This window comes from Alloyangia pacifica, from assembly GCF_900116195.1.
GTDB lineage: Bacteria > Pseudomonadota > Alphaproteobacteria > Rhodobacterales > Rhodobacteraceae > Salipiger > Salipiger pacificus.
The window spans coordinates 835302-889466 of the sequence record NZ_FOZW01000001.1; the positions used below are offsets into that span (position 1 = coordinate 835302).

At 68.2% G+C, this 54165-nt stretch carries 60 protein-coding genes (2 of these 60 running past the window's edge); 19 read left to right on the forward strand and 41 right to left on the reverse strand.

Translation table 11 applies throughout. The annotated features are described in order from the left end of the window. The 16 genes from BM397_RS04005 to BM397_RS29600 all read right to left on the reverse strand — a co-directional run. Positions 1 to 301 carry the 5' portion of a C40 family peptidase gene (locus BM397_RS04005; protein ID WP_092422114.1) on the reverse strand. Its footprint begins 140 nt before the window's first position, so only the first 301 of its 441 coding nucleotides appear in the window; its start codon is at positions 299 to 301; its stop codon lies beyond the left edge, outside the window. Then, on the reverse strand, positions 298 to 1179 hold the full coding sequence (locus BM397_RS04010; protein ID WP_092422117.1) for a phage/gene transfer agent baseplate hub protein: 882 nt from the start codon (positions 1177 to 1179) through the stop codon (positions 298 to 300). The genes BM397_RS04005 and BM397_RS04010 overlap by 4 nt, the downstream gene beginning before the upstream one ends. Further along, on the reverse strand, positions 1179 to 1811 hold the full coding sequence (locus BM397_RS04015) for a DUF2460 domain-containing protein (protein ID WP_092422119.1): 633 nt from the start codon (positions 1809 to 1811) through the stop codon (positions 1179 to 1181). Before BM397_RS04015 ends, BM397_RS04010 begins: the two co-directional genes overlap by 1 nt. A 9-nt stretch (positions 1812 to 1820) precedes the next feature. Beyond that, positions 1821 to 2483 (reverse strand): RcGTA-type gene transfer agent tail tape measure protein, encoded by a 663-nt coding sequence (locus BM397_RS04020; RefSeq protein WP_092422122.1) that lies wholly within the window; start codon positions 2481 to 2483, stop codon positions 1821 to 1823. Then, positions 2480 to 2680: a rcc01693 family protein gene (locus tag BM397_RS04025; protein WP_092422125.1), complete on the reverse strand. Its 201-nt coding sequence runs from the start codon at positions 2678 to 2680 to the stop codon at positions 2480 to 2482. The genes BM397_RS04020 and BM397_RS04025 overlap by 4 nt, the downstream gene beginning before the upstream one ends. Continuing rightward, complete coding sequence (locus BM397_RS04030) at positions 2677 to 3000, reverse strand: gene transfer agent family protein (protein WP_092422128.1); 324 nt, start codon at positions 2998 to 3000, stop codon at positions 2677 to 2679. Before BM397_RS04030 ends, BM397_RS04025 begins: the two co-directional genes overlap by 4 nt. Beyond that, complete coding sequence (locus BM397_RS04035; protein WP_092422132.1) at positions 3001 to 3423, reverse strand: phage major tail protein, TP901-1 family; 423 nt, start codon at positions 3421 to 3423, stop codon at positions 3001 to 3003. A gap of 25 nt (positions 3424 to 3448) precedes the next feature. After that, positions 3449 to 3856 (reverse strand): DUF3168 domain-containing protein, encoded by a 408-nt coding sequence (locus BM397_RS04040; RefSeq protein ID WP_092422135.1) that lies wholly within the window; start codon positions 3854 to 3856, stop codon positions 3449 to 3451. Next, entirely contained in the window at positions 3853 to 4191 is a 339-nt protein-coding gene (locus BM397_RS04045) for a head-tail adaptor protein (protein WP_092422138.1), read from the reverse strand. Before BM397_RS04045 ends, BM397_RS04040 begins: the two co-directional genes overlap by 4 nt. Then, positions 4188 to 4781 carry a head-tail connector protein gene (locus BM397_RS04050; RefSeq protein WP_092422141.1) on the reverse strand — a complete coding sequence of 198 codons (594 nt, stop codon included), beginning with the start codon at positions 4779 to 4781 and terminating at the stop codon, positions 4188 to 4190. Before BM397_RS04050 ends, BM397_RS04045 begins: the two co-directional genes overlap by 4 nt. Before the next feature lie 69 nt (positions 4782 to 4850). After that, positions 4851 to 6035 (reverse strand): phage major capsid protein, encoded by a 1185-nt coding sequence (locus BM397_RS04055; RefSeq protein WP_092422437.1) that lies wholly within the window; start codon positions 6033 to 6035, stop codon positions 4851 to 4853. Between the two features lie 28 nt (positions 6036 to 6063). Next, positions 6064 to 6618, reverse strand: a complete 555-nt coding sequence (locus tag BM397_RS04060) for an HK97 family phage prohead protease (RefSeq protein WP_092422144.1) — start codon at positions 6616 to 6618, stop codon at positions 6064 to 6066. 27 nt (positions 6619 to 6645) lie between these two features. Next, positions 6646 to 6873, reverse strand: a complete 228-nt coding sequence (locus BM397_RS04065) for a GTA head formation protein, RCAP_rcc01685 family (protein WP_092422148.1) — start codon at positions 6871 to 6873, stop codon at positions 6646 to 6648. Beyond that, positions 6866 to 8056, reverse strand: a complete 1191-nt coding sequence (locus BM397_RS04070; protein WP_092422151.1) for a phage portal protein — start codon at positions 8054 to 8056, stop codon at positions 6866 to 6868. Before BM397_RS04070 ends, BM397_RS04065 begins: the two co-directional genes overlap by 8 nt. A gap of 304 nt (positions 8057 to 8360) precedes the next feature. After that, the gene (locus BM397_RS04075; protein ID WP_245696007.1) at positions 8361 to 9665 is read right to left on the reverse strand and encodes a DNA-packaging protein; all 1305 of its coding nucleotides are present in this window, start codon (positions 9663 to 9665) and stop codon (positions 8361 to 8363) included. After that, positions 9643 to 9984, reverse strand: a complete 342-nt coding sequence (locus tag BM397_RS29600; RefSeq protein WP_245696008.1) for a hypothetical protein — start codon at positions 9982 to 9984, stop codon at positions 9643 to 9645. Before BM397_RS29600 ends, BM397_RS04075 begins: the two co-directional genes overlap by 23 nt. 345 nt (positions 9985 to 10329) lie before the next feature. Here BM397_RS29600 and BM397_RS04085 point away from each other — a divergent pair, with 345 nt between their 5' ends. From BM397_RS04085 to BM397_RS04100, 4 genes are all read left to right on the forward strand, one after another. Then, positions 10330 to 11517, forward strand: a complete 1188-nt coding sequence (locus BM397_RS04085) for a pyridoxal phosphate-dependent aminotransferase (protein WP_092422160.1) — start codon at positions 10330 to 10332, stop codon at positions 11515 to 11517. A gap of 4 nt (positions 11518 to 11521) precedes the next feature. Next, complete coding sequence (locus tag BM397_RS04090; RefSeq protein WP_092422163.1) at positions 11522 to 11872, forward strand: TfoX/Sxy family DNA transformation protein; 351 nt, start codon at positions 11522 to 11524, stop codon at positions 11870 to 11872. A gap of 120 nt (positions 11873 to 11992) precedes the next feature. Next, complete coding sequence (locus BM397_RS04095) at positions 11993 to 12172, forward strand: YqaE/Pmp3 family membrane protein (RefSeq protein ID WP_092422166.1); 180 nt, start codon at positions 11993 to 11995, stop codon at positions 12170 to 12172. Between the two features lie 5 nt (positions 12173 to 12177). Then, complete coding sequence (locus BM397_RS04100; protein WP_092422440.1) at positions 12178 to 12588, forward strand: DUF4112 domain-containing protein; 411 nt, start codon at positions 12178 to 12180, stop codon at positions 12586 to 12588. Positions 12589 to 12660: 72 nt separating this feature from the next. On the opposite strand, the gene ndk is transcribed toward BM397_RS04100, so the two are convergent. Continuing rightward, on the reverse strand, positions 12661 to 13083 hold the full coding sequence (gene ndk / locus BM397_RS04105) for a nucleoside-diphosphate kinase (RefSeq protein ID WP_066106256.1): 423 nt from the start codon (positions 13081 to 13083) through the stop codon (positions 12661 to 12663). Between the two features lie 320 nt (positions 13084 to 13403). Here ndk and BM397_RS04110 point away from each other — a divergent pair, with 320 nt between their 5' ends. After that, complete coding sequence (locus tag BM397_RS04110) at positions 13404 to 15272, forward strand: ABC-F family ATP-binding cassette domain-containing protein (protein WP_092422169.1); 1869 nt, start codon at positions 13404 to 13406, stop codon at positions 15270 to 15272. Positions 15273 to 15292: 20 nt separating this feature from the next. Here BM397_RS04110 and BM397_RS04115 read toward each other — a convergent pair whose 3' ends face one another. Continuing rightward, the gene (locus BM397_RS04115; RefSeq protein WP_176806536.1) at positions 15293 to 15802 is read right to left on the reverse strand and encodes a calcium-binding protein; all 510 of its coding nucleotides are present in this window, start codon (positions 15800 to 15802) and stop codon (positions 15293 to 15295) included. 182 nt (positions 15803 to 15984) lie between these two features. Between BM397_RS04115 and BM397_RS04120 the strand changes: the two genes are divergently transcribed. Both BM397_RS04120 and BM397_RS04125 read left to right on the forward strand, forming a co-directional pair. Next, a complete protein-coding gene (locus tag BM397_RS04120) occupies positions 15985 to 16611 on the forward strand; it encodes a MarC family protein (RefSeq protein ID WP_092422175.1) in 627 nt (208 codons plus the stop codon). A 58-nt stretch (positions 16612 to 16669) separates the two neighbouring features. After that, positions 16670 to 17254, forward strand: coding sequence for a retropepsin-like aspartic protease family protein (locus BM397_RS04125; protein WP_092422178.1), 585 nt, complete (start codon positions 16670 to 16672; stop codon positions 17252 to 17254). 3 nt (positions 17255 to 17257) lie between these two features. On the opposite strand, the gene BM397_RS04130 is transcribed toward BM397_RS04125, so the two are convergent. The 4 genes from BM397_RS04130 to BM397_RS04145 form a co-directional block, all read right to left on the reverse strand. Further along, positions 17258 to 17917, reverse strand: a complete 660-nt coding sequence (locus tag BM397_RS04130; RefSeq protein WP_092422181.1) for a Crp/Fnr family transcriptional regulator — start codon at positions 17915 to 17917, stop codon at positions 17258 to 17260. 550 nt (positions 17918 to 18467) lie between these two features. Then, positions 18468 to 18926 (reverse strand): DNA polymerase III subunit chi, encoded by a 459-nt coding sequence (locus tag BM397_RS04135; RefSeq protein ID WP_092422184.1) that lies wholly within the window; start codon positions 18924 to 18926, stop codon positions 18468 to 18470. A 5-nt stretch (positions 18927 to 18931) separates the two neighbouring features. Beyond that, entirely contained in the window at positions 18932 to 19363 is a 432-nt protein-coding gene (locus tag BM397_RS04140; protein ID WP_092422187.1) for a VOC family protein, read from the reverse strand. Between the two features lie 3 nt (positions 19364 to 19366). Next, on the reverse strand, positions 19367 to 20839 hold the full coding sequence (locus BM397_RS04145; protein ID WP_092422190.1) for a leucyl aminopeptidase: 1473 nt from the start codon (positions 20837 to 20839) through the stop codon (positions 19367 to 19369). A 163-nt stretch (positions 20840 to 21002) separates the two neighbouring features. Here BM397_RS04145 and lptF point away from each other — a divergent pair, with 163 nt between their 5' ends. The 6 genes from lptF (at position 21003) to rsmA (ending at position 28533) form a co-directional block, all read left to right on the forward strand. Continuing rightward, the gene (gene lptF, locus BM397_RS04150) at positions 21003 to 22127 is read left to right on the forward strand and encodes an LPS export ABC transporter permease LptF (RefSeq protein ID WP_092422193.1); all 1125 of its coding nucleotides are present in this window, start codon (positions 21003 to 21005) and stop codon (positions 22125 to 22127) included. Then, positions 22124 to 23218, forward strand: a complete 1095-nt coding sequence (lptG, locus tag BM397_RS04155) for an LPS export ABC transporter permease LptG (protein WP_092422196.1) — start codon at positions 22124 to 22126, stop codon at positions 23216 to 23218. The genes lptF and lptG overlap by 4 nt, the downstream gene beginning before the upstream one ends. Then, positions 23215 to 25380 (forward strand): LPS-assembly protein LptD, encoded by a 2166-nt coding sequence (locus BM397_RS04160; RefSeq protein WP_092422199.1) that lies wholly within the window; start codon positions 23215 to 23217, stop codon positions 25378 to 25380. The genes lptG and BM397_RS04160 overlap by 4 nt, the downstream gene beginning before the upstream one ends. Next, positions 25371 to 26597 carry a peptidylprolyl isomerase gene (locus BM397_RS04165; RefSeq protein ID WP_092422202.1) on the forward strand — a complete coding sequence of 409 codons (1227 nt, stop codon included), beginning with the start codon at positions 25371 to 25373 and terminating at the stop codon, positions 26595 to 26597. The genes BM397_RS04160 and BM397_RS04165 overlap by 10 nt, the downstream gene beginning before the upstream one ends. After that, positions 26594 to 27571, forward strand: coding sequence for a 4-hydroxythreonine-4-phosphate dehydrogenase PdxA (gene pdxA / locus BM397_RS04170; protein WP_092422205.1), 978 nt, complete (start codon positions 26594 to 26596; stop codon positions 27569 to 27571). The genes BM397_RS04165 and pdxA overlap by 4 nt, the downstream gene beginning before the upstream one ends. A 122-nt stretch (positions 27572 to 27693) precedes the next feature. Beyond that, the gene (gene rsmA, locus BM397_RS04175; RefSeq protein WP_092422209.1) at positions 27694 to 28533 is read left to right on the forward strand and encodes a 16S rRNA (adenine(1518)-N(6)/adenine(1519)-N(6))-dimethyltransferase RsmA; all 840 of its coding nucleotides are present in this window, start codon (positions 27694 to 27696) and stop codon (positions 28531 to 28533) included. A 214-nt stretch (positions 28534 to 28747) separates the two neighbouring features. Here the strand turns inward: rsmA and mltG are convergent, their stop codons facing one another. From mltG to BM397_RS04200, 5 genes are all read right to left on the reverse strand, one after another. Continuing rightward, positions 28748 to 29908 (reverse strand): endolytic transglycosylase MltG, encoded by a 1161-nt coding sequence (gene mltG / locus BM397_RS04180; RefSeq protein WP_092422212.1) that lies wholly within the window; start codon positions 29906 to 29908, stop codon positions 28748 to 28750. 1 nt (position 29909) lies between these two features. Beyond that, positions 29910 to 31169 (reverse strand): beta-ketoacyl-ACP synthase II, encoded by a 1260-nt coding sequence (gene fabF, locus BM397_RS04185; protein ID WP_092422214.1) that lies wholly within the window; start codon positions 31167 to 31169, stop codon positions 29910 to 29912. Positions 31170 to 31282: 113 nt separating this feature from the next. Continuing rightward, on the reverse strand, positions 31283 to 32077 hold the full coding sequence (locus BM397_RS04190; RefSeq protein WP_092422217.1) for a glycosyl transferase: 795 nt from the start codon (positions 32075 to 32077) through the stop codon (positions 31283 to 31285). Between the two features lie 85 nt (positions 32078 to 32162). Next, positions 32163 to 33446 (reverse strand): DUF3422 family protein, encoded by a 1284-nt coding sequence (locus BM397_RS04195; RefSeq protein WP_092422220.1) that lies wholly within the window; start codon positions 33444 to 33446, stop codon positions 32163 to 32165. A gap of 138 nt (positions 33447 to 33584) precedes the next feature. Further along, the gene (locus BM397_RS04200; protein ID WP_092422223.1) at positions 33585 to 34529 is read right to left on the reverse strand and encodes a LysR family transcriptional regulator; all 945 of its coding nucleotides are present in this window, start codon (positions 34527 to 34529) and stop codon (positions 33585 to 33587) included. A 109-nt stretch (positions 34530 to 34638) separates the two neighbouring features. On the opposite strand from BM397_RS04200, the gene BM397_RS04205 reads away from it, so the two are divergent. Next, the gene (locus BM397_RS04205) at positions 34639 to 35100 is read left to right on the forward strand and encodes a cupin domain-containing protein (protein ID WP_245696009.1); all 462 of its coding nucleotides are present in this window, start codon (positions 34639 to 34641) and stop codon (positions 35098 to 35100) included. A gap of 95 nt (positions 35101 to 35195) precedes the next feature. After that, complete coding sequence (locus BM397_RS04210; protein ID WP_092422226.1) at positions 35196 to 35510, forward strand: hypothetical protein; 315 nt, start codon at positions 35196 to 35198, stop codon at positions 35508 to 35510. Positions 35511 to 35529: 19 nt separating this feature from the next. Here the strand turns inward: BM397_RS04210 and BM397_RS04215 are convergent, their stop codons facing one another. Further along, complete coding sequence (locus BM397_RS04215; protein WP_092422229.1) at positions 35530 to 36222, reverse strand: YoaK family protein; 693 nt, start codon at positions 36220 to 36222, stop codon at positions 35530 to 35532. A gap of 153 nt (positions 36223 to 36375) precedes the next feature. Continuing rightward, positions 36376 to 37326: a lipoyl synthase gene (lipA, locus tag BM397_RS04220; protein WP_092422232.1), complete on the reverse strand. Its 951-nt coding sequence runs from the start codon at positions 37324 to 37326 to the stop codon at positions 36376 to 36378. Positions 37327 to 37604: 278 nt separating this feature from the next. Between lipA and BM397_RS04225 the strand changes: the two genes are divergently transcribed. After that, complete coding sequence (locus BM397_RS04225) at positions 37605 to 38153, forward strand: peroxiredoxin (protein ID WP_092422235.1); 549 nt, start codon at positions 37605 to 37607, stop codon at positions 38151 to 38153. 105 nt (positions 38154 to 38258) lie between these two features. Here BM397_RS04225 and BM397_RS04230 read toward each other — a convergent pair whose 3' ends face one another. Genes BM397_RS04230 through BM397_RS04265 form a run of 8 tightly spaced genes read right to left on the reverse strand, consistent with a single transcriptional unit; the run spans position 38259 to position 44275 of the window. Beyond that, positions 38259 to 39335 (reverse strand): DUF1513 domain-containing protein, encoded by a 1077-nt coding sequence (locus BM397_RS04230; RefSeq protein ID WP_092422238.1) that lies wholly within the window; start codon positions 39333 to 39335, stop codon positions 38259 to 38261. Positions 39336 to 39346: 11 nt separating this feature from the next. After that, positions 39347 to 40342 carry an imelysin family protein gene (locus tag BM397_RS04235; RefSeq protein WP_092422241.1) on the reverse strand — a complete coding sequence of 332 codons (996 nt, stop codon included), beginning with the start codon at positions 40340 to 40342 and terminating at the stop codon, positions 39347 to 39349. Then, positions 40343 to 41890, reverse strand: a complete 1548-nt coding sequence (locus BM397_RS04240) for a di-heme oxidoreductase family protein (protein WP_092422245.1) — start codon at positions 41888 to 41890, stop codon at positions 40343 to 40345. After that, positions 41877 to 42362, reverse strand: coding sequence for a bacterioferritin (bfr, locus tag BM397_RS04245; protein ID WP_092567359.1), 486 nt, complete (start codon positions 42360 to 42362; stop codon positions 41877 to 41879). Before bfr ends, BM397_RS04240 begins: the two co-directional genes overlap by 14 nt. Further along, positions 42310 to 42606: a (2Fe-2S)-binding protein gene (locus BM397_RS04250; protein WP_092422251.1), complete on the reverse strand. Its 297-nt coding sequence runs from the start codon at positions 42604 to 42606 to the stop codon at positions 42310 to 42312. The genes bfr and BM397_RS04250 overlap by 53 nt, the downstream gene beginning before the upstream one ends. A gap of 14 nt (positions 42607 to 42620) precedes the next feature. After that, positions 42621 to 43883 carry an imelysin family protein gene (locus BM397_RS04255; protein ID WP_092422254.1) on the reverse strand — a complete coding sequence of 421 codons (1263 nt, stop codon included), beginning with the start codon at positions 43881 to 43883 and terminating at the stop codon, positions 42621 to 42623. 54 nt (positions 43884 to 43937) lie between these two features. Next, entirely contained in the window at positions 43938 to 44096 is a 159-nt protein-coding gene (gene hemP / locus BM397_RS04260) for a hemin uptake protein HemP (protein ID WP_425425923.1), read from the reverse strand. Then, complete coding sequence (locus BM397_RS04265; RefSeq protein WP_092422260.1) at positions 44096 to 44275, reverse strand: hypothetical protein; 180 nt, start codon at positions 44273 to 44275, stop codon at positions 44096 to 44098. The genes hemP and BM397_RS04265 overlap by 1 nt, the downstream gene beginning before the upstream one ends. A 227-nt stretch (positions 44276 to 44502) precedes the next feature. On the opposite strand from BM397_RS04265, the gene BM397_RS04270 reads away from it, so the two are divergent. After that, positions 44503 to 45639: a metallophosphoesterase family protein gene (locus tag BM397_RS04270; RefSeq protein ID WP_092422264.1), complete on the forward strand. Its 1137-nt coding sequence runs from the start codon at positions 44503 to 44505 to the stop codon at positions 45637 to 45639. Continuing rightward, on the forward strand, positions 45636 to 48248 hold the full coding sequence (locus tag BM397_RS04275) for an AAA family ATPase (protein ID WP_092422267.1): 2613 nt from the start codon (positions 45636 to 45638) through the stop codon (positions 48246 to 48248). The genes BM397_RS04270 and BM397_RS04275 overlap by 4 nt, the downstream gene beginning before the upstream one ends. 35 nt (positions 48249 to 48283) lie before the next feature. On the opposite strand, the gene BM397_RS04280 is transcribed toward BM397_RS04275, so the two are convergent. Then, positions 48284 to 48895 (reverse strand): 2-hydroxychromene-2-carboxylate isomerase, encoded by a 612-nt coding sequence (locus BM397_RS04280; protein WP_245696010.1) that lies wholly within the window; start codon positions 48893 to 48895, stop codon positions 48284 to 48286. A gap of 265 nt (positions 48896 to 49160) precedes the next feature. Continuing rightward, entirely contained in the window at positions 49161 to 49781 is a 621-nt protein-coding gene (locus BM397_RS04285; protein WP_092422270.1) for a MarR family winged helix-turn-helix transcriptional regulator, read from the reverse strand. Positions 49782 to 49951: 170 nt separating this feature from the next. Between BM397_RS04285 and BM397_RS04290 the strand changes: the two genes are divergently transcribed. Further along, positions 49952 to 51487 carry an MDR family MFS transporter gene (locus BM397_RS04290; RefSeq protein ID WP_092422273.1) on the forward strand — a complete coding sequence of 512 codons (1536 nt, stop codon included), beginning with the start codon at positions 49952 to 49954 and terminating at the stop codon, positions 51485 to 51487. A 24-nt stretch (positions 51488 to 51511) separates the two neighbouring features. Here the strand turns inward: BM397_RS04290 and BM397_RS04295 are convergent, their stop codons facing one another. Next, positions 51512 to 52480: an isopenicillin N synthase family dioxygenase gene (locus BM397_RS04295; RefSeq protein ID WP_092422276.1), complete on the reverse strand. Its 969-nt coding sequence runs from the start codon at positions 52478 to 52480 to the stop codon at positions 51512 to 51514. A 468-nt stretch (positions 52481 to 52948) separates the two neighbouring features. Then, on the reverse strand, positions 52949 to 54165 hold the 3' portion of the coding sequence (locus BM397_RS04300) for a glycerate kinase type-2 family protein (protein WP_092422280.1). Its footprint extends 52 nt past the window's final position; only the last 1217 of its 1269 coding nucleotides appear in the window; the start codon falls outside the window, past its right edge; its stop codon occupies positions 52949 to 52951.

Here is a 54165-nt window from a genome sequence, read left to right on the forward strand (position 1 = left end):
GATGCTTGGCGACCGCCCCCTCGCGCATGCGGAACAGCAGCACGTCGCCGGGGGCCTCGTCGCCGGCACACTTTGTCCGCAGGTGGCGCAGCGCCGCACGCAGCAACGCCTCGTCGCCCTGCGGCTCGGACCAGTCGCGGCTGTAGGCGGGCACCTGCTCTGGCTCGGGCCCGATCACCTCGCGCCAGATCCCCCGCAGCAGACCGAGGCAGTCGCAGCCCGCCCCCTTGACCGAGGCCTGATGCAGGTAGGGTGTGCCGATCCAGTCCCTCGCGCTGACAACGATGCGTGCCCCACTCATCGCCGCGACCCCCCACCGGTCGCCGCCGAACGGCTGGTGTGCAACAGCATCCAGTCGTCCTCCGGAATATCCGGAAACCCCTGGAAGTTGACGAGGTTGTCGAACTTCAGGCGGCAGGTTTCCATGCGCCTATCGCAGCCTGCGGTGACCCGGCACAGATCGCCCGGCGAAAGCCTTGCGCGCAATGGCTCCCAGAGTTCGATGATCCGCACGCCTTCCTGCAGCCGGTCGCGCTTGACCGCCGCGCCGAGCCCCGCACCGGCACCGTCCAGCATCTCCAGTCGGCCGCGTACAAACCAACCCGCTTCGAAGCCCGGCAGGCTGCCCAGTTCGAACCGCCGCTGGTCCTCGACCGTCAGCACCGCCCCCTCGTAGGTATAGCCGGGCGCGCCGAGACCGAACCGGCAGTCGGCATCCCCCAGCACCGCCGAACACGGCTTCTGGTACACTCGGCCAAGCGGCACGTTCAGCGCCTCGGTGAGCCCGCGCAGTTCCGCGTGAAAGGCGCCGTCGCCGCGGCGGATTTCCCCGATCGTGCCGCGAAAGGTCACCCGGCGTTGCGAGACATCGGCCCAGTTGACCAGCCAGGCCAGCAGTTCAGCCCCGTCGAAGCGCCCGGCCTCGATGTCGGCCTCGGACAGCGATGCCCCCGAAAGCGCGCCCATCGCCTCACTGTTGTCCACCGACAGGCCGGTCGACTGTTGCAGCGCCAGCGCCGTCAGCCCCGAGCCGGCGCGGAAGATCAGCCCATCGAACGCAAGATCGCGGTCATGGTCGGTGAACCCGTAGCGCTGGCCGTCGGACCGCGTCAGCGCCCAGCAGCGCGCCACGGTGGTCGGCCCCTCCGCAAGGTGCGCGTGAAGCTCCGCCGCCCCCATCAGACCCGAACCTCAACCACCGGTACGTCGGGCACCTGCCCGGCCTGGAAGCTCGCCACCGAGACCGCGATGCGATCGGTATCGAAGCGCACCGGCACGTCGAACTCGAAGCCCGCGCTGACCTCGACCCCGGCAAGCGGTGGCTCGACGAAGGTGATCCGGCCGGAGGCGGTATCGATCTCGAAATGGGCGCCCTCCTGCATCTCCACGTCCTGTACCGCCGCCAGCACCGTGCCGGCCACCGGCTTGGTGATGGGCCGCGCGTAACTGGCGGCGCCCGAACGATAGGTCTTGATCAGCTGGAACACCCGTGTCGCGCCATCGCCCCGGGCAATCACCTGGTCCGTCGCCGAGACGGTCTCCGAAGGCAGGCAGGACTTGTAATCAGACCAGTCCTTCCAGCGAAACCCGTAGAGCTGCCCGCGCCGCGCCTCGAAAAAGGCCAGCAACTGCGCAATGTCATCCAGCGAGCGCAGCCCCAGCCCGGCGTCGAAACGCCGGCGCGAGTTTGCCCACGGCGTGTTGCGCTCCTCGAAGCCCGAGCTCAGCTCGACCACGTCAGTGCGCCGTTCTGGCCCGCCCATGGCCCCGAAACTCAGGTCGGCGGGAAAACGTGATTCATGAAAGCTCATGGCCCCTCCTCAGCGGTTGCGCGCGCCCTGCGAGAGCACCCGGCTCATCTGCGCGGCGATCTGCGAGCGGCTGCGCCGGAAGCCCTGCACGTCGGGCGTCTGGATGTTCATCACCACGGAGACCGCGCCGCGTCCGCCCTCGGCGCGGACACCGAGCCGGCCGTCAGCCCCGCGCTGCAGCGGCAGGATCGCCTCCGGCCCCGCCTCGCCCATGAGCCCTGTGCCGCCCCGCATCGGAAAATGCACCGGCCCGCTGACCACGCCGCCGCTGGCAAAGGGCATGACCCGCCCCTGGGTGAAGGCCCCGCCCTGCGCAAACGGCGAGAAGGCCCCGAAAAGCTGTGTCATCCCCGCCGAAAGCGCGCCGCCAAGGTGGTCGGTCACCGGGCGCACCGCGGCGCGATAGGCGCTGTCGACCACGCTGCGCGCGACCCGCTCCAACGCCTCCGATGCGCGCATCCCGTCAAACACCACCCCGTCGAAGGCCCGCGCCAGCCCGCGGCTGAGCGTCCCCTCGAGCTTCGAGGCGCCCTTGCCGGTGGCCGAGAAAGTCTCATGGATGCGTTTCAGTTCGGCATCGAACCCCGCGGCCATGGCCGCCGCGCCGCCCAGTCCGGATTCCAGCCCGGCCAGAGCCGTGTCGAGATCGTCGAAACCGTCGAGATCGGTCATGTGCTGTCTCCCTCAGCCGCGTCCGGAAAGGCCGCGATCAGCTCCTCCAACCGCGCCCGTCCCATCGCGCGCGCTCCGCGTTCCTCTCCCAGCATCAGCCGCAGTTCCGCCGGCGTCAGAGCCCAGAACTCAGCCGGGCGGAGGCCAAGGCCCCGCAGCCCCGCGCGCAGCAGTGCCGGCCAGTCCAACGCACTCACTCGGCGTCCTCCGGCAACGTGAAGGCCCGCGCCAACAGCTCCGCTGCCGCCCGCGCCGCCGCCATGGGTCCGCCGCCGATCTCGGCGCTTACGAGATCGCCCGCCGTGCCCTGCCAGCCACCTCCGCGCAGACCCGCGACGATCAGTGCCAGCACGTCCCGGCTCGAACAGGCCCCGGCCTCGAAGCGGCGCACCAGGTCGACCAGCGTGCCTTCCACCAGCGCCGCCTCCAGCTCGGCCAGCGCGCCGAGCGTCAGGCGCATGACCCGCCGCTCGCCGTCGAGGACCAGTTCCACCTCGCCGCGCCAGGGGTTCGCCACTTAAGCCCCCACCATCGCCACGAAGCTCAGCGCCCCGGCCGAGGCGAGCGCGATCTCGTAGGTCGCCTCGCCGTCGTGGCTGCCGGCATATTCGATCGAGGTAAGCTGAAACGGTCCTTCGACGGTGCCGAAATCGGGGATGATCACCTGGAAATCCGGGGTCTCGCCGTCAAAGAAGATCTGCCGCGCCCGCTCATCCGTGCCCGCGTCTCGAAACACGCCCGAGCCCGAGAGGTTGGCCGATTTCACCCCCGCCCCGGCGAGCAGCTCTCGCCAGCCGCCGGTGCTCCCGAGCGAGGTGACGTCGACGCTCTCGGCGTTGAAACTGACCCGCGTCGCGCGCAGCCCCGCCATGGTTTCGAACTGACCGTCGCCGGTCAGGTCGAGCTTGATCAGAAGGTCTTTGCCGTTCTGCGCAGCCATAGTCGCAACTCCTTGCTGTGGCGCGTCACGCGTCTTCGACGCGCGCGCGGAATGTCATCTCGATGCGGCGCAGACCGCCGCTTTCACGCCGAGCCCGCGCGCGGCGAAAGCGCAGGCTCACCAGCCGGCCCCGCGCCAGCGACAGATCGGCCTCGTGCAGGAGATCAGAAACCGCTCCGGCCACCGCCTTCGCTGCCGAGAACCCCGCGGCCCCGCTGATCACCGCCACCGTCAGATCGTGCCAAGCCCCAGCCGCCGAGCGGTCCGAGGCATCGCGCACGCGCTCGGCCCCGAGCGTCACGTAGAGCCCCGGCAGCGTGCCCGAGGGAGGCGCGTCATAGATCGCCTCGCCGACCAGGCCCGAGAGCGCCCCATCGGCCCGCAGCGCATCGTAGAGCGCCGCCTGAAGCGCGGCGGACATCGCGTAGCTCATGAAGCCACCTCCTCCTGCGCCTCGCAGGCGAGATAGCGCCCCGCGTGGTCGCGCTCGCTGACCGAAAGGATGTCAAAGACCCGCTCGCCAAGCCGGAACCGCTGCCCGGGCAGCGGGCGGCCCGATCCCCCCTCCGGCGCGCCGCGCACGGTGATGCGGTAGCGTCCGCGCGCCACCGGCCCCGCCTCGCCCTGCACCTCGCGCCCCGATCTCGGGGAAAGCTCGGCCCAGAGCGTGCCCAGCACCTGCCAGCCCGCGGTGAAGCCGCCGGTGCCGTCGGGCACCTCGGTCGGCGCCTCGAGCACCAGGTTGTGCGACAGACGCAGCGGCCTCATGCCGAGAACCCCATGCGCAGCGGTCGGTAGCGCGCGATGAGCGCGGTCACGCCGAAGGGCATGCAGCCCTGGCTCAGCGCGGTCTCGTCCCGGTACTCGTAGTAATGCGCCGCCAGCAGCAGCACTGCCTGCCCGAGGTCTGCCGGCAGGTCGTCGAAATTCTCGGCGTAGCCGGCGGTGAAGCGCACCTCCGCGGAGCCCCCCGTGGGAATGTCGGGCAGCGCCGCGCTCTGCGGCCGCAGAATGGGCGCGGCGGCGTCGATCTCCAGCCGGTAGCGCTCGGCCCCGACATCCTGCGCCACCCCGTAGCGGTCCACCAGCGTCAGCTGCGAGACCGCGCTCACCGGCGCCAGCGGAAAGACCGCCCCCTGCGCGTCGCGCCATCCGTGCAGCGTCCAGAGGAAGCCTCGTGACAGCAGCGCCTTGCCCGTACGGGCCTCGATTGCCGCCAGTGCCGCGCGCAGGAACGAATGAAGAACATCGTCTTGCAGCCCGTCCTCGGCAAAGCCACTGCCCATGCGCAGCTGCCGTCTCAGCGCGGCGATGGGCAGCGCCGCGTCAGGCACCTGGGTTTCTTCGATCACCATCATCAGCTTTCTCCGCACATCCCCGCGCGTGCCCGGCGGCGGGCCCACCGCCCGCCGCCCTCACCGTTCCGATCAGCTGGTGGCGCAGCGCAGCAGCTTGATCGCCGCAAAATCGCTTACGTCGCCGCCCACGCGCTTGGTCGCGTAGAACAGCACGTTCGGCTTGGCGCTGAACGGATCGCGCAGCACCCGCAGGTCGGGACGCTCGACGATGGTGTAGCCCGCACCGAAGTCGCCGAAGGCGATAGGATAGGCATCCGCCGCAATGTCCGGCATGTCCTCGGCGATGAGCACCGGGTAGCCCAGCAGCCGCGCCGGCTGCCCCGCCGCAAGCCCGTCCGACCACAGGTGCCGGCCATCGGCGTCCTTGAGCTTGCGCAGCGACCCGGCGGTCTTGGAGTTCATCACAAAACAGCCCTTCGCCCGGTACTCGGCGCCCAGCGCATAGACCAGATCGATGATCGCATCGCCATCGCCGATGCCCGCCGCGGCGCCCGAAGGCACGTAGCCGAGGTTGCCCCACTCCCAGATCTCGTTGTCGATCATGTCGTGCGACAGGATGCCCATCGGCTTGTCGACGCCGTCCCCGGTGATGAAGGCCGAAGCCTCGGCGCGCGCAAACCGGTCGGCGATGCGCCCGGCCAGCCAGGCCTCGAGATCGAACGCGGTATCATCCAGCAGACGCTGCGAGGCCTTGGGCATGGCCGAAAGCTCGTGCAGCTTGATCTGGATGCGGTCGATGGTCGGCGTCTCGCTCTCGCCGGTCTCGGCCACCTCGTCGGCCCAGCCCGCGCCGGTGTCGCCCTGGTCGACAAGCACGTCAAAGGACGAGGCCTCGACGGTGACGACGGCGGCAATGGCCCGGATCGAGGCGGCGCTCTCCAGCACCGCTTTCACCGTTTCCGAGGTCACCGGATCGACGAGATACCCACCGTCGGCGGCCACCGCGGTGGACAGTGCCTTGCCCTCGAGCACAAGCCCGCGCAGGCCGTCGTCGTCGCCGGTGCGCAGGTAGGCATTGAACGCCTTGCGGTGCGGCAGCTCCGGCTCTCCCATGGTGCCCAGCGCCGGGCGCGCCGCAGCAAGCGAAGTCTTTGTGTCCAGCATGGTCAGTCGCTCTTCGTATGTGTCCAGTTTCGCGTGAATGTCGGCACGCATGGCCCTTATGTCCGCGGTCAGCCCCGCCATCGCGGCGCCCACCCGGGCGACCGGGGACAGATTTTCCCCGGTCCGAGAATGGCTCTCGGTTGTGCTCATCAGCTCGGTCCCGTGTTGAAGGCGCGCGTCAGCCGCCCGCCAGGTCGAGGCGCGCGGCATCGATGGCCAGCGCCAGCTCGCGCAGCATGTCCGGCTCGGGGCTGTCCCCCTTGGCCGCCACCCGCGCACTGGGCAGCATCGGGAAGGTGACAAGCGACACCTCCCAGAGCTCCAGTTCCTTGAGGAGCCTGCGCCCCTCGCAATCCTTCACCGCCGTGACGGTGCGATAGCCGATGGACAGCCCGTCGATGGCCCCAGCGGCGATCAGCGCTGCGGCTTCGCGCCCCTTCTCGACGGTCTCCAGCAAGCGTCCCGTCACGTGCAGCCCCCGCTCGTCCTCGCGGACCTCGTTCCAGATACCGATGGGCTGTGCCGGATCGTGCTGCCAGAGCATCCGCACCGCGCGCCCCTCGGCGGCGAGCCGTTTGAGCGACGCGGCATAGGCCCCCCGCACCACGATATCCCCGCCCTGGTCGGCGCTGCCGAACAGCGAGGCATAGCCTTCGATCCTTGTCCCATCCGAGACGCTGACAGCCGCGGTGATCTCACCGCCGAGACGGCAGAACTTGTGCTCCAGTTCCATGAAACGCTCCCTTGCGTGTGCGACCCCTCAGGGCGTCATGCTGATCAACCCCTGCAGCGCCTGTGCCATCAGCCCCGCGGCAACCCCGTAGACCGCCAGCCAAAGCCGCTTCTCCAGCCGCTCCAGCAGCGCCTCCAGTCGCGCCAACCGATCCTCCAGCGCCGCGATCTGCACCGCGCTGAGCCGCTCGTGTGCCTCCAGTCGAAGCGCGGGGGCGCAGGCGAAGGGCTCGTAAGGCAGCCCGCGCTCATTCACCTTCGCCCTCCTCGGCCAGCGGCGGCAGCCCCAGCATGCGCCGCTTCTCGGGCACCGTGAGAAAGGCCGCCTCGGACACCCGCCGCCAATGCGTCTCGCGCTCGACCGACAGGGCCGGCACCTGGTCGAGATCGGGCTTCAGCTCGATCTGCTCGCCAGTGAACCCGGAGAGCCACCTGCCCAGCGCCGTGCTCACCCGCTGTGCGAGCGGCAGCACGGTCAGCCGGTAGAAGGCGCGGTTGGCCTCCTGGTAGTTGGCATAAGTGGCATCCCCTGGGATCCCCAGCAGCATCGGCGGCACCCCGAAGGCGACGGCAATCTCGCGCGCGGCAGCTTCCTTGGTCTGCCGGAACTCCATATCCGAGGGTGAGAAGCCCATCGGCTTCCAGTCGAGCCCGCCCTCCAGCAGCATCGGCCGTCCGGCATTGCGCGCGCCCTGGTGCTGGCTCTCCATCTCCGAGACCAGCCGTTCGTACTGGTCCTGCGCCATGGAGCCCTGCCCGTCACCGCCACTCCAGACAATAGCCCCCGAGGGTCGCGCTGCATTGTCCAGCAGCCCCTTGGACCAGCGCGAAGCACTGTTGTGCACATCCAGCGCCTGCGCGGCGGGTTGCAGCGGTGACAGCCCGTAGTGGTCGTCCTGCGGATGGAAGCACTTCACGTGGCAGATCGGCGCCGGATCGCTGCGCACATCGAAGCGATGCGCCCGGCCGTCCACCTGGTATTCATAGGCGACAGGCCAGCCATCGGGACCAGGCACCAGCCGCATCCGCTCCGAGCGGAGCACGTGCAGTTCCGCGGGCAGTCCTCCACCGCTTCCCACCGCCTCGAGATACCCATCCCCCGACAGCAGCAACTGCCCATAGAGCGCCTCCAGCAGTTCGGCCCGTCCCTGCGCCGGGTTCGGGGCTCCAATGCGCTGCAGGATGGGATGGGCGCTGTAGCGCATTTCGGCGTCCTGCAGGACCAGAGGCAGCGCCGCGGCGGCCTCGGCGATCAGCTTCACCGCCCGGAAGCCGACCGGGTTCCCAGTGAACCCCTGCCGTGTGAGCGAGCCGGTATCGCGCGGCGACCAGGCCACGCGACCGGACGCCTGGACAGCGATCAGCCTGCCCGCGGCAGATGCCTTGGTCTCGCGGCGTTCTTCCGCCCCGCTTCCCCGCCGCAGAAAGTCGAACACCATGTCCCGCTCCTTGCTGGTCTCCGGTCCGAGGCCCGCACGGCCCCGGTTCGCGTTGAGAAAGAAATTAGACGCGTCCTGTTAACCATTCGCTCCCAAGCCGCGCGCCGGTCCCGCAACACGCGTCCGGAGCTCCCGCCTCAACCTGCGCACCACAACAGGCGGACACATAGCGGCGAGATCGCGCCATGCGTATTTTCAAAGAGAAGAAGCAGGGGGAGCCTGCAGAGCCTTCTTCTCTTTGCAAATACGCCCAGGGGGTGAGGCCGCAGGCCGAGGGGGGCGGCGCCCCCCTCCTTCGCCGCCCTCACAGCACCCGCAGCCGAGGCCGGCGCCAGCTCTCCGACGGTCCGGTGACAAGCTCGGTCAGTGCCCAGACCAGCGCATCCACACGGTCGGGCGAGCCCTGCCCCTGGAACCCGGCCCCGGTCATCAGCCCCATCTGCTCCTCCAGCAGGTCGAACCTCCGGGCGTGGCCGATGCGCCCCTGTTCGTAAAGCGCCGCCACCGGCTCGGCGCGCAACGTCTTGCCGCGCGTCGCGGTGACCTTGCGCAGCGGCACCGAAGGCGCCACCTGCCGCAGCACCGCCTCGACCATGGCGCCCCCCTGGTTCACCTCGGCGACGATCCGGTCCGCCTGCCAGCGCTCATAAGCCTCGACCGTCGCACGTGCCCAGCCCGTGGGGCCCATCCCCTGCACCGAGGCATCCTGCAGCACGAAGGCCTCCCAGCCCTGCGGCGGGCCGTCACACAACACCCCGCAGACCACGATGCCGCAGGCGTCCGATCCGGCGCCATCCCCCGCAGGCGGGTCCACAGCCACGACGATACGATCGAACCGCCCCGGCACCTTGCGCAGCCGCGCGCGCTCAAGGACCTCCTGCGTCCAGAGCGTGCCGTCCACGTCCGAGACCATCTCGCCATCGAGCTCCTGTCGCGCAAGCCGGGTCGCCCCGTAGCGCGCCCGGACCTCGTCGAGGAAGCTGGCTGCGAGGTTGGCCCTGTTTGCCTCGGTCGGGGCCCGCGTCACCACGGTACTCTGTAACTCCAGCAGCTCCTTCAGCACGCCGATGTTGCGCGGGGTGGTGGTCACGCAGGCGCGCGGCTGGTCTCCCAGCCGCAACGCGAACTGCAGCATGTCCCAGGTTTCCCGTGCCTTGCGCCACTTGCCCAGCTCGTCCGCCCAGGCCGCGTCGAATTGCGGCCCGCGGAGCGCCTCTGGGTCATGGGCGGAGAAGACCATCGCCTCGGCCCCGTTCGGCCAGCTGAGGCAGCGCCGCGTGGCGCTCCAGACCGGCCTCCGGTCGGGTGGCGAGCAGGCCAGGATGCCGCTGTCGCCAAAAACCATCACCTCGCGCGCCTGATCGAGCGTCTCCCCCACCAGCGCCACGCGCTTGCAACGGCCCTGCGAGAGCGGCAGCGCGCCCTCCACCATGGCACGCACCCATTCCGCGCCGGCCCGGGTCTTGCCCGCCCCGCGCCCGCCCATGATCACCCAGGAGCGCCAGTCCCCTTCGGGCGGCAGCTGATGCTCCAGCGCCCAGAACTCGAACAGAAAGGGGAGCGCCAGGCGCTCCCCCTCCGACAGCTCATTCAGGAAGCTCTCCTGCACCGCAGCACCGGCGGAGGCGAGCCATGCGGCAGCCGACCTCAACCCGTGCGCGTTCGAGATCGAGCGCCCAGTCCCCGGCAATTCCCTTCTGCTTGCGTCTGACATGTCTGATCTGTGCCTCCGTTTCATGGGCGACCTTCAGCCAGTAGCGCAGGTCCGCCGCTGCCTTGGAGGTCTCGGGTTTGTCCAGGGTTCCGTCTTCGTCGAAGCGGTCGCGCAGGCGCCGCATGTCGTTGCCGAGATGCCGCAGCATGTCAGCCAGCTGCTCCCGCTCGTCTTCGAGACGGCTCAGCTCTTCTTCGAGATGGATGAGGATCATCGCTCGATACCTTTCTTGCCTGTATGGTATTGCCTGTAGAGAGTGCCTCGCAGGCGGCCGCGGCGATCTGAATGCCGACGTCGGGGCGCATGCGTGCGGAACGAAAAAGCGGCCGCCGGGGTCACCCCCGGGGCCGCCTGCCCATTTCGTCCAGCATCCGGAAAATCTACCCGGGACCGTCCGCAAAGTCAAGATTACGCCCCCGAACGCCAAATTGTAAACTTCTGTTTATAATGAACAATAATCCATTGCCGCACCGCACAACGACGCACCTGCACCCACACACTTGCCGCCCCTCCGGAGCTCTGGCACAAGGTTTTCAATACAGTTCTCGCGGAGCCCGCCATGCCGATCCTGTCCACCCGCATCACGTCCCTCAACGCCGGTGGCGGCGACGGCTGGGAGATTTTCTACAAGGCCCGCGCCCTGCGCACCGCCGGCGTGCCGGTGACCGAGCTGACCATCGGCGAGCCCGACGAGCGCACCGATCCGGCGATCCTCACCGAGATGCACCGCGCCGCCACGGCGGGCCACACCGGCTATGCCATCGTGCCCGGCATTCCGGCGCTGCGCGACGCCATCGCCGCGCGCGTGACCGAGCGCACCGGCGTTCCCACCACGCGCGACAACGTGCTGGTCACCCCCGGCGGGCAATCTGCGCTCTTTGCCGCCCATATGGCCGCCTGCAACCCCGGCGATGCCGCACTGATGATCGAGCCGCACTATGTCACCTACCCCGGCACCATCCGCGCCGCCGGAGCGATCCCGCACAGCATCGAGACCCGCCCCGAGCACAGCTTCTTCCCCGACCCCGCCGAGGTCCGCCGCAAGGCGCGCCAGACCGGCGCCTCGGCGCTGCTGGTCAACTCGCCCAACAACCCGACCGGCGCGATCTACCCCCGCGCCACGCTGGAGGGCCTCGCCGAGGTCGCCTGCGACGGGGATTTCTGGCTGATCTCCGACGAGGTCTACGACACGCAGATCTGGGAGGGCGAACACCTCAGCCCACGCGCGCTGCCCGGTATGGCCGAGCGCACCATGGTAATTGGCTCGCTGTCGAAAAGCCACGCGATGACCGGCAGCCGCATCGGGTGGCTGATCGCACCCGAAGCCGCCATCGCAGCGCTGATCGATCTGGCCACCAACACCACCTACGGCGTGCCGGGCTACATCCAGGACGCGGCGCTCTACGCGCTCACCTCGGACGACGCGCTGGAGCCGCGCGTCGCCGAGCCCTTCCGCCGCCGCCGCGCGCAGGCGCAGGAGATCCTCGCCCGGCAGAACATCGTCGGCCTCGTGCCCTCGGGCGGGGCGATGTACCTCTTCCTCGACATCCGCGCGACCGGCCTTTCGGGCATCGAGTTCGCGGACGCGCTGCTCGACACCCATCGTATCGCGGTGATGCCGGGCGAGAGCTTCGGCCCCTCCGCCGCAGGCTTCCTGCGCGTTGCGTTGACCATCCCGGACGATCGCTTCGCCGAGGCCCTCACCACGCTTACCGGCTTTGCCGCCACGCTCGCCAAGGCCGCCTGAGCATATGTCCGGCACGCCGATCTCCAGCATCCGCAATCTCGGACCCGCGGTGGAATCGGCCTGCAAGCGCGCGGGGATCGAGGACGCTGAAACCCTGCGCGCGCTCGGCGCGGACGAGACCTACCGCCGCCTTCTGGCCCATGGCACCAAGCCGCATTTCATCGGCTTCTACGTGCTGCACATGGCGCTGCAGGGCCGCCCGTGGAACGACGCACGGGGCAAGGAGAAAGAAGAACTCCGGGCCCGGTTCGACGCGCTGGTCGCCGAGGGGAAAAGCGATGCGCCGCTGGCGGGGATCGAGGCCATCCTCGACGAGATCGGCGTGATCGACCCGCTGCGACGCCCGCGCGAATAGAGCGATATTTCTTATCCATAGCAGCGCATTGCACGCCACGCTTTAAACCGCGAGGGAACTCCGGACCCGGTCTCCGTGTTGGTTCGCCAACGCATCATTCATCCTGACAAGGAGACCGACATGGACCTGATCCGCATCATCCTCGCCATCCTCCTGCCGCCGCTCGGCGTGTTCCTGCAGGTGGGTCTGGGCAAGCACTTCTGGATCAACATCCTGCTGACCATCCTCGGCTACATTCCGGGCATCGTGCACGCGGTCTGGGTGATCGCCCGCACCGGTCCGAGCCGCCAGCACGCGTGATCGCCATGAGCGCGCATGACCACACCCTACACCCGGACTTCCAGCGTCTCGAAAGGATCGACCGCTGGGCACGCCGCATGGACCGCGCCTACCGCATCCCCCTGACGCCGATCCGCTTCGGCTGGGACGCGGTGTTCGGGCTCGTCCCGGGCATTGGCGATACTCTGGCTCTCGCCCCGGCGCTGTGGATCGTGAAGGAAGCACACGACATGGGCGCGCCCAAGGTGTTGCTGGGCCAGATGGGCGCAAACCTCGCGACGGACTGGGTCGTGGGCCTCATCCCGCTGGTCGGCGACATCTTCGATATCGGCTACCGCGCCAATACCCGCAATGCCGCACTGCTGCGCCGCTGGCTGGAAAGCCGCCACGCTGCACCGGGAAGCGGCCCCGCAAGGACGGTCGATATCGCGGCCTGAGCGATCCCGCATTTGCAACGAAAAGGGCGCCCCGCAGGGCGCCCTTAAATCTGTCGGGGGTGAGCGTCAGGCTCAGCCGACGAGCTCGAGGCCCGAGAAGAAGTAGGCGATCTCTTCTGCGGCGGTTTCCGGCGCGTCCGAACCGTGCACCGAGTTCTCGCCGACCGACTCGGCGAACTCTGCGCGGATGGTGCCCTCTGCGGCGTCTGCCGGGTTGGTTGCGCCCATCACTTCGCGGTTCTTGGCAATCGCGCCTTCACCTTCGAGCACCTGCACGACGACCGGCTCGGACGCCATGAACTCGCACAGTTCGCCGTAGAACGGACGCTCGGCGTGCACCTTGTAGAACTCGCCGGCCTGCGCCGGGGTCAGCTGGATGCGCTTCTGCGCGACGATGCGCAGGCCAGCTTCTTCGAACTTGGCGTTGATCTTGCCGGTCAGGTTGCGGCGGGTTGCGTCGGGCTTGATGATCGACAGGGTGCGTTCGACGGCCATTTTGGTCTCTCCAATGTCATAAAGCCGGGCAACGGCCCGGCCAGTATTCTCTGGCAGGGGCGTTATCATGGGGTTGAGGAATTGGGAAGACCCCGCGGCCCGCCGCTGCCTCTTCCATAGGCAAAAAAGGGGCGCTGCCCCTCTTGGCCTGCGGCCAATTCACCCCGGCGTATTTTGAAAGAGAAGAAGGCCAACCATATCCGGCTTATTCTCTTTCCAAATACGCACATCACGACTTCGGAGCCGGAAGACGCGCCGGGCAAGGGCGATATGCGCGAAGGGGGATGTTGCCCGCCCGAAGGCTCTGCTATGGGCGAGCCATGCTGAGTATTCGAGACATCTCCTATTCCGTCGAAGGCCGCCCTCTGCTCGAGGAGGCTTCCGCCGTGATTCCCGCAGGCCACAAGGTTGGCCTCGTCGGTCCCAATGGCGCGGGCAAGACCACGCTCTTCCGGCTCATCCGCGGCGAGCTGACGCTCGACGGCGGCGAGATCGAGCTGCCCGCCCGCGCCAAGATCGGCGGCGTGGCGCAGGAGGCCCCGGCCTCGGATGTCTCGCTGATCGAGACGGTGCTGGCCTGCGATCTCGAGCGCGCGTCGCTCATGGCCGAGGCCGAGACCGCCACCGACCCGCACCGCATCGCCGACATCCAGACGAGGCTCGCCGACATCGACGCCTGGTCCGCCGAGGCGCGCGCCGCGACCATCCTCAAGGGCCTCGGCTTCGACGAGGCGGCGCAGCAGCGCCCCTGCTCGGATTTCTCCGGCGGCTGGCGGATGCGCGTGGCGCTGGCGGGCGTGCTTTTTGCCCAGCCTGACCTGCTGTTGCTCGACGAGCCGACGAACTACCTCGACCTCGAAGGCGCGCTCTGGCTGGAGAGCTACCTGCAGAGCTACCCGCACACGGTGATCGTCATCTCCCACGACCGCGGCCTGCTGAACCGCGCGGTCGGGGCGATCCTGCATCTCGAGGACCGCAAGCTGGTGCTCTACCAGGGCAATTACGACACCTTCGCGCGCACCCGTGCCGAGCGCCGTGCCGTGCTCGCGGCGGCGGCGAAGAAGCAGGACGAGCGCCGCGCCCACCTGCAGAGCTTCGTCGACCGTTTCCGCGCCAAGGCCTCAAAGGCCCGGCAGGCGCAGGCGCGCGTCAAGATGCTGGAGAAGATGGAGCGGATCACCCCGCCCGAGGAGGCCGCCAAGCGCGTCTTCAGCTTCCCGCAGCCCGACGAGCTGTCGCCGCCGATCCTCGCGCTGGAGAATGCCTCCACCGGCTATGGTGACAAGGTGGTGCTGCGCAAGCTTTCGCTGCGCATCGACCAGGACGACCGCATCGCGCTCCTGGGCCGCAACGGCCAGGGCAAGTCGACGCTGTCCAAGCTCTTTGCCGGACGGCTGGCGCTGATGGACGGCAAGATGACCTCCAGTTCGAAATTGCGCATCGGCTATTTCGCCCAGCACCAGGTCGACGAGCTGCACCTTGACGAGACGCCGCTGCAGCACCTGCAGCGCGAGCGCCCGGACACCGCCCCCTCCAAGCTGCGCGCGCAGCTGGCTGGTTTCGGGCTGGGCGCAAACCAAGCCGAAACCGAGGTCGGCCGGCTCTCGGGCGGCCAGAAGGCGCGCCTGTCGCTGCTGCTCGCGACACTCGATGCGCCGCACATGCTGATCCTCGACGAGCCGACCAACCACCTCGATATCGAGAGCCGCGAGGCGCTGGTCGAGGCGCTGACCGCCTATTCCGGCGCGGTGATCCTGGTGTCGCACGACATGCACCTGCTGGGGCTGGTCGCCGACCGGCTGTGGCTGGTCAAGGACGGCACGGTGACGCCCTACGAGGACGACCTCGAGGCTTACCGCAAGATGCTGCTGACGCAGGACAAGCCGGAAAAGCCCGCCAAGGCGGAGAAAGCGGCGCCCAAGCCCAAGCGCGCCAGCCGCGACGAAATCCTCACGCTGCGCTCGGAGGCTCGCAAGTGCGAGGCGCGGGTGGCGAAGATCGAGGAAATGCGCGAGAAGCTGGCCACCAAGCTGGCCAACCCGGATCTTTACGAAGACGGGCGCGCCGGCGAGCTGGAGACCTGGAACAAGAAATACGCCGAGGTCATGGACGGGCTGCACCGCGCCGAGGCGCTTTGGGAAACGGCGATGGAGAAGCTTGAGGCAGCGGAAAGCGGCGTCGCGGGCTGAGCCCGCCGCCGCCGCGCGGCTCAGATCACGTCGAAGGTGCCGGTCATCTCGTGGGCGATGGCGATCAGCTCGCGACCCTCGGCACTGACATAGGCGTAGATGTAGAGGTCGTCTCCAACCACCTCCTGATCGATGCCGTAGAAGCCGCTGACGTCGAGGAACTCTCCATCGACCGCGCCATAGATGTGATCGGTCTCGATCGCCGTCTCGCGGGTGAAGACGAATGTGTCGATGCCGGCGCCGCCGTAAATGGTATCCGCTCCCTCGCCGCCGATGATCGTGTCACGACCGGTGCCGCCGAGGATCAGGTCATCCCCCTCGCCGCCATCAATGAGGTCGGCGCCACCGCCGCCGAAGACGGTATCGTTCCCCTCGCCGGCATCTACGATGTCGGAGCCGCCCCGCGCGTGCACGCGGTCATTGCCTTCGTAGGTCTTGATGTCTTCCGGGTCCGCGCTGGCGTCGAACACGTCAGGGCCCGACGTTCCCTCAATCGGGGTGATGATGGGCAATACGATTTCCGAGGACACGTTCCGAACTCCTCTCTCGAAAAATGGCTGGTGAAAATCCGATAATCCTGCCGCTCCGAGCGTAGCAGAACGCAGGCGACAGCACACGCGACGCCATGCCGCGCCTGTCCGCTTGCGCCGTACCGCAGGCGCTGGCACAGTGAAGTGGGCCAGAGTGGCGGTCCGCTGCACGATTGGACAGGATGGACGTCGCATTTCTTATCAGCGCCTTCGCCACGCTCTTCGTGGTGATCGACCCGATCGGCCTGACGCCGGTCTTCATCGCGCTGACCCAGGGTGCCGATGCGGAGCATCGCCGTGCCGTCGGCATGCGGGCCTGCGTCACCGCGCTGGCGATTCTCATGCTCTTCGCCTTTTTCGGCGAGGCTGTGCTGGGGTTCATCGGTATCTCGATGTCCGCCTTCCGCATTTCCGGCGGGCTCTTGCTGTTCATCACCGCGCTCGACATGCTCTTCGAACGGCGCACCAAGCGGCGCGAGGACAAGGTCGAGGACGAGGTGATGCCCGACCCGTCGATCTTTCCCATCGCCATCCCGCTGATTGCCGGGCCAGGTGCCATCGCCTCGATCATCCTGCTGGTCGGCCATTCCGCCGGTCCGCTGGAGACGGCGATGATCCTCGGCGTGCTGGTGATCGTGCTGCTGATGACCCTCGCCTGCTTCTTTGTCGCCGGCCCCATCGAGCGCGCTCTGGGACACGTCGGCATCGTTGTGGTCACCCGGCTCTTCGGCATGCTGCTGGCGGCGCTGGCGGTTCAATTCGTCATCGACGGCATCCGCGGCATCGACTGGTCCGGCGTCTTCGGCTGAGAGTGGCGGGACGCGGGCAAAGCCCCTACATTGCAGTCGTAGCAAGGGGAGCGCGCATTTGTCTGAAATTGAAATTGGCCGCCTGGGCTATCTCGGCCTGCTGCTCACGGCGCTGGTGCTATGGATGTTCGTGCAGCACCGGGGCCGACTGGTGCAGAAGCTCCAGCACCTTACGGCCTGGGGGCTGATCTTCCTCGCGGCAATCGCCGCCATCGGCCTCTGGGACGACATCCGCCATACGGTCAGCCCGCAACAGTCGGTCTTTGCTGATCAGGGCCGGATTGAGCTGCCCCGCGCGCCGGACGGGCATTACTACCTGACGCTGCAGATCAACGGCAGCCCCATCCGCTTCGTGGTCGATACCGGGGCCAGCGGCATGGTGCTGACCCGCCAGGACGCTGAGCGCGTCGGGATCGCCCTCGACGATCTGGCCTTCCACTCCAGCGCCCGCACCGCAAACGGCGCGGTCCAGACCGCGCCGGTCCGGCTGGCCAACGTTGCGCTGGGACCGTTCGAGGACCGCAACCTCGCTGCCTTCGTCAATGGCGGCGAGATGGACAACTCGCTGCTCGGCATGAGCTACCTGCAACGCTTCGACCGGCTGGAAATCTCCGGCGGAAAGATGGTGCTGGAGCGCGGCTGAGCCTCAGACCTCGATTTTCAGCCGCTCGCGGTCAATCACAGCGATCGCGCCGCGCCGCAGCTCGATCACCCCGTCGCGCCGAAGATCGCCGAGCAGCTTGTTGATCGTCTGCCGCGAGCACCCAACCATCGAGGCGAGGTAGGACTGGCTGAGCCGCGCCTCCGGGTGCTGTTCGTTGGTGAACTGGTACAGATACATCCGCAACCGCTCCTCGACCGAGAAGAACTGCGCGATCGCCCGCAGCTCGTTGTCGCGGGTCAGCCGCGTCTGCATGATCGCGGCGGAATTGCGCAGCAACTGCGCCGGTGGGATGTGCTTGAGCAGCAGGTCGAAGGAGACCGCCAGCACGACCGCATCCGGCAGAGTACGACAGGAGGACGAGCAGGTCGTGCCCGAAAGCCCCTCGACCTCGCCGAGCACCTCGCCCGGTCCGGCGACGTGCAGCACGGCGGCATTGCCCTGCTTGTCGAGGTAGATCACCTCCACACGGCCCTGCGCGATCAGGTACATGACGGGCGTGGTCTCGCCCTGGCGCAGGATGTCGGTGGGCGCCTCGTAGCGCTGCACGGTGCAATCCGCGAAGAAGGCTTCCTTCTGCGCGTTGGTCAGCCCGTCGAGAAGAGGGCAGGCAAGCAGCGGTGCGAAATTGATGGGAGTTGTCATGAAATCAGTCCGATAGCCGCTTGGTCGGCTGACGCAAGGGCAAAACACGTAAATCCGCAACCGGCACTTGAGAGCACAGCTCCGCGGGACGGCAACATTCGTGGCATTTTCGGGGAAACCCGCGGCATCAAGGATGGGCGGGAAAAGGCCATTTCGGCATCGCGCCCACGTCGCACGGCGTCGGAAGACTCCGGCGCCTGGCGTGTGACGAAGGACGATGCCGAAACGACCGCTACTCGTACAAACGCGCACTCTTGCAGGGAAACCCGCTCGAGGCGAGCCAGGCTCCTGCGACGCAAGTCGATGATGCCGGGCTTGTGCCGCTCATGTAAGAGATTCTTCGTCGATCTGTGTAAGGGTAGCGACAGTACTCTCATTTTTATCAAATTTTTTTCTATTTTTTTTCCGCTTTTCCGGGACCTGGCAAGCCGTCCCGTTCAATTCACGATGGGCGAAATGTCGCGCATCTGTCAAATATGATTGCCTATTACACAGGCAGGGTGACGCTGAACAGCAACAGAGTGTGGCGGAAGTAAGACAGGTTAAATACTCAGGATTCGGCCTTTTTCTCCCAGCGACCGCTTTCTTCGGACCAATATTGCGCGGTAACCCCAGCTCCGGTCAGCGCCCGCCATTGTCCCCGCGCCACGTCGAGCGCCTGCGGGTCCATCCCGTCGAAGAGGATGCAGACCCGTTCCATCGCGCCCACCTCCTCAGCGGAGACCGCCGCGCCGTCCACCGACATCAGGCAAGAGGCACCGTTGGGCATCTCCGTCCGCTCGGTCAGCAGAACCGGCTGCTGCGCGTCATGCGGCCCGCCGGCGCGGCCATGCGGCAGGAAGCCGTCATCGGCCCCCAGCCACAGCCGCTCGTCCAGCCAATCCAGCCGGCGCGGATCGCCGCCGCGCACCGCCACGCGCCAGCCCGCGGCGAGCGACTTTTCCAGCAGCATCGACAGGGTCTCTTCGACAGGTCTCTGGGTCAGGTGGTAGAACATCGCGACACCCATGCGCGTCAGCCTCCGGTCTTCTCGTCATGACGGCCGTCGTGGTCGCCCTCGGGGTGATAATCGCCAAAGGTCCAGATCTGCCCCTCGGGGTCCCGCAGCGTGTAGCTCTGCCCGCCCTGCGGCTGTTCCTCCAGCGCCAGGACGATATCGCCACCGGCCGCCACCACGCGGGCGAAATGCCCCGCAACATTGGAGACCACCACGTAGATCGACCCGGTGACCCCGCCCGCGGCCTCGGGCGAGACCACGAGCTTGCCGTAGGCATTGTCACGCGACGCCGGGCCGAACATGATCATGCCGCTGCCGAGCTTCAACTCGGCATGCGCTATCCCGCCCTCCGCGTCGCGATAGACCGCGTGTTCCTCGAACCCGAGGGGGCCGGTCAGGAAGGCGAGCATCGCCTCGGGGTCGCGATAGCGCAGGGCGGGAATGATCACGACTCAGTCGCCCTTGGTCTCGAAGCGGTCGCGGATCATCCGGTCGAGCGACAGCACGCCCCAGCCGGTGGCCCCGGCGGGAGCCAGCAACGAGGCGGACTTCAGCTTCGCCACGCCCGCGATGTCGAGGTGGATCCACGGCATGTCGTCCTTGACGAAACGCTTCAGGAACTGCGCTGCGGTGATCGAACCGGCAGGCCGTCCGCCGATGTTCTTCATGTCCGCGAGCGGCGATTTCAGCATGTCGTCATAGGCCTGGCCCAGGGGCATGCGCCAGGCGCCCTCGCCCTCGGTCTTCGCGGCCTTGAGGAAGTCCTCGGCGAAGCCATCCTCGTTGGAGAAGACCGCCGCGTTCTCGTGGCCAAGCGCCACGATGCAGGCCCCGGTCAGAGTCGCGAGATCGACCATGGCGATCGGCTTCACGTGTTCCTGCGCGTACCAGAGCACGTCGCAGAGCACGAGCCGGCCCTCGGCGTCGGTGTTGAGGATCTCGATCGTGTCGCCCTTCATTGATTTCACGATGTCGCCGGGGCGCATGGCCGTGCCCGAGGGCATGTTCTCGACCAGCCCGACAAGGCCCACCACGTGCGCCGGCGCCTTGCGCAGCGCCAGCGCCTTCATCACGCCCGCCACAGTGCCTGCGCCGCCCATGTCCATGGTCATGTCTTCCATGCCCGGCCCCGGTTTCAGCGAGATGCCCCCGGTGTCGAAGACGACGCCCTTGCCGACCAGCGCCAGCGGATCGCCCTCGGCCCCTTTCCAGCGCATCACCACCATCTTCGAGGGCGCGGCGGAGCCCTGCCCCACGGCGAGCAGCGCGTTCATGCCGAGCTCGGTCATGCGCGCCTCGTCCAGCACCTCGACCTCGACCCCGAGTTCGGTCAGCGCCTCGAGCCGGGCAGCGAACTCCTCGGTGGTCAGGACGTTGGCCGGCTCGCTGACCAGATCGCGGGTGAAGGCCACGCCTTCGGCCACCGCCAACAGCGAGGATGCGGCCGCGCCGGTCTCCTCGGGCTTGGTGCACATGATGGTCGCGGCGGCAGGTGTCTCCGAACTCTCGGACTTGTGATGAACCGAGGCATAGCCCTTCAGCGCCAGTCCAAGCGCCAGGTTCGGCAGCCGGGCGGTGCCCTCGCCGATCACCGTCAGCGCCTTGCTGCCGGCCAGCGAGGCCAGCGCCGCACCCGCCTTGCGGGCCTCTGCAACGGAGGGCCGCCGCTCGAGCTTCACCACGTCCAGCGCCTCGGCCTCGAGCCCGGCGGGATAGGCCAGGGCAATCACGTCGCCCGATTTGGCCTTTTCCCAACGTTCTGCGGCCAGAAGACGCGCCACCGCGCCCTTGGTCAGCCGGTTCAGACGCCGCGCGGCGGGACTCATGCGGCCCTCGGCGTTGATCAGCAGCGCGATCCTGCCCTGTCGCTGCGCCAGCCCGTCGAGGTCCACTGCCGAAAATTCGAAACTGCGCAGCTCGGTCATCCGCCCGCCTTCCGTGTTGCCATGTGTTGCTATGTCTGGTGCAAGAGTCCTAGAGCGCCGCAATCGGCTTGACCAGAGGCACCTTTTCCCGCGAAGAGCGATCGTCTAGGGTCGTAACCAAAGGAAAGCCGGGGGATAAAAAGTGCAGAGATTCGACAGATACATGCTGTCGCAGCTCATGGTCCTGTTCGGGTTTTTCTCGCTGGTACTGGTGATGGTCTACTGGGTGAACCGCGCGGTGAGCCTGTTCGGCGACCTCATCGCTGATGGCCATTCGGGCGGCATCTTCATCGAGTTTATGCTGCTGAGCCTGCCGCCGGTGGTCTCCATCGTGCTGCCCATCGCGGCGTTTGCCGCCTCGGTCTACGTGGTCAACCGCTCCAGCAACGATTCGGAACTGACCGTGGTGCAGGCCACCGGCTATTCGCCCTGGCGGCTGGCCCGTCCGGTGCTGGTGTTCGGGCTGATCATCGGCGCAATGATGGCGGTGCTCGCGCATGTTCTGGTGCCGCTGGCCCACGGACAGCTGCGCGAACGCGAGGCTGAGATCTCGGGCTCGATCTCTGCGCGGCTGCTGCACGAGGGCACCTTCCTGCATCCGGCGCGCGGCGTGACCTTCTACATCCGCGAGATCTCGCCCGAGGGCGAGCTGCGCAACGTCTTCCTCTCGGACCGTCGCCAAGCCGACCGCGAAGTGACCTACACCGCCGTCACCGCCTATATCACGCGGTCCGAAAGCGACGCGACCATGCTGACCATGGTCGAAGGCACCGCCCAGACCCTGCGCCGGTCGGACAAGGCGCTCTCGATCACGACCTTCAACGATCTGACCTACGACATCTCGAGCCTCATCGCACCGGATCGCCGCCCGGGCCGGCGCGCCCGGCAGATCGGCACCCTGGAGCTGCTGACCGACACCGAAGCCGTCGCCACCGAGGTGAACGATTCCGTCGGCGAGGTTCTGGAAGAGGCGCATATGCGCTTCGAGCAACCGCTCCTCTGCGTCGTCGCCGCACTGATCGGCTACGCGGCGCTGATGACCGGCAGTTTCTCGCGCTTCGGCGTCACCCGCCAGATTATCGGTGCCATCTTCCTGCTGGTGCTGATCAAGGTCATCGAGAGTACGGTGTCGACGCCGGTCCGTGGCAACGGCGCGCTCTGGCCGCTCATCTACGTGCCAAGCCTCGTCGGTTTCGCAGTCACCGGCCTGATGCTCTGGCAAGCCTCCCGCACACGCCGCCCCCGACGGCGCAGGCGCACCACCTCCCTTCCCGGAACCGCGGCATGACTCTTCACTTCTACTTCGCGCGGCGCTTTCTGAAGTTCTTCCTCGCCATCGCTCTGGTCTTCGCGCTGTTCTTCTTCCTCGTCGACCTGGTCGAGCAGTTGCGCAAGTTCGGCGAGCAGGTGAGCTTCGGGCAGGTCCTCCACATGACGCTGCTGAACCTTCCCGGCGGCACCTATACCATCCTGCCGCTGGTCACGATTCTCGCGGCCATCTCGCTGTGCATCTCGCTGGCGCGCAGCTCCGAGCTGGTGGTGAGCCGCGCCGCTGGTCGCTCGGGCCTCGCCGCGCTGATGGGTCCGGTAGGTGTGGCACTGGTGATCTCTGGCCTGGCGGTCGGCATGTTCAACCCGATCGTCGCCGCCACCTCGAAACGAGCCGCCGATCTCGAACAGGAATGGGACAGCAATGGCGACTCGGTGCTGTCGATTGGCTCCGAGGGGCTCTGGCTGCGCCAGGGCGCCGAAGGCGCCCAGACGGTGATCCGCGCCAGCCGGACCAACCCCGACGCCAGCGTGCTCTACGACGTGAGCTTTGTCGCCTATGCGCCCGATGGTACGCCTAAACGGCGGATCATCGCCGCGCGCGCGCAACTCGACGCTGGTGACTGGGTCCTGAGCAATGCCAAGGCCTGGCCTCTGGGTGACACCGCAAACCCCGAGCAGACCGCCGAAACCTACACCGAGCTCCGACTGCCCTCCAACCTCACGCAGGATGGCATCCGCGACCGCTTCGGCCAGCCTTCGGCGATTCCCATCTGGGAGCTGCCGTCCTTCATCCATGGCCTCGAGGAGGCTGGGTTCTCGGCCCGCCGCCACATCGTCTGGCTGCAATCGGAGCTGGCGCAGCCGGTCTTCCTGGTGGCCATGGTGCTTGTCGCCGCCGGCTTCACCATGCGCCCGGCGCGGCTCGCAAATACCGGCCTGTCGGTGCTCGCGGCAGTGATGCTGGGCTTCGGACTTTACTACGTCAGGAACTTCGCGCAGATCCTCGGCGAAAACGGGCAGCTCAATCCGCTGCTCGCCGCATGGGTGCCCCCTGTCGCCGCCTTGCTGCTGGCGCTCGGACTGGTGCTTCAAATGGAGGAAGGATGACTCCCAAGACCCGCCTGCTCGCGACGGCGCTGGCCCTGAGCCTGCCGCTCGCCGCCGCGCTGCCCCTGCCTCTGCGCGCCCAGAGCACTGCACAGACAGCCCCTACCGAGGCCGAAAGCCCGGCGATTCTCGTGGCCGACGAGGTCTACGTCGAGGACGGCAACCGACTGATAGCCCAAGGCAACGTCGAGGCGCTGCAGGACGGCACCCGGCTCACCGCAAGGCGCATCGTCTTTGACCAAGAGGCGGGAACCCTCGATATCGAGGGGCCCGTTCGCATCACCGACTCCTCCGGCGACCTGCTGCTGGCCGACAGCGCCCAGCTCGAAGAAGGCCTGCGCAACGGCATCCTGCTCGGAGCCCGCATGGTCATGGATGAACAGCTCCAGCTCGCTGCGGTCGAGGCGCGCCGGGCCGAGGGCCGCTTCACCCAGCTCAGCCGCGTCGCAATCAGCTCCTGCCAGGTCTGTGGCCCCGACGAAGTGCCGCTCTGGTCGATCCGTGCCAAGCGAGTGGTCCATGATCAGGAGTCCCGCCAAATCTACCTTGAGGGCGCGCAGCTTCTGGTGCTCGACGTACCGCTTTTGTGGCTCCCCAACGTGCGCTTGCCCGACCCCACCCTGAAGCGGACCCGGGGTTTTCTGGTCCCGTCCTACCGCACGACATCGCGGCTCGGCTTTGGCGTCAAGGTGCCCTATTTCATTCCAATCGGCGATCATCAGGACGTCACTCTGACGCCCTATGTCTCGTCGGTCACCAAGACACTCGAGGCCCGCTACCGCCGCGCCTTCAGGACAGGCGACCTGAAGGTCAACGGAGCGCTCACCCGCGACACGCTGACCAGCGACGAGACCCGGGGCTATCTCTTTGCTAAGGGCAACTTCGGTCTGCGCAACGAGTTCGCGCTCGATTTCGATCTCAAGATGGTCAGCGACGAGGCCTATCTCAACGACTACGACTACGAGGACCTCGACCGTCTCGACAGTAAGATCGAGCTGTCACGGGCACGGTCAAACGACCTGCTGCGGCTCGGATTGTGGCACTACCAGTCCCTGCGCGCCTCGGAGAAAGATGCGCTGCTGCCGTCGTGGATCGTCGACAGTTCCTACGAAAAGCGCTTCTTCCCCAGCCGTATCGGCGGCGAGCTGCGACTCGGCACCGAAGTGCACGGACACTACCGCACTTCGTCGGATGACATTGAGGGGCGTGATGTCGCGCGGCTGACCGCCGAGGCGAGCTGGCGCCGACGCTGGACGCTGGATGGCGGTATCCGGCTCGGCCTGACCACCGAACTGTGGTTCGACCGCTACGCCTACCGGCAGGACAGCAGTTCCGAAAGCGACGTCTCGCGCGCCATGGCGGGCACCGCTGTCGAGCTGCGCTGGCCGCTGGTCCGGCACGGCGCGGACGGCTCTCACACCCTGCTCGAGCCCGTGATGCAATACGGTCTGGTGGGTGGCACCCGCGTCAATATCGTCGCCGACGAAAGCACCCGGGTGGAATTCGACGAGGCCAACCTTCTGGCACTCTCGCGCTTTCCGGCTGCCGACCGCCGTGAGCACGGTCAGACCCTAGCCGCCGGCCTGCGCTGGCTGCACGAAGGCTCCGAGGGCTGGCGCGCCGGGATGACCTTGGGCCGGGTCTGGCAGGACGAGGTGGACGAGGACTTCAGCCGTTCCTCGGGCCTCGACAGCCGCATGTCGGACTGGCTCGTCGCCGCCGGCTTTAGCAACGACACCGGGCTGACCATCTCCGCCCGCGGTCTGATGGCGGGCCTCAGCGATCTCAGCAAGGCCGAGGCAAGGGTCGGCTGGTATAACGCGCGCTTCGGCCTGGACGCCTCCTACCTGCTGCTGGTGGAAGATCCGCAGGAAGAGCGCGACGAGACCCAGTCGGAATGGACGCTCGGAGGCAGCTATCGCTTCGCCACCAACTGGACCAGTTCGGCGGAATGGCGCTACGACCTTGCCGATCAACGGCTTGACCGCACGGGACTTGGCCTGCAATACCGCAATGAATGCGTTCAGGTCGACTTCTCGGTGACGCGCAAATACGCGTCCTCGACCAACCTGGAACCGTCCACAGATTACGGCCTCACCGTCGCGCTGACTGGCTTCGGCACCGCGGATAGCGCCAAGGAGTACCGACGCCAATGCAAGTGATCCCCGCACGTTTTTTCCGCTCCATCATCTGCGCGGCGGGCGTGGCACTCGCCCCCGTCGCGCTGGCGGCGCAGGGGCTCTTCTCGCCTGCGATCCTCGTCGACGAGATGGTGATCACCAACTACGAGATCCAGCAGCGCGCGCGGATGATCGAGGCGCTGAACTCCGGCACAGACCCGATGAATCTCGCGCGTGAGCAGTTGGTCGACGACCGGCTGCGCCTGCAGGCGGCACGGGATGCAGGCATCGAGCCCACCGAGGAAGAGGTCCGCGACGGCATGGCGGAGTTCGCGCAGCGCGGCAATCTCAGCCTCGAGCAATTCGTCGAGGTGCTGGGACAGAACGGCGTCGAGGAACAGACTTTCCATGATTTCGTCCGGGCGGGCTTTGCCTGGCGGCAGCTGGTGCAGCAGCGCTTCCAGGCCCGCACCACCGTCACCGACGAAGAAATCGACCGCGCGCTCTCCGGCACCGGCACCGGCTCGAACGTGCGCGTGCTGCTCTCGGAGATCATCATTCCGATCCGCCCGGGCACCGAGGCGCAGGTCCAGAACCTCGCCGAGCGCATTTCGGGCTATCGCTCGACCGCCGAGTTTTCCTCCGCTGCCCGCGAATATTCTGCGACCGCCACCCGTGGCGAGGGCGGCCGCCTGCCCTGGCAGGACCTGAGCGATCTGCCGCCGGTGCTGCGGCCGCTGGTCATCGGACTCACCCCGGGCGAGGTCACCGCACCGATCCCGATCCAGGGCGCCGTCGCGCTGTTCCAGATGCGCCAGATCGAGGAAACCGGCTACGCCGCACCCGAAGTCGCCTCGGTCGATTACGCCGCCTACTACATGGCTGGCGGCCGCAGCGCCGAAACCCTCGCACAGGCCCGCGTGCTGGCCAGCAAGGTCGACCGCTGCGATGATCTCTATGCTTTTGCCAAGGGTCAGCCCGCCGAGGTCCTGCAGCGCGAGTCCCTGCCGCCCTCGGAGCTGCCGACCGATGTTGCCTACGAGCTGTCGAAGCTTGACGCAGGCGAAGTGTCGACGGCGCTCACCCGCGCGAACGGCCAGACGCTGATGTTCCTCATGCTGTGCAGCCGCACCCCCGAGGTCACCGCGGACGCCGACCGCCAGCAGGTGAGCATCGGGCTGCGTAACCAGCGGCTCAACCAGATGGCCGAAGCCTATCTCGCGCAGCTGCGCGCCAACGCCCACATCGTGGAGAAGTGAGCGCCCCCCGGCCCATCGCGCTCTCCTGCGGCGAGCCCTCGGGCATCGGTCCCGAACTCGCCGAGGCCTGCTGGTCCGAGCTGGGCGCCGCGCTGCCCTTCTTCTGGATCGGCGAGCCCCGGCACCTGCCGGGCAGCGTGCCCCATGTGGAGATCGACAGCCCCGCCGGGGCCACCCGGGCGGCCACCCGCGGCCTGCCCGTGCTGGTGCAGGAGATGCCCGGCCCACGCGTGCCCGGCGTGCCGCAAGCCGCACAGGCGGCGGGCGTGGTGGCGGCGATCGAGCGTGGTGTCGCGCTTTGCCAGTCCGGCGAAGCGGCGGCGCTCTGCACGCTGCCGATCTCGAAGCAGGCCCTCGCCGAGGGCTGCGGCTTCGGCTTCCCGGGCCACACCGAGTTCCTCGCCCATCTCGGCGGCGTGCCCGAGGTGGTGATGATGCTCGCCTGCCCCGAGCTGAAGGTGGTGCCCGCCACCATCCACATCGCGCTCGAGGACGTGCCGCAGGCGCTGACTTCTGAGCTGCTGGAGGCGCGGCTCAGGATCACCCATGACGCCATGGCCGGATTCGGCATTCCCCGCCCGCGCATCGCGGTCGCGGGGCTCAATCCGCACGCCGGCGAAGGCGGGCGCATGGGGCGACAGGAGATCGAGATGATCTCGCCCCTGCTGGACCGGCTGCGCGGCGAGGGCATGGAGCTCGCGGGCCCGCTGCCCGCCGACACGATGTTCCACGCCGCCGCCCGCGCCCGCTATGACGTGGCGGTCTGCATGTACCACGACCAGGCGCTGATCCCGGTGAAGACGCTGGGCTTCGACGAGGGCGTCAACGTCACCCTCGGCCTGCCCTTCGTGCGCACCTCGCCCGACCATGGCACCGCCTTCGACATCGCGGGCAAGGGGCTGGCAAACCCCTCCTCGACGCTGGCGGCACTGCGCATGGCCGCCGAGCTTTCGGCTGGCGCGGCGCCGAGGTAAGGGTATAGAGGGGCTCTGCCCCCATCCACCTAGAGGGGACTTGCCCCGTCCCCCCAGAGGGGGGCTCCGCCCCCAAGCCCGTTCCGGGCTTTCCCCCGGCGTATTTGGAGAACAATGAAGACATGAGCGGGATCGACGGCCTTCCTCCGCTGCGCGAGGTGATCGCGACGCATCAGCTCAGCGCAAAGAAGTCGCTGGGCCAGAACTTCCTGTTGGATCTCAACCTGACCGCGAAGATCGCGCGGGCAGCGGGGGATCTGTCGAACATGGACGTGCTGGAGGTCGGCCCCGGTCCCGGTGGCCTCACCCGCGGCCTGCTCGCCGAGGGCGCGCGCCGGGTGCTGGCGGTGGAAAAGGACGAGCGCTGCCTGCCTGCACTCGACGAGATCGCGCGGCACTACGAGGGCCGGCTCGAGGTGATCAACGGCGACGCGCTGCAGGTCGACCCGCTGGCAAAGCTGACGCCGCCGATCGCGATCTGCGCCAACCTGCCTTACAACGTCGGCACCGAGCTGCTGGTGCGCTGGCTGACGCCCACCGACTGGCCGCCCTTCTGGTCGACGCTGACGCTGATGTTCCAGCGCGAGGTCGCCGAGCGCATCGTCGCGCAGCCGGGATCCAAGGCCTACGGGCGGCTCGCCCTGCTGGCGCAATGGCGCTGCGAGGCCCGGATCGTGATCAGCCTGCCGCCCTCGGCATTCACGCCGCCGCCCAAGGTGTCGTCCGCCGTCGTGCACCTCAAGGCCCTGCCCGAACCGCGCTACCCGGCCGATGCCAAGACGCTGGAGCGGGTGGTCGCCATGTCCTTCAACCAGCGCCGCAAGATGCTGCGCGCCGCACTCAAGGGGCTGGCGCCGGACATCGAAGACAAGCTGCTGGCCGCGGGCATCGAGCCCACCGAACGCGCCGAGCAGGTCTCGCTCGAGCAGTTCTGCGCGCTGGCACGGGTGCTGAAGTCCTAGAACCGTTGCCGGGACGGCATCGTCCATCGGGCTCGAACCATCGTCTTTTGGTCTCACACCAATGGCGCTTCAATGGACGAGCGCCGCTCAGCACGACTGCGCGACCGGCGGCTTCGTCTCGCGTCCGGGCGAATGGGCGCGTTGACCAGACCAGCCGAAACGAAAAAGGCCGGGCATTGCGCCCGGCCTTTTCCTTGTTCGTGTCGAAGGGCCCTCAGTTGCCCTGCGCCCGTTCCGCTTCGATCTTGCGCCAGTTGGCGACGTTGCGGTTGTGCTCGTCGAGCGTTTCCGCAAAGGCGTGACCGCCCGATCCGTCCGCCACGAAGTAGAGATACTCCGATTGCGCCGGGTTCAGCGCCGCCTCGATGCTGGCGCGACCCGGGTTGGCGATCGGGGTCGGCGGCAAGCCATCGATGACATAGGTGTTGTAGGGCGTCTCGCGGCGCAGCTCGGACTGGCGCAGTCCGCGGCCCAGAACGCCTTCGCCATTGGTCAGACCGTAGATCACCGTCGGGTCCGTCTGCAGGCGCATGCCGCGCTCCAGACGGTTGACGAAGACCGAGGCCACCATCGGACGCTCGTCCGCGACGCCGGTTTCCTTCTCAACGATCGACGCCATGATCAGCGCCTCTTCTGCGCTGTCGTAGGGCACGTCCTCGGCACGGTTCGCCCAGGCCTGCGCCAGGATCGCTTCCTGCGCCTCGGTCATCCGGGCCACCAGGTCCGCGCGGCTGTCGCCGGGGCTGATCTCGTAGCTGTCCGGCGCCAGAGAGCCCTCTGCGGGTCGCTCGGCGACCTCGCCGTCGAGCACGTCGATCTGGCCCAGTTCCTCGATCACCTTCCAGCTGGTCACCCCTTCGGCCAGCGCCACGCGGAAGCGCGTGCCGACCTCGGACTTGATCGCCTCGTAGCCCTCGGGACGCGGCTCGTCGCTGGCCGGATCAAACTCGATCCGCTCGACGTAACGTCCGGTCTCCGGGTCAAGCTCGCGCACCTGCACCTCGGCGCTGTTCACGCCGATGCGGTAGACCACCTCGGTGCCACAGGTCGAGGCGCCCCCCTGGGTGACGATCTCGGTGATCTGCGACATCGACGCGCGCTCGGGCACCAGGTAGGAGCCCGCCTTCAGCGCGCCGGACTTGTCGGTGTAATCGGCGCCGAGGCGGAACAGCATGTCCGAGCTGACCGCCCCCTGCGCGGCGAGGTCACGCGAGACGCGGCCGAAGTTCGAGCCGCGCTGGACCTGCAGGCACATGGGCTGCGTCAGCGGCCCCTCTGCGCTGTACTCGTTCTGAGCCCAGAGCAGCAGGCCGCCGGCGAGGAACACCAGCACCACGAGGAAGGTCATCGCGTTGGAGGCGATGTTGCGCCACATATCAGCTGACCTTTCCGAAGATCACGCTCGCATTGGTGCCACCGAAGCCGAAGCTGTTCGACAGGGCGTAGGTCACCTTGCGCTCGCGCTTGGCGTTGGGGGCCAGGTCGATGGGGGTTTCCACCGCCGGGTTGTCGAGGTTGATCGTCGGCGGCGCGACCTGGTCGCGGATCGCAAGGATCGAGAAGATCGCCTCGATCGCCCCGGCCGCACCGAGCAGGTGGCCGGTGGCCGACTTGGTCGACGACATGGTGACGTTCTTGGCGTGATCGCCGAGCAGACGCTCCACCGCGCCGAGCTCGATGGTGTCAGCCATGGTCGACGTGCCGTGGGCGTTGATGTAGTCGATGTCCGAGGGCTCGAGGCCGGCGGACTTCAGCGCCGCGCGCATCGAGCGCTCGCCGCCTTCGCCATCCTCGGAGGGGGCGGTGATGTGGTAAGCGTCGCCCGACAGGCCGTAACCGATCACCTCGGCGTAGATCTTCGCGCCGCGCGCCTTGGCGTGCTCGTATTCCTCGAGCACCACGATGCCCGCGCCCTCGCCCATGACAAAGCCGTCACGGTCGGCATCATAGGGGCGGCTGGCCTTGGTCGGATCATCGGCGCGCTTGGTCGAGAGCGCCTTGCAGGCGTTGAAGCCGGCGATGCCGATCTTGCAGATCGCCGCCTCTGCGCCACCCGCGACCATCACGTCGGCGTCGCCATACTTGATGAGACGCATCGCGTCGCCGATGGCATGCGCGCCGGTCGAGCAGGCGGTGACCACCGAGTGGTTCGGGCCCTGGAAGCCGTATTTGATCGAGACCTGGCCGGAGATCAGGTTGATCAGCGCGCCGGGCACGAAGAAGGGCGACACGCGGCGCGGGCCCTTCTGCTCCATCATGACCGCGGTGTTGGCGATCGAGTTGAGGCCGCCGATCCCCGAGCCGATCAGGACGCCGGTGCGCTCCAGATCGGCCTTCTCGGTCGGCATCCAGCCGGAATCCTCGACAGCCTGCTGCGCGGCGGCCATGCCGAAGAGAATGAAGGTATCGACCTTGCGCTGCTCTTTCGGCTCCATGTAGGCGTCGGCATTGAAGGTGCCGTCAGAGCCGTCGCCGAGCGGCACTTCGCAGGCGTAGGTGGTGGTCAGACCCTCGGTGTCGAAGCCCTTGATAGGCCCGGCGCCCGATTGCCCGTCCAGAATACGTTCCCAGCTTTTCTCGACTCCATCCGCCAGCGGCGTGACAAGCCCCAGCCCGGTAACCACAACGCGACGCATTGCTCTGCCTCTCTTTCAAGTTCCCAATGTTGACGCCGCTCATACCGCGCGGGCGGTCTGCTCGGCAAGCATAACGGTTAATTTGTGTGTCGGATCAGGCGTCGGACGCGGCCTCAGGCCCAGTCTGAGCCGAGATCCGCCTGCGCCCGGTCGATCCAGTGCTCGCGCAGCCAGTCGCAGGGCTTGGAATGGCGGATGAAGCTGCCGTTGTAGCCTTCCAGAGCCTCGGACATCTTCGGGTGGCCGTGGAAGCAGACGACGCGGGCGTCCTCTGGCAGCCGCGGTGCATGCAGCCAGTTGCCCGGGAACGGGTTGCAGTCATACTTGAAAGACACAACCCAAGGGTCCGGAATGTATGTGAAAACATCTCGATCCATCGCCTTGTGCGAGGTGTAGCGTTGCTCCGATCCGCGGGCCTTCTCGACCTCGGCATAGGCGTCCTTGGCAAGGTCCTCGTAGAGGAACCCGTGCTGTGCCGGATCGAAACGGAAGACCGAGCCGTGGCCGGTGGGCCGGCCCTTGCGCTTCTCGGTCCAGTCGTGGCGCATGGCAATGGTGCCCGGCGCGAGGTCGTGGATCTCGCCCAGCGGGCCGGTGATCACGACGTCGAGATCGAAGCCCAGCACCGGGCCTTCGAGGTCCGGAACCAGCCCGGGGCGGAACAGCGAGACCTTGCGCATCGCCCCCTGCCGGTTGGCGACGGCGAGCGCCGCGGCCATGGGCTCGGCGAATGGCTCAACCGGCAGGTCGATGATCTCGATGTCCGGGTGCAGCCCCTCGGCCTGCTCGGTCATGCAGAAGAACCGCACCGGCCGGTCCATGTGGCGGCGCGCGCCGGAGTACAGCCGGTTCACGTATTCCGGGCCGAAGGCGGTGCCCCATTTGATGCAGAAGATATTGGCGCGCATGGTGCTCTCCGGATCGCTGTTGCCCGCGCTTTAGCCCAAAGCGCGGGCAAAGGCCAACCTCTCACGGAAAAACCGCGACCCTCGGCTAGTGCACCGAGTGGCGGATGCGCCGGATGCCGAACCAGACCAGCAGCGCCACGGGGATCACCGCCAGCGCGGTGAGCGTTCCCTTGGACACGCCGACCGCCTCGGCCACCGGGTAGAGCAGGTAGCCCACCAGCGACACCGCGTAATAGGAGATCGCCACCACCGACAGCCCCTCGACCGTGGTCTGCAACTGCAGCTGCTGGTCGGCGCGCTTGTCGAGGCTGGCGAGGATCTCCTGGTTCTGTGCCGAGCGCTTGACCTCGACGCTGGTGCGCAGAAGCTCGCCCGCCCGCATCGCGCGCGCCGACATGTCCGCAAGCCGCTTTTCGCTGCTCTTGACGGTGCGCATCGCCGGCTCGAAACGCCGCGCCATGAACTCGCGGAAGGTCTGCCGCCCCTCGAACCGCTCTTCGCGGAGCACCGCGATGCGCTGGTTCACCAGCGCCTCGTAGGCCGCCGTGGCCGAGAGCCGGAACGCGCTCTGCGCCTGCACCGTCTCGAGCTCGGCAGAGACCCCGAGCAGCGCCTTCAGCACCTCCTCCTCGGGGGCATCTCCATGGGTCATCTCTGTCGAGAGCCGCGTCAGGTTCTCGTCAATCCGGGTGAGGTCGGCGCGGATCGCGCTGACCCGGGTGAAGCCGAGCATGGCCATGGTCTTGTAGACCTCGATCTCGCAGATGCGCTGCACCACGCGCCCGACCCGCTGCGCGCCGACCTCGGGGTTCACGAAGACCGCGAACCTCTGGTGCCCGGCCGGATCGATGCGGAAGTCCCCCGCCGCCACCAGCCCGCCATCGAGCATGCTGCTCACCGCGATGCTGTCGGTGACGAACCACTCGCCGAGCTCGGACCTGACCTGCGCCGGATCGGCGGGCCGCTCGACGATGCGGATCAACGCCGAGGTCATGCGCACGCCCGGCATGGCCTCCAGCCAGTCCTCCGGGAAGACCGCGAAGTCGCGCGGATCGAAGGCCGTCTGGCCGAGCCCCGGGATGAAGGCGGTGTAGGTAACGAACTCGGTGTGCAGTTCCCACTTGATCTCGGCCTTGCCGATGCGCCCCGCGTAGTGCCGCGCATCCGGCTTCGGATGCTGGGCCCCGTGCCGGTCGAGCAGGTCGATCAGATGCGCCATGTCCTCGCCGCGATCGCGCGAGGCCGCGTCGCTCTGCCGCTTGATCGCCAGGTAGATGGCCCGGCAAGGCACTTCGAGCGAGGGAAACGGACGGGCGTGCAGTTCGTTGGCAAGGTCGTAGCGCAGCGGGTGGTCTTTGATGGGCGGCATGGGCAGGCTCCGGAAGGTTGCCGAGACACTAGCGGCGACCTCTGCGTTGTAAAGAAAATAGTTGTGTTATTTCATGGCATTATCGGAATACCTTCGTATACCGCGCGAAGTCACTCGACTGCGCCGCCTTGCTAGCGCTCACGTCATCCCATCCAGCGGCGCCAGCAGGTCGGCGATCTGTCCCCGCAGCCAGGCGAGATCGGCCCGCGCGTCTTCGCGCCGGTGCCAGATCATCTCGATCTCGGGCACCGGCAAGGACATCGGCGCGGCATAGATCTCCAGCCCTGCACCGCCGGCCACCCGCCGCGCCAACTGCACCGGCAGCAGCGCCACGAGGTCCGAGCCCGCCACCGCGCGGTAGACGCCAGAGAACACCGGCAGGGTCATCACCACCCGCCGCTGCCGCCCCAGCCGTGCCAGCGCCGCATCCCCCATCGCCCCGGTCCGCCCCTCCGGAGAGAACAACACGTGTCCGAGGTCACAGTAGAGATCGAGCGGTACCATCGCTCCGGGGGCCACCCCCGCGCGCACCAGGCGCGGGTGCCCCCTGCGCGCCACCACCACGAAGGGCGAGGCAAAGACCCGCTCGCTGCGCACCCAGTCCGGCAAAGTGCCCTCGCGCGGGATGAGCGCGAGATCGACCTCGTAGCGCTCCAGCGTGCCCGCGTAGCTGTCGGGCATGAGATCGACCAGATGCACCAGCATCCGCGGCGCGCAGCGGGCCAGCCGTTCGGCCAGCGCCGGCATCAGCATCTCGGCGAAGAAATCCGCGCCGGAGATCCGAAAGCGCGCCTCTGACCGCTCCGGTCGGAACGGCTCTGGGCGGGCCAGCATGCGTTCCACCCCCTCCAGCACCTCGCGCAGCGGCGGTTCGAGGCTGAGCGCGTATTGCGTCGCCTCCAGCCCCTGCCCGCGCCGGAAGAAGAGTTCGTCGCCGAGCGCCGCCCGCAGTCGCCCCAACGCCGCCGAGACCGCCGGCTGCGACAGGCCGAGCCGCCGCCCGGCGCGCACCGTGGAGCGTTCGCGCAGCAGCGCGTCGAGCACACGCAGGAGGTTGAGATCGAAACTCGCCAAATTCGCCATGCGAATAACGTTAATATAAACTATCGATTTCTCATATGCCGCTCACGGGCCTAAGCTGCCCCTCACCGAAAGCGCTTTCGTTTCCAACCACCCCGAGGAGGAGGAAACGATGACCCTCGAGACCATGGACGCCCCCACCGCCGAGACCCTGAACTGGCTCGGCACCAGCTACCGCACGGTGCTGACCGCCGCCGCCGCCGGCGGGGCGCTGTCGGTCACCGACAGCGTCTCGCCGCCGCTCTCCGGCCCGCCACGCCATATCCACCACGACGCGGACGAGGCCTTCGTCGTGCTCTCCGGCGACATCGAGTTCTGGCTCGAGGGCACCCGCTTCAGCCGCGGTCCCGGCGAGACGGCCTTCATCCCGCGCGGCAAGGAACACACGTTCCGCGTGGTGAGCGACATCCCCTCACGCCATCTCGTCATCCTGACGCCCGGCGGCTTCGAGAGTTTCTTCGCCGAGATGGCCCGCGGCCAATACGCCATCCCCGGCGAAATGGAAGAGGTCAACAGGATCGCCGCCGCGCATCACCTCAGCTTCACCGGCCCGCCACTCGGCGACGACGGGTAGTCCCGTCAGGTCCCCGCGCCACGCTTTCACTTGCACCAAAGGCCGGGCGCGGCGATCCTTTGCATCACGGACACGGGAGACGAGGAGGACGTTCGATGCAAACGCTGTTGAGAGGCGCCGCCCTGCTGGCGCTGCTCGCCGCCACCGCCTGCGATGACGCTGGTGGAACCGTCGCCGCGCCGCCCGACGCGCCCGAGGCCCTGACCCTCTTCGGTGACGGTTATCCCGCCCCGGGCGATCCCTGCCGCCGCGCCGGGGAAAGCGCGGCAACGGCCGATTACCTCGACGATGCCGCCGACCTCGTGGCCTGTCCGCCCGGCACCGATGTCGCGCTCTTTGCCGCCAGCACCGGCGGTACGCAGGTGGCGACGGTCGAGGGTTGGTCGCTCTTCTCGATCCCGGTGCGCTGATCCCCGGAGGCGCCGGAGGTCAGCCTCCCCGCGCCCGCAGCACCTCGGGGACCGAGATCAGCAGCAGCACCGCCGCGCAGAGGGTGAAGAGCCAGGCGCCAATGCTGCCGAAGAGCACCGCCCCCAGCACCCCGCCCGCGGCGAAACAGACAAGCGTCAGGCTGTGCAGCCGCAGCTTCGGCAGCGTGTCCGCGCGCGCGCCGGGGTTCGTAACCAGCAGCGCCAGCCCTACGCCGATGTCGGTCGCCATGCCCGACACATGGGTGGTGCGCACCCGCGAGCGGGAAATCATCGAGGTCACGGCGTTCTGCAACCCCATGACGAAGCTCAGCACGATGACCAGCAGCGCCTGAGGAACTTCCGGAAACAGCCCGAGCAGCACCCCGAGACAGAGCACGATGACACCCTCGGCGGCGATCGCCAGCGCATAGACCGAGCGTAGCCCGCGCAGCTCGCCCGCGGCGATCGCCAGCCCGGCGGCACCGGCACCGCATACGAAGGCCAGCACCAGCCCAAGGAAAGACAGCGCCAGAAGCCCCGCGCCCGCCGCGAGATGATCGGCAAATGCCGAGATATTGCCCGTCATGTTGGCGGTGAACGAGCCGGCGATCAGGAACCCCACGGCGTTCAGCGCGCCGGAAACCGACGACAGCAGCCCGGCCAGAAAGAGGTCGATGACCCCGGTTCGATCGTCCCCAACCCGGATCAGCATCGCGGCTCCTTCGCTGTCGTGACCGCAGGAGCCTAGGACGGCTCCCCGGCAGGCGCAAAGGGATTGCACCGGCCTACGGCAAAAGGGCGCAGCCCCCGGCCACGCCCCTTTCATCTCTTGGAAAGTTCTCGAAACCCGGCGTCGCCGTCCGGCTCACCCGTTGGCGAGCTTGGCCTCGCGTGCGGCGCGGAGACGGGCGAAGTCATCACCGGCGTGATAGCTCGAGCGGGTCAGCGGCGTTGCCGAGACCATCAGGAAGCCCTTGCCGAAGGCGGCTTTTTCATAGGAGGCAAACTCATCCGGCGTGACGAAGCGGTCGACCCGGTGGTGCTTCGGCGTCGGCTGCAGGTACTGGCCGATGGTCAGGAAGTCGATGTCGGCGGCGCGCATGTCGTCCATCACCTGCACGACCTGCTGGCGCTCTTCGCCGAGGCCGACCATGATGCCGGACTTGGTGAAGATATGCGGGTCCATTTCCTTCACCCGCTGCAGCAGGCGCAGCGAGTGGAAATAGCGCGCGCCGGGGCGTACCTCGGGATAGAGCCCGGGCACCGTTTCGAGGTTGTGGTTGAACACGTCGGGGCGCGCCTCGACCACGGTCTCCAGCGCGCCGGGCTTGGACTTGAGGAAGTCCGGCGTCAGGATCTCGATGGTGGTCTCGGGCGAGCGGTGACGGATCGCGCGGATGGTCTGCGCGAAATGCTCGGCGCCGCCATCGTCGAGGTCGTCGCGGTCCACCGAGGTGATCACCACGTGTTTCAGCCCGAGCTTCTGAACCGAGTCGGCGACGCGGCCGGGCTCGAAGACATCGAGAGTGTCAGGACGCCCGGTGGCGATGTTGCAGAAGGTGCAGCCGCGGGTACAGATGTCGCCCATGATCATCATGGTGGCATGCCCCTGGCTCCAGCACTCGCCCACGTTGGGGCAGCCGGCCTCTTCGCAAACGGTGACCAGCTTGTGCTCGCGCATGATGCGGCGGGTCTCGTTGTAGCCGGCGCCGCCGGGCGCCTTGACGCGGATCCAGTCCGGCTTCTTGGGCTGGGCGTTGTCGGGACGATGCGCCTTCTCCGGATGGCGCTGCGCCGGGATCTTCAGGTCTCGCAAAGCGTTTCCCCCGCGATGTGGGTCAGGTTGCCCCGGAGGATAGTCCTCTTCCGGGCGAGGTTCCAGCCCTGCCCCCGGATCGGCCTCCGCCGGGACGGAAGGTGTCGGGTTTCCCCCTACGCCCATCGCGCGCAAAGCGCAATTCCCGAGCAGCCCGGGTCACAAATCGCCGGCCGCCTGCCGTTGCGTCGCTCTTCTGCTTGCGCCCGCCGCGCCGCGCTCCTATCCCCGCGTCAGGGGAGGAGACCGAAATTGCAAAGTCTCGAAAGGACATCAGAATGAGAACCGGCGTCGCGCTTCCCAATGTCACCTTCCGTACCCGCGTCCGCGACGAGTCGATCGAAGGCCCGAACCCCTTCCGTTGGCAGGACATGACCACGGCGGATTACTTCAAGGGCAAGCGCGTGATCCTCTTCTCGCTGCCCGGCGCCTTCACCCCGACCTGCTCGACCTACCAGCTGCCGGGCTTCGAGAAGAACGCCGAGACCTTCCGCGAAAACGGCATCGACGCGATCTACTGCATGTCGGTCAACGACAGCTTCGTGATGAACCAGTGGGCCAAATCGCAGAACCTCGAGAACGTCTCGGTCATCCCCGACGGCTCGGGCGAGTTCACCCGCCGCATCGGCATGCTGGTGAACAAGGACAACCTCGGCTTCGGCATGCGCTCCTGGCGCTACGCGGCGATCATCAACGACGGCGTGGTCGAGGCATGGTTCGAGGAGCCGGGCCTGTGCGACAACCACGGCGAAGACCCCTACGGCGTGTCGAGCCCGGAGAACCTGCTCGAGTACCTCGCCAACGCGAAGGCCGAAGCAGCAGCCTGAGGCTTGCGCTGACCTGATGCACAAAGCGGGCCCAAGCGGGCCCGCTTTTTTCGTATGCGATGCGCGCTATCGCCCGGAAGCGAGGCAAAGCCGCCGGGCTCGGACCTACCCCGCGATGCGTATCAGGTGGTTGTCCCAGGCCAGCTCAGCCCGGCGCAGCGGCTTGGGGGTTTCGCCGTTCACCAGGATCAGCCCGCCGAGCCCGTCGCTGGCCATGTAGCCGCCCTCGTGGCTGGCCAGTCCACAGACATCCGTCCGGGATACCGCCCCGAGAAACTCTCCCGTGTCCGAGAAGCGGTGCATGCGCCCGCCGCGCGGCGAGGTGATGGCGATCTCGCGCCCCTCGCCGGCAAAGGCGACGCTGCCCGCGTAGCCCTTCATTACCAGCTCGTCGCCGAGCGGTGCCTCGCAGAGCACCGGAGCCTCGCCGCGGCGATGCAGGCCCAGCAGCGGGGTCGCAGCGCCCTCCTCGCCCTGCCACTGCATACAAAAGCCAACCAAGCCGTCGGGCCGCAGCGCGAGATGGCGGATCGAATTCTGGTGCAGATCCGGCTCAAGCTCGATTTTCTCCAGCAGCGTGCCGTCGAAGCCGACGTAGGAAAGGTTCGGCTGCATGGTGTCGATGTTGAGCTGGTTGCGGTCGAAGGCATCGGTCTGGATGCCACCGTTGGCGATGACGAGGCTCTGCCCGTCCGGCATCAGCCGCAGCTCGTGCGGGCCGAGTCCATGCGTCGGGAAATCCGACACGCGCGCATACCCTGCCTCCACATCCCAGATGCCAACGCGCCCCGCGCTGCCCTCTGCCACCTGCTCGGAGGTGAAGAGCACCGTGCCATCGGCGGAAAAGGCGCCGTGGCCGTTGAAGCTGTGGCCCTCGGGGGCGCTCAACTCGTGCAGCACCTCGCCGGAGATGCAGTCGATGACCAGCGCGTAGGTGCCGGGGCGGCGGGCAAAGCCCACGGCCTCGGCGCGGGTGGGATGGGCACAGGCGGCGTGGCCGCGCGCCGGCAGCGGAACGCGGAACGCCTCCTCGCCGCCCTCGCGCAGGCCGACGAGCACGAAGCTGCCGTCGGCTTTCTTTGCAGCGGCGAGGTAGCTGGGATCGCCGACCGCGGCCCAGCCGGTCGCGGGCGCGGCAGAGGCGGCCAGCAGGCTGGCCAGGAAGGTGCGTCTGGTGGTCATGATCTCTTTCCTCAGTCGCCATCGCCCGAGTTGAAGCCCGGCTGGATGCCGAGCCGCAGACCGATCTCCAGCTCCAGCGCGTCGCTCAGCGCGCGCACCTGCTGTTGCAGGATCTCGACGTGCAGCCGCTCGGAAGGATCGTCGACGGTCTGAAAGCTCGGGTCCTCGACGCGCTCGGCCAGCTCGAAGAGCCGGTCCAGCGCCTCCTTGCTCTTGGGCAGCTCCCAGTCGGCCAGTGCCGCGGCCATGTCGTAGGCGCCCTTGGAATCGAGCAGAACGTTGCGCAGGCTGCGGCCCGAACGCCAGGCCTCGGCGCGGGTCGGGCGCGGGCGCTCGAAAGTGCCGAGCGGGCGACCAAGGCGGGTGTCGGCGGTGAACTCGAGACCCGTGAGGATCTGCGTGTAAAGCGCCCGCACCGCCTCGTCTTCGCCCATGTAAGTGGCGTTGCCCTCCTGGCCGGCGGTGCGCAGCACATTGGCGAACTGCCCCTCCCAGCCGGCATCCAACGCTGCTGCCTGCCGTGCCAGGTCGCGGGTCATGGTCTGCACCAGCGTGCAGGAATAGCTGCCCTTCTCGTAGCCCGCGAACTCCGGGTCATAGAGCATGAATTCAAGTGGATAGAGACCGCGCGCGGCGATCGAGACGTCGCCATAGGCCACCGGATCGAGGCCGATCTCCTCCTCGCCCGAGATCATCCGCTGGAGCGTCTTGGGGGTGAACCCGCGGCTGTCGGGCCAGAAGGCCACGGGCAGCGCGCCGGTCTCCGAGGGACCGATGTGGATGTCCGCCACCGCGTTCCACTGGTCGAAGGCGTGCATCCAGGCGTCCTGCAGCGAGCCGGCGGTACAATCGGCCTGCGCCGCGCCCGCAAGCGTCTCGGCGGCCTGCGCGAAGCCCGCAAAGCCGGGCAGGATGTGCGCGCTGAGCGCCTCGGGCACGCCGGCCTGCAGCGGGGCAGCGAGGGGCGCGCAAAGCAGCGCGGCGCAAAAGGTGAGGCTTTTCTTCATTCACAAACTCTCCAGATACCGGATCAGCGCCGCGCGGTCCGCCGGCACCATCGAAACCACCCTGTCGCGCTGCGTTTCGGCCTCGCCGCCATGCCAGAGGATCGCCTCCAGCAGGCTGCGGGCCCGTCCGTCGTGCAAGAAGGTGGTGTGGCCGCTCACCCGCTGGGTGAGGCCGATGCCCCAGAGCGGCGCGGTGCGCCATTCGCGCCCGGTGGCGCGTCCCTCGGGGCGGTGGTCCGCCAATCCCTCGCCCATGTCATGCAGCAGCATGTCAGTATAGGGCCAGATCAGCTGGAAGCTCTGTTCCGGCTGGGCATCCAGCCGGTGGGTGACGAATTTCGGGGTGTGGCAGGCGGGGCAGCCGGTCTCGTAGAAGACGCGCTTGCCCTGCAGCACCTGCGGATCGTCCACGTCGCGCCGCGCCGGAACGCCGAGGTTGCGGCTGTAGAAAGTGACAAGCTCGAGCGCCGCCATGTCCGCCTCGAAGCCGCCGCGCTCCGGATCGTCGCCGCCGGGCGCTTCGCGGCAGGCCACCTGCGCGACGGTGCAGTCGCCCCAGACATCCGGGTGCAGCGGAGTCGATATGCCGATATCGCTGGCAAAGGCCGCCGAGGACTGCTCGCGGATCGTCGCCATGCCCGCCTTGTGGCCGAACCGGCCGAGCATCGCCGCGTCATGCTCCAGCGACCAGGCCACGGCGGCGCGGCCCGAGATGCCGTCGCCATTCGCGTCGTCCGGATCGGCATGGGCGAGGATGTCACGCACGGGGATCGCCTCGAGCAGCCCGAGGCCGATCATCTGCGGTGCGACGCGCGGGCTGAGCATGGCACCCTCGGCCAGCGGACCATAGGCGAGATCGGCGGCCGCATAGGTCGGGACGCGCAGCGAGGCGCTTTCGCCTCCGGAGAGCGGCATTTCGATCTCCTCGTAGCTGACCTCGAAACGGGCCTCGCCGCCCTGCCCGACCGTGGCGAAATCCTGAATCTGTTGGCCGTAGACCGGGTCCGGCGCGGTGGCGATCCAATCGGTGATCGGCGGCACGAGCGCGCCCGGATCGGCGGGCACGGAGACCCGCAGGAAGATCGACACCGCCCCGTCGTTCGGCCCCTCGGGCGGATGCCCGCGCCCGTCCTTGAGGTGGCAGTTCTGGCAGCCGCGCGCATTATAGAGCGGACCGAGCCCGTCCGAGGCGCGCGTTGACGAGGGCGAGGAAACCCAGAGCTTGCGGAACAGCCCGTTGCCCACCTTGAAGTCGAGCTCGCGGTCGAACTCCATGTTGCCCGACGGCTGGGAGAAGGCATCTGCATTGCGGCGCGGCCGCACCGTGGCGGCTCCGGCGGACAGCTCCTCGAACTGTTCGGGAGCCGAAAAATCCTGCGTCCAGGCGGTCACGGCGGCGATGCGCGCGGCCTCGTCCTCGGTGCGGGGAATGACATTGAGGTGCTGGTCGTGCAGCCCGGGCCCTGTCCCCTTCTCCGGGGAGCCCTCGGCCGCAAGGGAAGCGCCGCCCAGGAGGGCGGCGCAAAGCGCGAGTCTACTCGGCTTCATCCATCGGCATGGCATTGATGACCGCATAGCGTTCGGCACCGACCCGCTCGTAGAGTTCCAATTGCGTCTCGAGGAAGTCGATATGGCCCTCTTCGTCGGCCATCAACTCCTCGAACAGGTTCTTGCTCACATAGTCGCCCACGGATTCGCAATGCTCCCGGGCTTCCTTGTAGAGCGCGCGCGCCTCGAGTTCGGCGGCGAGGTCGGCCTCGAGCGTTTCCTTCGGGCCCTCGCCGATGCGCAGCGGGTCGAGCTTCTGCAGGTTGGGATGACCGCCGAGAAAGATGATCCGGGTGATCAGCTTGTCCGCGTGATGCATCTCCTCGATGCTTTCCTCGCGGCTTTTCTTGGCCATGTGACCAAGGCCCCAGTCTTCCTGCAGACGGTAATGCAGCCAGTACTGGCTGACCGCAGTGAGTTCAGAACGAAGTGCCTTGTTGAGGTACTCGATGACTTTCGCGTCGCCCTTCATGTCCGCCTTCCTGTGTTGTTCTGCGACCGCGCAGGTTGCGCAGGTGCATGGGTACCTCCAGATTGTCGTTACGTCGCATGGTTTGCAAGAACAGCGGCATGCAACCTCCGCAATCGGCGGCTTTACCCAAGGCGTGGTATATTTTTCCGGGCGTGATGATCGTCTGCGGGTCAGCTTGCCGCATCCAGTCGATCGCGGCGTGAATGTCGCGATCCGAGATACCCATGCAATGGCAGACGATCATCTTGTCGGTCCCTCTTACTGGAAGACGGCGTTCGGGTTGTCGAGGCTGTCGGAGCCTTCGAACTCGAGGTTGTCGAGCTCGAGGGTGGTGACGATGCGCTCGATGGTGCGGGTCTGGTCGATGAGACCGTTCACGCCGCCCATGATCAGCGCCTCGCCCTTCTCGTTGCCCGCCTCGAGCATCTGGTCGTAGGCGAAGCCCTCTTCCTCGGCGGCGGTCTTGATCGCGCCGAGCGCGGTCATCGTCGCGTCGAGCTTGCCCTTCATCTCGGCGTCAAGCTCGGGCGAGGTTTCCGACACCAGATCGCTCAGCGACGGCCCCTCGACGGTGCTGCCGTCCACGCGGGTGTAGCTGCCGAGATAGACGTTCTGGATGCCCTTGCCGTCGTAGAAGTGCGAGTTGTGGGTGTTGTCCGAGAAGCAGTCATGCTCTTCCTCGGGGTCGTTCAACATCAGCCCGAGACGCATGCGCTCGCCGGCCTGCTCGCCGTAGGAGAGCGAGCCCATGCCGGTCAGCATGGCGACGATGCCGGCGTCGGCATTGGCGCTGACCTCTTCGCGTGCCGCACCGTCCTCGGCCCAGTTCGCGGCCATTTCCTCGAGATCCGAGACCAGCAGCTGCGTGACGGAGGTCAGATAGGCCGCGCGGCGGTCGCAATTGCCGCCGGTGCACTCATCGCCGACCACGTAATCGGTATAGGGACGCTCGCCCGCACCCGGCTCGGTGCCGTTGAGGTCCTGGCCCCAGAGCAGGAACTCGATGGCATGGTAGCCGCGCGCCACGTTGGTCTCGATGCCGTCGGCCTCGTTCAGCGTGTCGGCGATCAGCTCGGGGGTGATCAGCGTGGCGTCCACTTCCTGACCCGCCAGCTCCAGCGTCGGGTTGGCGATCACGTTGGAGGCCGCGAAGGGGTTCTCGTCCGAGGCGCCGCCGTAGCTTTCGTCCACGTAGTCGATCAGCCCCTCGTCCAGCGGCCAGGCGTTCACCTTACCTTCCCACTCGTCGACGATCGGGTTGCCGAAGCGGAAAACCTCGGTCTGCTGGTAGGGGTTGCGCGCAGCGAGCCAAGCCTCGCGGGCCCCGGCCAGCGTGTCTTCGGACGGCGCGGCGATCAGCGCGGCAACGGCATCCTTCAGCGCCTTGGCGGTGCTCAGGCTGTCTTCGTAGCCGGCCTGCGCGATGTTGGCGTAGGTCTCGACGACGGCGGCCTTGTCGGTGCCGGCGAGCGCCGGGGCGGCAATGCAGAGCGCGAGCGCGGAAGTGGTCAGGAATTTCATCTAGGTTTGTCCCCTCGTGGCTTTATTATTGGTGTTGAGGCTGGCGGCGACGTCTTACTTGGTCAGGATCAGCTTGCCCGCCTTGGTAATGCGGAGCGTGTAGACCTGCCCGTCGAGTTCGATCTCGGCAAGGTTGCCGCTGTCGGTCAGCAGGCGCGCATCGTGGCGCGGAATTGCGGCTTGCGCGGCGTCGGCTTGGAACCGGTCAATCATCATTGTCTCACTCCTCGTGCGGAACGCGCCTGCGGCACGTCGCGCGAATTTTCCACGCGGTCGAGAAGCGCCTCGAGCGCCCCCTCCGCCGGCCAGAAGGCACCGAAGACCATGGAAAGAAGGTCGGCCCGCGTTCCGCAGGCCTCGGCCGCGGTCGAATACCCGATCTCGTGCTTCACGACGGCCCCCTCTCTTCCAGTGCCTTCGACTGTCGGCTCCCCCGGGCACCGGATCGAAATCGGCACGAGGTGGCTTGCTTGCCGACAAAACTGAGCAAATAGATCGGATTTGTCAATCCGACAAATTTCGTCGGACTTCACAAGCTCAACAGGAACCCGCGAAATTCCGCCCTGTTCGCGTTGCGTTCGCCGATGAGATGCGCAATCACTTGCGCAAAGGGGACACAATGGCAGACTTCCGCTTCATCCACGCCTCCGACCTCCACCTGGGCCGGCGCTTCGCCGCCATGCCCGAAGAGATCCGTCCGCATCTCGCCGAGGCCCGCCATGGCGCGATCGCCCGGCTGGCCGCCGCCGCCCGCGAGGCCGCCGCGGCGCATGTGCTGATTGCCGGCGATCTCTTCGACACCCCCACCCCCAGCCCGCGCGTGCTGGTGCAGGCGCTGAATGCCTTCGGGGCCGAACAGGACCTGACGTGGTGGGTGCTGCCGGGCAACCATGACAGCCTCGGGGCCGAGGCGCTCTGGACCGAGGTCGCGGCCCGCGCCCCCGGCAACCTGCGCCTGCTGGACACCCCCGAGCCGGTCGAGATGGCCCCCGGCGCCTGGCTGCTGCCCGCGCCGCTGCCGCGCAAGTTTCCCGGCTACGATCTCACGGCCTGGATGCCCACCGCAGAGACCCCCGAAGGCGCGCTGCGCATCGGTCTCGCCCATGGTGCCGTGCGCAGTTTCGACGAGGAGGACGCCCGCGCCTCCGAGGTGATTCCGCCGGACCGTGCCGAAACTGCGCGGCTCGACTACCTGGCGCTCGGCGACTGGCACGGGCAGATGGCGCTCGGACCCCGCACCCGCTACTCCGGCACGCCGGAACGCGACGGCTTCCGCCACACGGGGCGCGGCGCTTGTCTTGCGGTCACCCTGCCTGGCCCCGGTGACATGCCGCGGATCGAGAGCATCGAGACCGGGCTCTACCACTGGCAGGACGTCGCCCTGCCGCTGCTGCCCGGACAGGATGCGGCACAGACCCTGCACGACGCCCTGCCCGAGGACCGCGCCGCGCGTCGCGACCATTTGCTGCGCCTGCGCGCCGAAGGCCGCACGACCCTCGCAGGTCGTGCCGCGCTGGAGGCCGCCGCGCAGGAGGTCGGTCCCGATTTCGGCTATTTCGAGCTCGACACCTCGGCGCTCGGCACCGAGCACGAGCTGTCGGACCTCGACGCCATCGACCGCGCCGGCGCGCTGCGCATCGCCGCAGAGCGGCTGGCCGAGGCGGCCGATGACGGTGACGCTGCCGCGCGCGAGCGCGCCGTGGCCTCCGCCGCGCTCAACCGGCTCTACGGGCTGCTGCAGGAGGGCGACGCATGAAGCTGCTTTCGGTCACCCTCTCGGATGTCCGCCGCTTTGCCCGCCCGGTGACGGTGCAGGGCTTCGGCCCCGGGCTCAACGTGCTCTCGGCCCCCAACGAGGACGGCAAGTCGACGCTCTTCGACGCGCTGCAGGCGCTGTTCTTCATCCCCCATCGCAGCCGCGCCAAGGAGATTGCCGCGCTGCGCCCCCATGCCGGCGGCGCGCCCATGGTTTCGGCCGAGATCGAGGACGCCGGGCATCGCTACCGGCTCACCAAGCGCTGGCTCTCGCGCCCCATGGCAGAGGTGTACGAGGGCACCCGGCTCGTCGCCAAGGGCGAGGCCGCCGAGGAATGGATCTCCGCCCTCAGCCAGTCGCCCGAGGAAGGCGGCCCCGCCGGCCTCCTGTGGGTGCGGCAGGGGCTGGTGGCGCTCGATCAGGGCGAGAAGCGCGAGCAGGACCACGCCCACCGCGCCCGGCGCGACCTGCTGTCCTCCGTCGCGGGCGAGGTCGAGGCGCTGACCGGTGGTCGCCGCATGGACCGCGCGCTGGCGCAGACCGAGGCGGCGCTCGCCGAGCTGGTCACCGCCTCCGGCAAGCCCAAGGCCGGCGGGCCGCTGAAGGCCGCCGAAGACGAGGTCGCCGAACTGGCGGCCCGGCGCGAGACGCTGACCACCACCGCGCAGGCGCTGGAGCAGGCGATTGCCGACCGCCGCCGTGTGCGCAGCGAGCTATCCGAATTGCAGGACCCCGAGGCGCAGGCCGCCCGCGAATCGCGGCTGACCGAGGCCCGCTCCGCCGCCGAGACCGCCCGCGCCTTTGCCGAGCGGCAGCGCCGCGCCGCCGAGCAGGTCGCCGCGCTTGAGGCGCGCCGCGATTCTGCCACCGAGAAGGCCGAGGCCCTGAGCCGGGCCCGCGCCGCCGTCGCCGAAGCCGAGACCCGGCTTGCCGCGTTGCGCGAGGCCGAGGCTCAGGCCAGCGAGACCGCCGCGGGCGCCAAGGCGAAACTGGCCGCGGCCACCACCTCCCGCGAGGCCGCCCGCGCAACGCAGCGCGCCGCGCAGAAGGATCAGGCCGCCGCGCAGGAGGCCGCGCAACAGGCACGGGTGAAAGCCGACCGCGCGGCGCTGGAAAAGCGGCTGACCGAGGCGCAGGCGCTCGCGAAGGCGGAGCAGCTGGCAAACACCGCCGCTCAGCGTGGCCCGGACGAGACGGCGATGGAGGCCCTCGACCGCGCCTCAGGCGAGCTGCGCGTGCAGGAGGAACTGCACGCCCGCACCGCCCCGAAACTGCGACTCGACTACGCGCCCGGTGCCACCGAACTTCTGCTCGACGGCGCCCCCCTGCGGGACGCCACCGAGCGTCCACTGAACGGCCCCGCGACGCTGGACCTGCCCGGCATCGGCCGCCTGTCGCTCGACCCCGGCGCCGCCGCGCAGACCGGCGCGCTGGACGCCGCCCGCGCGGCCTTCGGCGTCGCGCTCGCCGCCACCGGCTGCGACAGTCCCGAAGCCGCGCGCGAGGCCGCCCGCGCCCGCCGCAAGGCCGCGGCCGAGCTGCAGGAAACCCGCGCCGCCCTGCGCGGCGTGGCGCCCGAGGGGCTGCGCGCGCTGGAGAACGCCCTCGCTGCCCTGCCCGCCCCGCGCGAGATCGCCCAGGCGCCCGACCCCGGCGTCGCCGCCGACGCGCTGCGCAAGGCCGAGGACGCGCTGGCCGCGGCCGAGACCGCCTTCGAGACCGCCCGCAGTCGCGACGAACAGGCGCGGCTGGCCGAGATTCGCGCCCTCACCACACGAGAAGCCGCCGGGACGCGCCTCGCCGAGTTGCGCGAGACCCTTCCGGAGGATCCGGACACGACCGCCGCGGCGCTCACCGAGGCACGTGCCGAGGCTGAGACCGCCCTCGCCGCCGCCCGCGAAGCTCTGGCGGAGCTGCAGGGCGAAGCGCCCGATCTCGCCAGTGCCGAGGCCACGCTGACCCGTGCGCAGGACGTGCTGGAACAATCCGCGAAACGCCAGCGCGAGCTGTCGGAGCGCAAGGCCGCGCTCGACACCGAGATCAGCCTGCGCGCCGGCGAAGGCGTGGAGGAGGAACTCGCCGCCACCGAGGAGGCGCTGGCCAAGGCCCGCGAGCGCGCCGAGCGCTACGGCTTCGAACGCGACACGCTGGCGCTGCTGAAGGACACACTGGAGACCGCCCGTTCGGAGGCACGAGAACACTACTTCGAGCCGGTCACCCGCGAGCTGGCGCCGCTCCTGCGGCTGCTCTGGCCCGAGGCCGAGCTGGTCTTCGACGAGGACAGCGCCCTGCCGCGCGCGCTTTCCCGCAATGGCCAGGAAGAGCCGATGGACGTGCTCTCGGGCGGCACCCGCGAGCAGATCGCGCTGCTGGTCCGGCTGGCCTTTGCCCGGCTGCTGGCGCGTGGCGGGCGGCATGCGCCGGTGATCCTCGACGACGCGCTGGTCTATACCGACGACGCCCGCATCGAGCGCATGTTCGACGCGCTGCACCGGCAGGCGGGGGATCTGCAGATCCTCGTGCTCACCTGCCGGCAGCGCGCCTTCCGCGATCTTGGCGGGCAGATGCTGAGCTACGAGAGCGGAGAGCTTCCGGAGGAGGCGCGCTAGGTCTCGGCCAGGTTTGGACCCTCAGTCTTAGCCTCTCAGGCGGCGGCGCGTTGCAGCGCCTCGCGCAGGAAGTCGAACTGATCTTGCCCGTAGTAGCGCTTGCCGCGCAGCACGTAGGTGGGCGAGCCGAAGATACCCAGACCAATGGCCTCCTCGGTGACCGCATCGGCCTCGTCGCGCATGTCTTCGCTCTGCGCCACCGCGAGGATGCGCGCCGCGGGCAGGTCGATGGATTCGAAAGCCTCCTGCAGATCGCCCGGATCGGCGAGGTTGCGGTGCTCGGCCCAGACGCCGCGTAGGCAGGCAAAGCTCACCGCGTCCTGATCCAGCCCCAGCCGCCCGGCGGCGAGGATGCAGCGGCAGGCCAGACGCGGATCGGTCGGCCAGCTCGGCGGCATCGCCGCCATCCGCAGGCCGCGGATCGCCGCCCAGCGGGCCTGATCCTCGATCCGGTAGCTCTGACGCGGGTCGGTGTGATCGTAGGGCGGCGTGACTCCCGCCGCCTCGTAGACGCGCGCCACCTCCATCGGAAGGAAGCGCACCTTCGCCCCGCTCCGCCGCGCCAACCCCATGAGCTCCTGATGGCCGAGATAGGCATAGCCCGACATTGGCGCAAAGAAGTAGTCGATCACGGCGGGCAGGCTCATTCGGGTCTCCGGTCAGCGCTGTGCAATGGCGCCCGGCGGGGCTCCGCAGAAGACAGGAACACGCGGGCCCGACGCATGATTCAATGAGGTCAAACCTCGGCGAAACGGTCAACGTCGCTGACGCATGACAGGTGGGTGACGGTGCTATGACACCTCCGCCCGGCACCGCGCTTGGCAGGATCCCGCCGAGCCGGATCTGCCAAAGCCCGCAATCTCCGCAGTTTTGAAATGCTTTGCGTTGGGGCCGGATGGCCCAGTCGGGACCTCAGTCGGCACCGTCCATCGGCAAAGAGGCAAGCGCCGCGCGCAGGTCGGAGATGCGCTCGGCCACTTCGGGGCTGTGCTGCCCGGCGCGGTCGGACCAGGCGCTGAACCGGTCGAGCAGCGGCAGGAAGAGCGCGATCTCCTCGGCGCTCCAATCCTTGAGGAAGCTGCCCAGCACGAGGAACTTGTAAGCGCGCACCGCCGAGACGATCTCGCCCCCGGCGGGTGTCAGTTCGAGCACCGTGCGGCGGGCGTCCTGCTGGCTCACAGCGCGTCGGATGAGCCCCATGCGGATCAGCTCCGACGCGATCCGGCTCGCCCGAGACGGGTCGATGCGCAGCCGCGCCGCCACGGTGGAGACCATCGTCTCGGCATCCTCGCCGCAGGGACCGGCATCGTCGAACTCGCCTTCGGGCGCGCGCACGGCCAGCAGCACGTCGAGTTGCGCAAGATCGATCGACAGGCCGAGGTCCGCCAGCGCCCGCTGGCCCAGCTCGCGCTTCATCACCCGACGCCGCCACTTCTGCAGCGCCACGTCGATCTCGATCGCCGCCTGCGCCGAGGCATCGTCGATCCCCGCCCGCCGCAGGTGATCCCGGATTCTCGCGTCCTTGTCCGGCATGGTGCCGCGCTCCAAATTACGTGCCGTTGACATGTATATGCCTTCAGCACATATATGCCCCTAGCAATCTATTTCTGCAAGTTGCCCCGCGACTCGCCCCTGACCCGGCGTTCGCGCCGCATCTGCGTCGCGGTGCCGCCGCGCCTGCCAGCATCCAAGGAGCCCTGCGCATGAGTGACCGCGCCGATCCCGTCGACCTGTCCGCCCCGATCCCCGCAGCCCCGGCCGCACCGGGCGAGCACGATCCGGCAGTGGTACGGCTTGCGCTGATCGCGGTCTCGGCGACGCTGCTTTTCGCCTCGCTGGGGCAGACCATCGTGTCGACCGCCATGCCGATCATGGTCGCCGATCTTGGCGGAATGGAGCATATCACCTGGGTGATCACCGCCTACCTGATGGCCTCGACCATCGGCGCGCCCATCGCCGGAAAGCTTTCGGATCTCTATGGTCGCAAGGCGGTGCTGCAGAGCGCCATCGGCGTCTTCCTTGCCGGCGCGATTCTCTGCGGCTTTGCCTGGAGCATGGGGATGATCATCGCCGGGCGGCTGATCCAGGGTGCTGGCGCGGGCGCGCTGATCGTCACCTCGATGGCAGTGGTCGGCGATCTGCTGCCCGCCCGCCAGCGCGGTCAGGCGCAGGGCCTGATGGGCGCGGCCTTCGGCGTGTCGACCGTGGTCGGCCCGCTGCTAGGCGGCTTTATCGTGCAGCACTGGTCCTGGCACTGGATCTTCTTCGTCAACTTCCCCGTCGGCGCGCTGGCCTTCGTGGTGCTGGGCATGGCCCTGCCCTCACGCAGCGACCGCAGCCGCAAGTCGGTGGATTACGCCGGCGCGGTGCTGCTGGCGACCATCCTCGCCTCGGCGGTGCTGATCTCCAACATGGGCGGCACGGTGCTGCCCTGGAGCCACCCCGGCGTGCTGGCACTGGCGGCGCTCGGCCTCGCCGCGCTGGTCGGCTTCGTGCTGGTCGAGCGCCGCGCGCCCGAGCCGATCCTGCCGCTCTCGCTGTTCCGCAACAACGCCTTCCTGACGGTCAACTCCATGGGCTTTCTGATCGGCATGGCGATGTTCGGCACGATCACCTTCCTGCCGCTGTTCCTGCAGGTCGCCAAGGGCGTCTCCCCGACGCAGTCCGGCCTGTTCCTCGTGCCGATGATGGGCGGGCTGCTGGGCGGCTCGATCGGCGCCGGGCGGATCATGTCGAAGCGCGGCACCTACAAGATCATGCCGATCCTCTCGACCGCGTTGCTCTGCCTGTCGATGCTGGCGCTCACCCGGCTGTCCGGCGACACGCCGCTGTGGCTGCTGGCGCTCAACATGGTGGGAGTCGGGCTCGGCCTCGGCCCGGTGTTCAGCGTCGGCGTGACGGCGATCCAGAACTCGGTGCCGCGCAGCATGATCGGCGTCGGCACCGCCAGCGCCAACATGTTCCGGTTGATCGGCGGCTCCATCGGGACCGCCGGCTTCGGCGCGATCTTCGGCATGGGGCTCGCGCGCAACCTCGAGGGGCACCTGCCCGAGGGCATGGGCGGCGGCATCCGCAGCATGAGCGCCGAGATGGTCCACGCCCTGCCCGCCGAGCAGCAGCAGGCGATCATCGACGGCTTCAGCGCCGCGCTGCATCCGGTGTTCTTCATCGCCTCGGCCGGCGCTGCGCTGGCCTGCGGCATCGGCTTCCTGCTGCATGAGCGTCCGCTCGAGGACTGATCCCAAGGATCAGCCGAACCAAGCTCAGGAGGCGATGCCCGCCGCCTGATCTGTCGCGACCTGCTGCGTCCCCGCCTCGTCCGCTGCCGCGTCGGGCACCGTGCTCTCGAGCCGCGACCGCAGGTAGTCCACCGCCCGCACGGGCGGATAGACCGGGATCCCGGTGCCCGGCAGGGCAGCGATCACGCTCTCGGGATTCGGGTCGAGGAAGAAGGCCACGGAATGCCGCGTGCGCGCCGGCGGCAGCACGCGGTGGGTGGTCGAGACGTAGATGTCGTTGGTCCAGCGCATCAGGCAATCGCCGATATTGACGATCAGCGCTCCCGGCAGTTGCGGCACGTCCATCCAGTGGCCGCCGCGCGGGCGCACCTGCAGCCCCGGCTCGCCATCGGTCGCCAGCAGCGTCAGCGCGCCGTAATCGGTGTGCGCCGAGGCCCCACGCTCGTCCGCCGCGCCGGTGCCCGGCGGGTAGCGCAGCAGCCGCAGCGTCGCCATCGGCTCGGTGAAATGCGGCGCGAAGAAATCCGGCGGCACCCCGAGGTCCGTCGCCACCGCCTCGTGGAGCTTCACCCCGAGGGCGAGCATCTCGGCGTAATAGGTCTGCATCGCCTCGCGAAAATCCGGCACATCGGGCCAGAGATTCGGGCCGCGGAACGGCTCGCCCGCCACCACGCGGGGATCATTGGCCGCAAGCTCGAGACCGATGTTGAAGGCTTCCTTGTGGTCCGGGTGATCGGCGCCGTCCTGCTGTTCGGATCCGACGTGCGCCCAGCCCCGGTTCCGCGCATTGCCCGAGATCGCCAGCGGCGCCTTTGCCGCCTCCGGCAGAGCGAAGAAGGCGGTCGAGGCGGCGAATACCCGGGCCATGAGCGACTCGGGCACCGGATGATTGGTCAGCATGAAGAACCCGTCTTCACGGCAGGCCTGTCCCAGCGCAAAGGCAAAGCCCTCGGGGTCGTCGTCGAGATCTTCGAAATCGAGCACGGGGATCATCGCCGCTCTCCTTCCGTGGACCGGGCCACCCGGAGGCCTTGCGGCACGGTCCGGGCAGGTCCGGACAATTCTCCACCTTCCGAAGGGCTTCGCAAGCGGTTTGGTTCGCGCGATTGCGCGGATTTGTGCCAATTCGCCCGTGTGAAGGCAAAAAGCGCGGCATCCAGCTGCGACTGTCCCGGGCCCGGCCCGGAGGGCGTCAGCGGTCGCTGCGGCGGAAGAGCTGGGCCAGCAGCCCGTTCGGCGCCGGCAGGAAGCAGCAGGACAGCACGAAACGGAATGGATCGATGACCATCATGGCAGGAGTCCCCGGGTTGCAGCACGCCGGGACGTCCCCTTGTCCCGACGCTCGCAGGATGACGCCGGCGCGTCACGGATTCGTGACATGCCGGTGACGTTGCCATGACGCCGCAACCCGCTGGAACAAAAGCCTTCGAAGGCTTTTGCAAGGTCCTTCGAAGGACCTTGTCAGACCCCCTTGATGAGCACCGCGCGGAAGTCGTTCACGTTGGTCCCGGTCGGACCCGGCGCAAAGAGGTCGCCGATCGCATCGAAGGCGCCCCAGGCGTCGTTGCGCGACAGCGCCGCCATGGCATCGCCGCCCGCCGCTCGCAGTCGCGCCGCGCTGGAGCCATCGGCAAAGGCGCCGGCGTTGTCCTCGGTGCCGTCGATCCCGTCGGTGTCGGCGGCCAGCGCGTGAATACCCTCGACTCCGTCGATTGCATGGGCGAAGGCCAGCAGGAACTCGGTGTTGCGCCCGCCGCGCCCCCCCTTGCCGCGCAGCGTCACCGTGGTCTCGCCGCCCGAGAGCATCACCACCGGCGCCGTGAAGGGCCGGCCGCGCGCGACGACCTCGCGCGCCATGGCAGCATGCACCCGGCCAACGTCGCGCGCCTCGCCCTCCATCGCGTCCGACAGGATCACTGCCGGAATGCCCGCCGCCTCGGCCTTCGCCGCAGCCGCCTCCAGCGACAGCCGGGCCGAGGCGATCACATGCACCTCGTTGCGGGCGAAACAGGGATCATCGGGCGCGGGTGCCGCGGCCGCCGCGCTGCGCATATGCGCAAGGATGTTCTCCGGCAGGGCGATGTTCCACGCCTCGACCATGGCCAGCGCCGCGCCGGCGTCCACCGCGTCGGGCACGGTCGGCCCGGAGGCCACCTGCGCCGGATCGTCCCCCGGCACGTCCGAGACGACGAGGCTGACCACCTTCGCCGGGCCGCAGGCCGCCGCCAGCCGCCCGCCCTTGATCCGGCTGGCGTGCTTGCGGATGGCATTCATCACCCCGATCGGCGCGCCGGAGGCCAGCAGCGCCTCGTTCAACGCCTGCTCATCCGCCAGAGTCAGCCCCTCGGGCGGGGCCGGCAGCAGCGCCGAGCCGCCGCCGCAGACCAGCGCGACCACGAGATCCTTTTCCGTCAGCCCCGAGACCGCCTCGAACAGCGCCGCGCTGGCCTCGAGCCCCGCGGCGTCGGGCACCGGGTGCGCCGCCTCCATGACCCGGAGCTGAGCGCAGGGCACCGCGTAGCCGTAGCGGGTGACCACCACGCCCTCCAACGGACCGTCCCAGAGCGTCTCGAAGGCCCGGGCAAGCTGCGCCGCGCCCTTGCCAAGGCCGATCACCACCGTGCGCCCCTCGGGCCTGTCCGGCAGCGCCGCACGCAGCGCCTGCTCGGGATCGGCGG

Bases quoted from the DNA above. Each gene is read 5' to 3' on its own strand.
- BM397_RS04120 (WP_092422175.1), top strand. From the start codon at position 15,985: ATGGACGTCGCATTTCTTATCAGCGCCTTCGCCACGCTCTTCGTGGTG.
- BM397_RS04130 (WP_092422181.1), bottom strand. From the start codon at position 17,917: ATGACAACTCCCATCAATTTCGCACCGCTGCTTGCCTGCCCTCTTCTC.
- BM397_RS04045 (WP_092422138.1), bottom strand. From the start codon at position 4,191: ATGAGGCCGCTGCGTCTGTCGCACAACCTGGTGCTCGAGGCGCCGACC.
- BM397_RS04295 (WP_092422276.1), bottom strand. From the start codon at position 52,480: ATGATCCCCGTGCTCGATTTCGAAGATCTCGACGACGACCCCGAGGGC.
- BM397_RS04085 (WP_092422160.1), top strand. From the start codon at position 10,330: ATGCCGATCCTGTCCACCCGCATCACGTCCCTCAACGCCGGTGGCGGC.
- BM397_RS29600 (WP_245696008.1), bottom strand. From the start codon at position 9,984: ATGATCCTCATCCATCTCGAAGAAGAGCTGAGCCGTCTCGAAGACGAG.
- BM397_RS04190 (WP_092422217.1), bottom strand. From the start codon at position 32,077: ATGCGCGCCAATATCTTCTGCATCAAATGGGGCACCGCCTTCGGCCCG.
- BM397_RS04010 (WP_092422117.1), bottom strand. From the start codon at position 1,179: ATGGGGGCGGCGGAGCTTCACGCGCACCTTGCGGAGGGGCCGACCACC.
- bfr (WP_092567359.1), bottom strand. From the start codon at position 42,362: ATGAAGGGCGACGCGAAAGTCATCGAGTACCTCAACAAGGCACTTCGT.
- BM397_RS04050 (WP_092422141.1), bottom strand. From the start codon at position 4,781: ATGATGGTGATCGAAGAAACCCAGGTGCCTGACGCGGCGCTGCCCATC.
- BM397_RS04135 (WP_092422184.1), bottom strand. From the start codon at position 18,926: ATGGGTGTCGCGATGTTCTACCACCTGACCCAGAGACCTGTCGAAGAG.
- BM397_RS04210 (WP_092422226.1), top strand. From the start codon at position 35,196: ATGCAAACGCTGTTGAGAGGCGCCGCCCTGCTGGCGCTGCTCGCCGCC.
- BM397_RS04165 (WP_092422202.1), top strand. From the start codon at position 25,371: ATGCAAGTGATCCCCGCACGTTTTTTCCGCTCCATCATCTGCGCGGCG.
- BM397_RS04090 (WP_092422163.1), top strand. From the start codon at position 11,522: ATGTCCGGCACGCCGATCTCCAGCATCCGCAATCTCGGACCCGCGGTG.
- BM397_RS04235 (WP_092422241.1), bottom strand. From the start codon at position 40,342: ATGAAGAAAAGCCTCACCTTTTGCGCCGCGCTGCTTTGCGCGCCCCTC.
- BM397_RS04145 (WP_092422190.1), bottom strand. From the start codon at position 20,839: ATGACCGAGCTGCGCAGTTTCGAATTTTCGGCAGTGGACCTCGACGGG.
- BM397_RS04215 (WP_092422229.1), bottom strand. From the start codon at position 36,222: ATGCTGATCCGGGTTGGGGACGATCGAACCGGGGTCATCGACCTCTTT.
- ndk (WP_066106256.1), bottom strand. From the start codon at position 13,083: ATGGCCGTCGAACGCACCCTGTCGATCATCAAGCCCGACGCAACCCGC.
- BM397_RS04280 (WP_245696010.1), bottom strand. From the start codon at position 48,895: ATGAGCCTGCCCGCCGTGATCGACTACTTCTTTGCGCCAATGTCGGGC.
- BM397_RS04200 (WP_092422223.1), bottom strand. From the start codon at position 34,529: ATGGCGAATTTGGCGAGTTTCGATCTCAACCTCCTGCGTGTGCTCGAC.
- BM397_RS04205 (WP_245696009.1), top strand. From the start codon at position 34,639: ATGACCCTCGAGACCATGGACGCCCCCACCGCCGAGACCCTGAACTGG.
- lptG (WP_092422196.1), top strand. From the start codon at position 22,124: ATGACTCTTCACTTCTACTTCGCGCGGCGCTTTCTGAAGTTCTTCCTC.
- BM397_RS04240 (WP_092422245.1), bottom strand. From the start codon at position 41,890: ATGAAGCCGAGTAGACTCGCGCTTTGCGCCGCCCTCCTGGGCGGCGCT.
- BM397_RS04100 (WP_092422440.1), top strand. From the start codon at position 12,178: ATGAGCGCGCATGACCACACCCTACACCCGGACTTCCAGCGTCTCGAA.
- BM397_RS04250 (WP_092422251.1), bottom strand. From the start codon at position 42,606: ATGATCGTCTGCCATTGCATGGGTATCTCGGATCGCGACATTCACGCC.
- BM397_RS04015 (WP_092422119.1), bottom strand. From the start codon at position 1,811: ATGAGCTTTCATGAATCACGTTTTCCCGCCGACCTGAGTTTCGGGGCC.
- BM397_RS04255 (WP_092422254.1), bottom strand. From the start codon at position 43,883: ATGAAATTCCTGACCACTTCCGCGCTCGCGCTCTGCATTGCCGCCCCG.
- BM397_RS04055 (WP_092422437.1), bottom strand. From the start codon at position 6,035: ATGAGCACAACCGAGAGCCATTCTCGGACCGGGGAAAATCTGTCCCCG.
- BM397_RS04225 (WP_092422235.1), top strand. From the start codon at position 37,605: ATGAGAACCGGCGTCGCGCTTCCCAATGTCACCTTCCGTACCCGCGTC.
- BM397_RS04275 (WP_092422267.1), top strand. From the start codon at position 45,636: ATGAAGCTGCTTTCGGTCACCCTCTCGGATGTCCGCCGCTTTGCCCGC.
- fabF (WP_092422214.1), bottom strand. From the start codon at position 31,169: ATGCGTCGCGTTGTGGTTACCGGGCTGGGGCTTGTCACGCCGCTGGCG.
- BM397_RS04020 (WP_092422122.1), bottom strand. From the start codon at position 2,483: ATGACCGATCTCGACGGTTTCGACGATCTCGACACGGCTCTGGCCGGG.
- BM397_RS04195 (WP_092422220.1), bottom strand. From the start codon at position 33,446: ATGCCGCCCATCAAAGACCACCCGCTGCGCTACGACCTTGCCAACGAA.
- BM397_RS04160 (WP_092422199.1), top strand. From the start codon at position 23,215: ATGACTCCCAAGACCCGCCTGCTCGCGACGGCGCTGGCCCTGAGCCTG.
- mltG (WP_092422212.1), bottom strand. From the start codon at position 29,908: ATGTGGCGCAACATCGCCTCCAACGCGATGACCTTCCTCGTGGTGCTG.
- BM397_RS04060 (WP_092422144.1), bottom strand. From the start codon at position 6,618: ATGGAACTGGAGCACAAGTTCTGCCGTCTCGGCGGTGAGATCACCGCG.
- rsmA (WP_092422209.1), top strand. From the start codon at position 27,694: ATGAGCGGGATCGACGGCCTTCCTCCGCTGCGCGAGGTGATCGCGACG.
- BM397_RS04095 (WP_092422166.1), top strand. From the start codon at position 11,993: ATGGACCTGATCCGCATCATCCTCGCCATCCTCCTGCCGCCGCTCGGC.
- BM397_RS04070 (WP_092422151.1), bottom strand. From the start codon at position 8,056: ATGGTGTTCGACTTTCTGCGGCGGGGAAGCGGGGCGGAAGAACGCCGC.
- BM397_RS04290 (WP_092422273.1), top strand. From the start codon at position 49,952: ATGAGTGACCGCGCCGATCCCGTCGACCTGTCCGCCCCGATCCCCGCA.
- BM397_RS04040 (WP_092422135.1), bottom strand. From the start codon at position 3,856: ATGAGCTACGCGATGTCCGCCGCGCTTCAGGCGGCGCTCTACGATGCG.
- hemP (WP_425425923.1), bottom strand. From the start codon at position 44,096: ATGATTGACCGGTTCCAAGCCGACGCCGCGCAAGCCGCAATTCCGCGC.
- BM397_RS04035 (WP_092422132.1), bottom strand. From the start codon at position 3,423: ATGGCTGCGCAGAACGGCAAAGACCTTCTGATCAAGCTCGACCTGACC.
- BM397_RS04270 (WP_092422264.1), top strand. From the start codon at position 44,503: ATGGCAGACTTCCGCTTCATCCACGCCTCCGACCTCCACCTGGGCCGG.
- BM397_RS04285 (WP_092422270.1), bottom strand. From the start codon at position 49,781: ATGCCGGACAAGGACGCGAGAATCCGGGATCACCTGCGGCGGGCGGGG.
- lptF (WP_092422193.1), top strand. From the start codon at position 21,003: ATGCTGTCGCAGCTCATGGTCCTGTTCGGGTTTTTCTCGCTGGTACTG.
- BM397_RS04230 (WP_092422238.1), bottom strand. From the start codon at position 39,335: ATGACCACCAGACGCACCTTCCTGGCCAGCCTGCTGGCCGCCTCTGCC.
- BM397_RS04110 (WP_092422169.1), top strand. From the start codon at position 13,404: ATGCTGAGTATTCGAGACATCTCCTATTCCGTCGAAGGCCGCCCTCTG.